This window comes from Phnomibacter sp., assembly GCF_036803085.1.
GTDB lineage: Bacteria > Bacteroidota > Bacteroidia > Chitinophagales > Chitinophagaceae > Phnomibacter.
Genome location: NZ_DAIRUZ010000005.1, coordinates 57,672 through 114,494, shown reverse-complemented (window position 1 = coordinate 114,494; position 56,823 = coordinate 57,672). Strand labels below are relative to the sequence as shown.

57 protein-coding genes (2 of these 57 running past the window's edge) are annotated in these 56,823 nt (G+C 46.2%); 25 read left to right on the top strand and 32 right to left on the bottom strand.

The annotated features are described in order from the left end of the window. A protein-coding gene (locus V7Q13_RS11510; protein WP_333800831.1) for an ABC-F family ATP-binding cassette domain-containing protein crosses the window boundary here: on the bottom strand, positions 1-931 show its 5' portion. 695 nt of this gene lie to the left of the window's left edge; the window shows 931 of its 1,626 coding nt (coding positions 1-931); the start codon lies at positions 929-931; the stop codon falls past the left edge of the window. A 68-nt stretch (positions 932-999) separates the two neighbouring features. Between V7Q13_RS11510 and V7Q13_RS11505 the strand changes: the two genes are divergently transcribed. Next, positions 1,000-1,215 (top strand): hypothetical protein, encoded by a 216-nt coding sequence (locus V7Q13_RS11505; RefSeq protein ID WP_333800830.1) that lies wholly within the window; start codon positions 1,000-1,002, stop codon positions 1,213-1,215. A gap of 46 nt (positions 1,216-1,261) precedes the next feature. On the opposite strand, the gene V7Q13_RS11500 is transcribed toward V7Q13_RS11505, so the two are convergent. The 5 genes from V7Q13_RS11500 to V7Q13_RS11480 form a co-directional block, all read right to left on the bottom strand. After that, positions 1,262-2,326 carry a Fic family protein gene (locus V7Q13_RS11500; RefSeq protein WP_333800829.1) on the bottom strand — a complete coding sequence of 355 codons (1,065 nt, stop codon included), beginning with the start codon at positions 2,324-2,326 and terminating at the stop codon, positions 1,262-1,264. A 67-nt stretch (positions 2,327-2,393) separates the two neighbouring features. Continuing rightward, a complete protein-coding gene (locus tag V7Q13_RS11495) occupies positions 2,394-3,644 on the bottom strand; it encodes a porin (RefSeq protein WP_333800828.1) in 1,251 nt (416 codons plus the stop codon). Between the two features lie 49 nt (positions 3,645-3,693). Then, positions 3,694-5,238 (bottom strand): hypothetical protein, encoded by a 1,545-nt coding sequence (locus tag V7Q13_RS11490; RefSeq protein ID WP_333800827.1) that lies wholly within the window; start codon positions 5,236-5,238, stop codon positions 3,694-3,696. A gap of 132 nt (positions 5,239-5,370) precedes the next feature. After that, positions 5,371-6,039 carry a YggS family pyridoxal phosphate-dependent enzyme gene (locus tag V7Q13_RS11485; RefSeq protein WP_333800826.1) on the bottom strand — a complete coding sequence of 223 codons (669 nt, stop codon included), beginning with the start codon at positions 6,037-6,039 and terminating at the stop codon, positions 5,371-5,373. Between the two features lie 24 nt (positions 6,040-6,063). Beyond that, a complete protein-coding gene (locus tag V7Q13_RS11480; RefSeq protein WP_333800825.1) occupies positions 6,064-6,513 on the bottom strand; it encodes a DUF4258 domain-containing protein in 450 nt (149 codons plus the stop codon). 169 nt (positions 6,514-6,682) lie between these two features. Here V7Q13_RS11480 and mtaB point away from each other — a divergent pair, with 169 nt between their 5' ends. After that, positions 6,683-7,966, top strand: a complete 1,284-nt coding sequence (mtaB, locus tag V7Q13_RS11475; RefSeq protein WP_333800824.1) for a tRNA (N(6)-L-threonylcarbamoyladenosine(37)-C(2))-methylthiotransferase MtaB — start codon at positions 6,683-6,685, stop codon at positions 7,964-7,966. Positions 7,967-8,014: 48 nt separating this feature from the next. Here the strand turns inward: mtaB and V7Q13_RS11470 are convergent, their stop codons facing one another. Beyond that, positions 8,015-8,377, bottom strand: coding sequence for a hypothetical protein (locus tag V7Q13_RS11470; protein ID WP_333800823.1), 363 nt, complete (start codon positions 8,375-8,377; stop codon positions 8,015-8,017). A 122-nt stretch (positions 8,378-8,499) separates the two neighbouring features. Here V7Q13_RS11470 and V7Q13_RS11465 point away from each other — a divergent pair, with 122 nt between their 5' ends. Further along, the gene (locus V7Q13_RS11465) at positions 8,500-9,171 is read left to right on the top strand and encodes a DUF6498-containing protein (RefSeq protein WP_333800822.1); all 672 of its coding nucleotides are present in this window, start codon (positions 8,500-8,502) and stop codon (positions 9,169-9,171) included. 8 nt (positions 9,172-9,179) lie between these two features. Here the strand turns inward: V7Q13_RS11465 and V7Q13_RS11460 are convergent, their stop codons facing one another. The 4 genes from V7Q13_RS11460 to V7Q13_RS11445 form a co-directional block, all read right to left on the bottom strand. Continuing rightward, entirely contained in the window at positions 9,180-9,977 is a 798-nt protein-coding gene (locus V7Q13_RS11460; RefSeq protein WP_333800821.1) for an O-methyltransferase, read from the bottom strand. Between the two features lie 9 nt (positions 9,978-9,986). Then, positions 9,987-10,487, bottom strand: coding sequence for a dihydrofolate reductase (locus V7Q13_RS11455; protein ID WP_333800820.1), 501 nt, complete (start codon positions 10,485-10,487; stop codon positions 9,987-9,989). Between the two features lie 159 nt (positions 10,488-10,646). Further along, complete coding sequence (locus V7Q13_RS11450; RefSeq protein WP_442958258.1) at positions 10,647-10,865, bottom strand: four helix bundle protein; 219 nt, start codon at positions 10,863-10,865, stop codon at positions 10,647-10,649. Positions 10,866-11,000: 135 nt separating this feature from the next. Next, positions 11,001-11,822 carry a thymidylate synthase gene (locus V7Q13_RS11445; RefSeq protein ID WP_333800818.1) on the bottom strand — a complete coding sequence of 274 codons (822 nt, stop codon included), beginning with the start codon at positions 11,820-11,822 and terminating at the stop codon, positions 11,001-11,003. Positions 11,823-12,068: 246 nt separating this feature from the next. On the opposite strand from V7Q13_RS11445, the gene V7Q13_RS11440 reads away from it, so the two are divergent. Next, entirely contained in the window at positions 12,069-12,677 is a 609-nt protein-coding gene (locus tag V7Q13_RS11440; protein ID WP_333800817.1) for a porin family protein, read from the top strand. 136 nt (positions 12,678-12,813) lie between these two features. Here the strand turns inward: V7Q13_RS11440 and V7Q13_RS11435 are convergent, their stop codons facing one another. The 5 genes from V7Q13_RS11435 to V7Q13_RS11415 all read right to left on the bottom strand — a co-directional run bounded on the left by V7Q13_RS11435 (position 12,814) and on the right by V7Q13_RS11415 (position 16,338). Beyond that, a complete protein-coding gene (locus V7Q13_RS11435; RefSeq protein WP_333800977.1) occupies positions 12,814-13,740 on the bottom strand; it encodes an IS3 family transposase in 927 nt (308 codons plus the stop codon). A 35-nt stretch (positions 13,741-13,775) separates the two neighbouring features. Next, positions 13,776-13,949, bottom strand: a complete 174-nt coding sequence (locus V7Q13_RS11430) for a hypothetical protein (protein WP_333800816.1) — start codon at positions 13,947-13,949, stop codon at positions 13,776-13,778. 78 nt (positions 13,950-14,027) lie between these two features. After that, positions 14,028-14,177: a hypothetical protein gene (locus V7Q13_RS11425; protein WP_333800815.1), complete on the bottom strand. Its 150-nt coding sequence runs from the start codon at positions 14,175-14,177 to the stop codon at positions 14,028-14,030. A gap of 87 nt (positions 14,178-14,264) precedes the next feature. Continuing rightward, positions 14,265-15,503, bottom strand: a complete 1,239-nt coding sequence (locus tag V7Q13_RS11420; RefSeq protein ID WP_333800814.1) for a proline dehydrogenase family protein — start codon at positions 15,501-15,503, stop codon at positions 14,265-14,267. A 118-nt stretch (positions 15,504-15,621) separates the two neighbouring features. Beyond that, on the bottom strand, positions 15,622-16,338 hold the full coding sequence (locus V7Q13_RS11415) for a hypothetical protein (RefSeq protein ID WP_333800813.1): 717 nt from the start codon (positions 16,336-16,338) through the stop codon (positions 15,622-15,624). Between the two features lie 52 nt (positions 16,339-16,390). On the opposite strand from V7Q13_RS11415, the gene V7Q13_RS11410 reads away from it, so the two are divergent. Continuing rightward, positions 16,391-16,819 (top strand): VOC family protein, encoded by a 429-nt coding sequence (locus V7Q13_RS11410; protein WP_333800812.1) that lies wholly within the window; start codon positions 16,391-16,393, stop codon positions 16,817-16,819. A 103-nt stretch (positions 16,820-16,922) separates the two neighbouring features. Here the strand turns inward: V7Q13_RS11410 and galA are convergent, their stop codons facing one another. Beyond that, positions 16,923-20,324 (bottom strand): beta-galactosidase GalA, encoded by a 3,402-nt coding sequence (galA, locus tag V7Q13_RS11405; RefSeq protein ID WP_333800811.1) that lies wholly within the window; start codon positions 20,322-20,324, stop codon positions 16,923-16,925. 174 nt (positions 20,325-20,498) lie between these two features. Continuing rightward, on the bottom strand, positions 20,499-21,548 hold the full coding sequence (locus V7Q13_RS11400) for a glycoside hydrolase family 53 protein (RefSeq protein WP_333800810.1): 1,050 nt from the start codon (positions 21,546-21,548) through the stop codon (positions 20,499-20,501). 31 nt (positions 21,549-21,579) lie between these two features. Here V7Q13_RS11400 and V7Q13_RS11395 point away from each other — a divergent pair, with 31 nt between their 5' ends. Further along, positions 21,580-22,194, top strand: a complete 615-nt coding sequence (locus tag V7Q13_RS11395) for a nuclear transport factor 2 family protein (RefSeq protein WP_333800809.1) — start codon at positions 21,580-21,582, stop codon at positions 22,192-22,194. A gap of 216 nt (positions 22,195-22,410) precedes the next feature. On the opposite strand, the gene V7Q13_RS11390 is transcribed toward V7Q13_RS11395, so the two are convergent. Beyond that, positions 22,411-23,127, bottom strand: coding sequence for an SDR family oxidoreductase (locus V7Q13_RS11390; RefSeq protein ID WP_333800808.1), 717 nt, complete (start codon positions 23,125-23,127; stop codon positions 22,411-22,413). 47 nt (positions 23,128-23,174) lie between these two features. On the opposite strand from V7Q13_RS11390, the gene V7Q13_RS11385 reads away from it, so the two are divergent. From V7Q13_RS11385 to V7Q13_RS11350, 8 genes are all read left to right on the top strand, one after another. Then, positions 23,175-24,680 carry a cryptochrome/photolyase family protein gene (locus tag V7Q13_RS11385; RefSeq protein WP_333800807.1) on the top strand — a complete coding sequence of 502 codons (1,506 nt, stop codon included), beginning with the start codon at positions 23,175-23,177 and terminating at the stop codon, positions 24,678-24,680. Then, the gene (locus V7Q13_RS11380; protein ID WP_333800806.1) at positions 24,670-25,164 is read left to right on the top strand and encodes a flavin reductase family protein; all 495 of its coding nucleotides are present in this window, start codon (positions 24,670-24,672) and stop codon (positions 25,162-25,164) included. The genes V7Q13_RS11385 and V7Q13_RS11380 overlap by 11 nt, the downstream gene beginning before the upstream one ends. Next, positions 25,139-25,435, top strand: coding sequence for a TIGR03643 family protein (locus tag V7Q13_RS11375; protein ID WP_333800805.1), 297 nt, complete (start codon positions 25,139-25,141; stop codon positions 25,433-25,435). Before V7Q13_RS11380 ends, V7Q13_RS11375 begins: the two co-directional genes overlap by 26 nt. Positions 25,436-25,676: 241 nt before the next feature. Beyond that, entirely contained in the window at positions 25,677-26,780 is a 1,104-nt protein-coding gene (locus V7Q13_RS11370) for an FAD-binding domain-containing protein (RefSeq protein WP_333800804.1), read from the top strand. Between the two features lie 49 nt (positions 26,781-26,829). After that, positions 26,830-27,936: a mandelate racemase/muconate lactonizing enzyme family protein gene (locus V7Q13_RS11365; protein ID WP_333800803.1), complete on the top strand. Its 1,107-nt coding sequence runs from the start codon at positions 26,830-26,832 to the stop codon at positions 27,934-27,936. A 52-nt stretch (positions 27,937-27,988) separates the two neighbouring features. Then, positions 27,989-28,369: a hypothetical protein gene (locus V7Q13_RS11360; protein ID WP_333800802.1), complete on the top strand. Its 381-nt coding sequence runs from the start codon at positions 27,989-27,991 to the stop codon at positions 28,367-28,369. A gap of 85 nt (positions 28,370-28,454) precedes the next feature. Further along, positions 28,455-29,018 (top strand): type II secretion system protein GspG, encoded by a 564-nt coding sequence (locus V7Q13_RS11355; RefSeq protein ID WP_333800801.1) that lies wholly within the window; start codon positions 28,455-28,457, stop codon positions 29,016-29,018. A 186-nt stretch (positions 29,019-29,204) separates the two neighbouring features. Beyond that, positions 29,205-29,723, top strand: a complete 519-nt coding sequence (locus V7Q13_RS11350) for an acyl-CoA thioesterase (protein WP_157478889.1) — start codon at positions 29,205-29,207, stop codon at positions 29,721-29,723. Positions 29,724-29,740: 17 nt separating this feature from the next. Here V7Q13_RS11350 and V7Q13_RS11345 read toward each other — a convergent pair whose 3' ends face one another. Continuing rightward, on the bottom strand, positions 29,741-30,304 hold the full coding sequence (locus V7Q13_RS11345; protein WP_333800800.1) for a hypothetical protein: 564 nt from the start codon (positions 30,302-30,304) through the stop codon (positions 29,741-29,743). A gap of 191 nt (positions 30,305-30,495) precedes the next feature. Here V7Q13_RS11345 and V7Q13_RS11340 point away from each other — a divergent pair, with 191 nt between their 5' ends. Next, positions 30,496-32,490, top strand: coding sequence for a T9SS type A sorting domain-containing protein (locus V7Q13_RS11340; protein WP_333800799.1), 1,995 nt, complete (start codon positions 30,496-30,498; stop codon positions 32,488-32,490). A gap of 78 nt (positions 32,491-32,568) precedes the next feature. Then, the gene (locus V7Q13_RS11335) at positions 32,569-35,070 is read left to right on the top strand and encodes a TonB-dependent receptor (protein WP_333800798.1); all 2,502 of its coding nucleotides are present in this window, start codon (positions 32,569-32,571) and stop codon (positions 35,068-35,070) included. Between the two features lie 247 nt (positions 35,071-35,317). On the opposite strand, the gene V7Q13_RS11330 is transcribed toward V7Q13_RS11335, so the two are convergent. The 3 genes from V7Q13_RS11330 to V7Q13_RS11320 form a co-directional block, all read right to left on the bottom strand. Beyond that, positions 35,318-36,025 (bottom strand): hypothetical protein, encoded by a 708-nt coding sequence (locus V7Q13_RS11330; protein ID WP_333800797.1) that lies wholly within the window; start codon positions 36,023-36,025, stop codon positions 35,318-35,320. 70 nt (positions 36,026-36,095) lie between these two features. Next, positions 36,096-36,614, bottom strand: coding sequence for a YdeI/OmpD-associated family protein (locus V7Q13_RS11325; RefSeq protein ID WP_333800796.1), 519 nt, complete (start codon positions 36,612-36,614; stop codon positions 36,096-36,098). A 32-nt stretch (positions 36,615-36,646) separates the two neighbouring features. Then, positions 36,647-38,344, bottom strand: coding sequence for an amidohydrolase (locus V7Q13_RS11320; protein WP_333800795.1), 1,698 nt, complete (start codon positions 38,342-38,344; stop codon positions 36,647-36,649). Positions 38,345-38,879: 535 nt separating this feature from the next. Between V7Q13_RS11320 and V7Q13_RS11315 the strand changes: the two genes are divergently transcribed. After that, positions 38,880-39,212 (top strand): cupin domain-containing protein, encoded by a 333-nt coding sequence (locus V7Q13_RS11315; protein WP_333800794.1) that lies wholly within the window; start codon positions 38,880-38,882, stop codon positions 39,210-39,212. Here V7Q13_RS11315 and hutI read toward each other — a convergent pair whose 3' ends face one another. Further along, a complete protein-coding gene (gene hutI, locus V7Q13_RS11310; RefSeq protein WP_333800793.1) occupies positions 39,213-40,454 on the bottom strand; it encodes an imidazolonepropionase in 1,242 nt (413 codons plus the stop codon). It abuts the gene before it with no gap. A gap of 159 nt (positions 40,455-40,613) precedes the next feature. Between hutI and V7Q13_RS11305 the strand changes: the two genes are divergently transcribed. The 3 genes from V7Q13_RS11305 to V7Q13_RS11295 are packed head-to-tail and all read left to right on the top strand — an operon-like array spanning position 40,614 to position 44,275. Next, positions 40,614-42,122, top strand: coding sequence for an N-acyl-D-amino-acid deacylase family protein (locus V7Q13_RS11305; RefSeq protein ID WP_333800792.1), 1,509 nt, complete (start codon positions 40,614-40,616; stop codon positions 42,120-42,122). An 18-nt stretch (positions 42,123-42,140) separates the two neighbouring features. Further along, positions 42,141-43,205 (top strand): DUF1611 domain-containing protein, encoded by a 1,065-nt coding sequence (locus tag V7Q13_RS11300; RefSeq protein WP_333800791.1) that lies wholly within the window; start codon positions 42,141-42,143, stop codon positions 43,203-43,205. Between the two features lie 2 nt (positions 43,206-43,207). After that, positions 43,208-44,275, top strand: a complete 1,068-nt coding sequence (locus V7Q13_RS11295; protein ID WP_333800790.1) for a mandelate racemase/muconate lactonizing enzyme family protein — start codon at positions 43,208-43,210, stop codon at positions 44,273-44,275. 7 nt (positions 44,276-44,282) lie between these two features. Here the strand turns inward: V7Q13_RS11295 and V7Q13_RS11290 are convergent, their stop codons facing one another. From V7Q13_RS11290 to V7Q13_RS11280, 3 genes are all read right to left on the bottom strand, one after another. Continuing rightward, a complete protein-coding gene (locus V7Q13_RS11290; RefSeq protein ID WP_333800789.1) occupies positions 44,283-44,942 on the bottom strand; it encodes an START domain-containing protein in 660 nt (219 codons plus the stop codon). A 381-nt stretch (positions 44,943-45,323) separates the two neighbouring features. After that, the gene (locus V7Q13_RS11285) at positions 45,324-46,277 is read right to left on the bottom strand and encodes a 3-keto-disaccharide hydrolase (RefSeq protein ID WP_333800788.1); all 954 of its coding nucleotides are present in this window, start codon (positions 46,275-46,277) and stop codon (positions 45,324-45,326) included. Between the two features lie 44 nt (positions 46,278-46,321). Further along, positions 46,322-46,480, bottom strand: a complete 159-nt coding sequence (locus V7Q13_RS11280; protein WP_333800787.1) for a hypothetical protein — start codon at positions 46,478-46,480, stop codon at positions 46,322-46,324. 426 nt (positions 46,481-46,906) lie between these two features. Here V7Q13_RS11280 and V7Q13_RS11275 point away from each other — a divergent pair, with 426 nt between their 5' ends. From V7Q13_RS11275 to dcm, 3 genes are read left to right on the top strand one after another with little or no spacing between them, the layout of a single operon-like run. Continuing rightward, positions 46,907-47,227 (top strand): helix-turn-helix domain-containing protein, encoded by a 321-nt coding sequence (locus V7Q13_RS11275; RefSeq protein WP_333800786.1) that lies wholly within the window; start codon positions 46,907-46,909, stop codon positions 47,225-47,227. Continuing rightward, complete coding sequence (locus V7Q13_RS11270; RefSeq protein WP_333800785.1) at positions 47,224-49,212, top strand: Eco57I restriction-modification methylase domain-containing protein; 1,989 nt, start codon at positions 47,224-47,226, stop codon at positions 49,210-49,212. The genes V7Q13_RS11275 and V7Q13_RS11270 overlap by 4 nt, the downstream gene beginning before the upstream one ends. Further along, positions 49,199-50,383, top strand: a complete 1,185-nt coding sequence (gene dcm / locus V7Q13_RS11265) for a DNA (cytosine-5-)-methyltransferase (protein WP_333800784.1) — start codon at positions 49,199-49,201, stop codon at positions 50,381-50,383. Before V7Q13_RS11270 ends, dcm begins: the two co-directional genes overlap by 14 nt. Here the strand turns inward: dcm and V7Q13_RS11260 are convergent. Then, entirely contained in the window at positions 50,354-51,736 is a 1,383-nt protein-coding gene (locus tag V7Q13_RS11260; RefSeq protein WP_333800783.1) for a hypothetical protein, read from the bottom strand. The two genes, dcm and V7Q13_RS11260, sit on opposite strands and share 30 nt — an antisense overlap. A 22-nt stretch (positions 51,737-51,758) precedes the next feature. Further along, the gene (locus tag V7Q13_RS11255; RefSeq protein ID WP_333800782.1) at positions 51,759-51,965 is read right to left on the bottom strand and encodes a helix-turn-helix domain-containing protein; all 207 of its coding nucleotides are present in this window, start codon (positions 51,963-51,965) and stop codon (positions 51,759-51,761) included. Between the two features lie 569 nt (positions 51,966-52,534). Between V7Q13_RS11255 and V7Q13_RS11250 the strand changes: the two genes are divergently transcribed. Continuing rightward, positions 52,535-53,110 (top strand): hypothetical protein, encoded by a 576-nt coding sequence (locus tag V7Q13_RS11250; RefSeq protein WP_333800781.1) that lies wholly within the window; start codon positions 52,535-52,537, stop codon positions 53,108-53,110. Positions 53,111-53,512: 402 nt separating this feature from the next. On the opposite strand, the gene V7Q13_RS11245 is transcribed toward V7Q13_RS11250, so the two are convergent. The 3 genes from V7Q13_RS11245 to fbp all read right to left on the bottom strand — a co-directional run bounded on the left by V7Q13_RS11245 (position 53,513) and on the right by fbp (position 56,525). Next, positions 53,513-54,268 carry an FKBP-type peptidyl-prolyl cis-trans isomerase gene (locus V7Q13_RS11245; RefSeq protein ID WP_333800780.1) on the bottom strand — a complete coding sequence of 252 codons (756 nt, stop codon included), beginning with the start codon at positions 54,266-54,268 and terminating at the stop codon, positions 53,513-53,515. A 38-nt stretch (positions 54,269-54,306) separates the two neighbouring features. Next, positions 54,307-55,065 carry an ABC transporter ATP-binding protein gene (locus V7Q13_RS11240; RefSeq protein WP_333800779.1) on the bottom strand — a complete coding sequence of 253 codons (759 nt, stop codon included), beginning with the start codon at positions 55,063-55,065 and terminating at the stop codon, positions 54,307-54,309. A 443-nt stretch (positions 55,066-55,508) separates the two neighbouring features. Continuing rightward, entirely contained in the window at positions 55,509-56,525 is a 1,017-nt protein-coding gene (gene fbp / locus V7Q13_RS11235; RefSeq protein ID WP_333800778.1) for a class 1 fructose-bisphosphatase, read from the bottom strand. A 269-nt stretch (positions 56,526-56,794) separates the two neighbouring features. Here fbp and V7Q13_RS11230 point away from each other — a divergent pair, with 269 nt between their 5' ends. After that, positions 56,795-56,823: the 5' end (the start) of an aspartate kinase gene (locus V7Q13_RS11230; RefSeq protein WP_333800777.1), read on the top strand. The gene runs 1,231 nt beyond the window's last position; 29 of the gene's 1,260 nt are visible here — the first part of the coding sequence; its start codon is at positions 56,795-56,797; its stop codon lies beyond the right edge, outside the window.

Here is a 56,823-nt window from a genome sequence, read left to right as displayed (position 1 = left end):
GCTGGAAAATGATGCCCGGATACCGGCGGTTTGAAGGTTCAATTTCTTCAATGGTGAGTTTTTCCAATGCCTTTTTACGGCTGGTAGCCTGCTTGCTCTTACTGGCATTGGCACTAAACCGGGCAATGAAATCAATCAACGCCTGACGCTTCTCTTCTACTTTCTTATTCTTATCACTCAACTGGCGGGCCATCAATTGGCTACTCTCGTACCAGAAGGTGTAGTTGCCGGTAAATACCTTGATTTTAGCACGATCCACGTCGGCCACATGGGTACACACGGCATCCAAAAAGTGACGGTCGTGGCTCACTACCAACACAATGTTTTGGTAGTCGGCCAAAAAGTTTTCCAACCAGCTGATGGTTTCAATATCGAGGCCGTTTGTCGGTTCATCAAGCAACAGAATATCGGGGTTGCCAAACAATGCCTGTGCCAACAACACCCGCACTTTCATGGTGCCAGGTATGTCCTTCATCAGGCTTTGGTGGTAAGCTTCCACCACACCCAAGTTACTAAGCAGTGTAGCGGCATCGCTTTCAGCGGTGTAGCCGCCCATTTCGCCAAACTCAGCTTCGAGTTCACCCGCCTTCATGTAGTCTTCTTCGGTAGCATCGGGGTCGGCGTAAATAGCATCTTTCTTGTGCATCACATCCCACATCACTTTGTGGCCCATCAGTACGGTGTTTAGTACTGTTTGCTCATCAAATTCAAAGTGGTTTTGCTTCAGCACCGCCATGCGTTCGCCGGTGGTTATTTCCACCGAACCCTTGTTGGGCTCAATTTCTCCACTCAAAATCTTCAAAAAAGTAGACTTACCGGCACCATTGGCACCAATTACGCCGTAGCAGTTACCCTTTACGAAGTTGATGTTTACCTCATCAAACAAAACCCGCTTGCCATAGGCCAGCGTTACATTTTTTACACTAATCATAATTGCCTGGAAACGAAAATTGAGGCGCAAAGGTAGCCAAAGCAACCCAAAGGAACAGGCATTAAATCTTGGCAGTTGTAGGTGCTGTTGTATCCATTCAGAAAAAGCAATTGGGGGCTGTCAGCCATAGCACAGCTATCAACAGCAGTTCCGGCTGTACGCTTGTAGTGCCCCGCCTTGGTCAATACCAATGCAGCCTACAGCTACGGGGCAGCTACCGCTTCCATCCGGCAGCCCATCAGCAGCCGTACAGCACTCAGCAAAAAAAGCCCGGCAGCTTTTGACCAGCGGGCTTGTATTTACCGCTTTGGCATAGTGCCGTATCTGGCATTAAATCAGCGACAGGTACTCTTCCATGTTTTGCATCACAGTGCTGGCCACCAGCTTTCTGAATGGCGTTGTATTACCCCGCACATGGGCTTCTTCCAGCGCTTGGTAATACTCCAACCTGTCCGTCAAATCACCCTTGATGTTGGCAATGTAGTAGCCTCCTTGCATCAATATCAGGTTCATCAACAGGCGGCTGGTGCGGCCATTGCCATCCATAAAAGGGTGAATACCCACCAGCATCAGGTGCATATCGGCAGCCAGTAGCACGGGGTGCATGCGTACCCGGTTTTCCTGATAGTAAGCCAGCATTTTCTCCATTTCCATGGGTACATCAAAGTGCTGCGGAGGTACATGTTCACTTCCACTTATGCGAACTTCTACATTTCTATAAGTACCCGCCCAATGCTTGTCGATACCTTTCAAAATGAGATAATGCAACTCTTTGATCAGGCGTTCTGTAATGCGGCCACCGCTTTGCACCATACTTTCAATGTACTCCACCGCTTCGTGGTGGTTTACCGCTTCCAGATGCTCCCTTACACTTTTACCCGCAATGGTTATTCCCTTCGACACCACCAATGAAGTTTCTTGAAGGGTGAGGGTGTTACCTTCAATTTTATTGCTGTGGTAAGTATACCTCGTATGAAAAAAATCCCGAAGCCGTGTCAGCTGCGTTTCATCCAAAGGCTGTTTGGCTTTCACCGCGGCTTTCAGTTCATCCAAAGCATGCAGCGAGGTTTCCAATTCTGCAGGTACTGTTTCGCCATTGGCGGCATACACTTCTACCCGCTCCATCACCATACTCAGTACTTCCTCGGCATATTGAGGATAGCCCTCCAACTGGCGCAGCACTTTGGCAGTCAGCCATTCTTTCTGCAACAGGTTCATATCCATCCGCAGCACTTCTGCCAGTTTGGGCAAAAGTTCTTCTGTTGCCAGCCGTTCTCCGCTTTCTATGCGGCTCAGCAGAGAAGCATCCATTTCAAGGGCTTGCGCCAGCTCTCTTACCAGCATTTTCTGCGCTACCCTCGCCTCTTTGATGATATGTGCAAACTTGTTTGTCATTTTTATTCATGACAAATTTAGTCATTTTTTATTGAAAAAGAAAAGTCTTCTTAGACTTTTCTAATTTTTAAATCCCCAATTCTACCTGAACCATGGTATTCACCCGGTTTTTGTAGGGGTACAACAGACTTTGCTTTTGTGGGTGGTAGCGGCTATCCAGTCCAAAATAGCCTTGAAACTTTACCCTATGTTTATTGAGGTAGTAGGTATATCCCAAGGCTTTTGTCCGGTATTGATAAATGTGTTCTTCAAACCCCTTTTTCGGTTCGGTGCCTGCAAACCGAACGACCATTTCTGAACGGCGGCTCAGCATTTTGCTTACATGAATATTAAAGCCCTGCCCTTGCGGAATGCGTAACATGGCAGTGTTGTTTGAACCATTTAAGGTATAGCCGTCTACTTTTCGATTAAAATATTCACCCAAAATGCCCCAGCCTTGGTATTTGAACATCATGTCGGCAATCGCCGTACGCATGTTTACGGGATTTGGCAAGGCAGCCCCCAACTGGCCGCCAGCACGGGTTGTTTTATCATTTACGTTATAGCTAAAACCTACCGACAGTTTAGGCGTCTTTTCTACCTCAAGGTCACCTTCTGAATAATCGCCCAAATTTTTGAAGGTACCAAAAGGCAGGTACTCAATGCGGCCGGTATAAGAAAGTCCATCGTTGCTGTAATTCTGACCACGGCCTTCACCGCCGGTAATGGCCGCCTTATACATAATCATTTGCTTACCCACAGGTATTTGTCCGTAGGCAAACAAACCGGCGTCGCGGTCGAGGGTATAAACCGAGTTGGCAATAGAACGGTCAGGCATTTGCAGGTTGCCCGATGAGATTACCCTTTCACGGTTTCCGGGCAGTTTGCTTTGCCCCAAACCAAAGTAGAAATTCTTACTAACGTTGTAATACACCATGGCATCACGAACGGTTTGCGCAATAGTGCCAGACACCAAATCCTGATCGCTTCTGGAAAAAGACAGTTGAAGGTAGTAGCTCACCTTGGGCGAAATAACAAAACCGTCGAAACGCAACCGCACCCGCCGAATGAGTGTTTCAAAGCCGGGCTCATCAGATTGATCGAGTTTTGAAAAGTAGCCAAACCGATTTTGCATCCGAAAGCGAACGTTGAGCAAAAACACCGAGTCTTTGTGAAAAATCAATCCGTTCGGGCTTACCAACAAGGGTTTTTCGTCTGACTCCACCTGAGCCAACAAGGTTGATGGAATGAATACAAATACGAAACAAAACATTGCCAAACGAAAACCGGCCTTTTCCTGCTGTTGGAAAAGACCGGCTACAAATTTTCTCGAAAACATATTTGCCGGTTAAGGCTGCAAAAGTGATGCTTTTCAAGAATATAGCATGCTACATTATCTGCCTCAACATACCGCCAATAACAATACAATTGATACCCGCACCAGCCGCAACCGACAAACCATTAACTGTGGCTGCAGAAGCACTACTATTGTAAAAAAAATACAGATCACCATCATTCAACGTAAACGTGGTGGTATAAGCGCCTGATGCCTGTAAATGGTAAGCCACCGCTTTTTTAGCAATGTTTCCTGCCGCCGCAATCGTTTCGATACTCACCTGCAAACCGCCTTCGGTGAGTTTCAAAGCCAAGCCATTAACACCGCCAGCTGAACGAGCCTCAATCACTGGCCCGCCAGCATTTGACTCAGCATACACACCCGTAGCATTGCTGGCCGGATTGTTAATCGTAAAAAAACCTGCCCGGCCCAGCCCATTCGTAAATCCCCGTAATGCGGCCTCTGTATTTATAGCATTGCCAATTTGAAACTGCCCGGCACGGCCAGTACCAGACTGCACCGCAAAAACAGCACTTCCACTACCCGAAGTATTACCGTACACTGCTGAGCCGCTTCCGTTAGTTTCTCCATACACGGCAGCCCAAGGATTACCTGGGTTCGCAATTCGGGCCACCATCGCAGCATCACCTGTTCCTTCATGGTTGGCATAAATAGCCGGGCTTTGTGTATTGTTACTGTTATTGTAACCAATAACAGCTGCACCCTGCCCCGTCGCGTTGGTTCTTCTAAACTGAGCCACAGGCCCAATGCCTCCCTGATGATCTATATAAATACCCTGACCACTACTTCCTGCAGCTTTCAAAACATTAATAGCCGCAGCGGTTCCTTTACTGTTCAGGTACAAATCACTGCCGGCACCTGTGTTTTCAATTTGTAACACCGCGGAGCTATTGGCAGCATTGCGGTTGCCGAAATACGCAGTTGTGCCTGTACCGGTTTGTACTGCTGCAAATGCCATTCCGTTACCTGCAGATTCTGTGAGCAAGGTGGTATCGCCGTTGGCAGAGTTGATATTGGAAAAACGGGCAGCTTTTCCTGTACCGGCATTGTAAATGCGCAAGCCAATACCATTTACAGCCGTATTGCTGAGATTGAGGTATACACCACGGCCGCTGTTCATCACATCAGCAACCAGGGCATACCCAGAACCAGCATGATTGAGGTATAGTGCGGAGTTAGGATTGGCAGCATTTTGCATTCTCACCACCAAACCAGCATCGCCCACACCAGCCACATCGGCCAGCATGGCCGGCGACAGTGCCTGATTGCTGTTGGTGTAAGCATACATTGCCGGGCCGGTTGCAGCAGCATTTGTTTTTCTAAACTGAGCGGCACCTCCGGCTGTACCCGCATGTTCTACATACAACCCAAGCCCCGTAGAAGTTTCGGTTTTATACACATTGACACCATTGCCCGTACCCATGGCTGTTATCCTTAAAGCTTCTGTTGTTCCAGACGCCTCAGCAAGTAACGCTCCTGTATTTGCGGCAGCTATGATGTGCAGCTTATAATTACTGTTGGGAGTGGCAGTTCCAATGCCCACATTGTCTTGTGCAAACAAACTTGCTACACTCATTATACAGAGTGAAGCCATGGTGCTTCTTAGGATCATAAGGAGTTTTTTTTTGGAAAGCCAATAATACGGCAAACCCAATCACAACAAGCATTTCAGCCCAATTAGATATACAGCAATGTGGATGAAACCTGACTAACTTCTTGCACCAAAAAGTTTGCTCCCGACCCTTATCATATTACTACCACACTCCACAGCAATGGTATAATCTGCACTCATACCTAGAGATAGGTATTGCATAAAAACATTGGCTACCTGATGATGGGCATAATGATCAAAAGTTTTCTTCGCCACCAAAAATTCCTTTCGGACTTGTTGCTCATCATCCACAAAAGATGCCATACTCATGATGCCAACAATCCGTACATTTTTCAATGCCGATAATTCTTCCCCATTTAAGATTTCATCAACCTCCCGGTCATCCAAACCAAACTTTGTTTCCTCCTGTGCTATGTGCATTTGCAAGAGCACTTCGATAATCCGGTTGTTTTTGACGGCTTGCTTATCTATTTCTTTCAGCAGTTTAAAACTATCTACCCCATGAATGAGGTGCACAAAAGGCGCTATGTATTTTACCTTATTGCTTTGCAAATGACCAATAAAATGCCAACGAATATCTGACGGTAGTTGTGGCTGCTTATCTACCAACTCCTGCACGTAATTTTCACCAAAATCACGTTGGCCCAATGCATACAAAGCCCTGATATCTTCTACTGGTTTGGTTTTACTTACGGCTACCAATTGCACTCCTTTAGGCTGTAACTCCTTCATCAACGCTTGATAAGCAGCAGTATTTACACTCATTTCGTTTGGTTCATTTTAGGTGTATCAATCGCAATCACAATCCCATTCTTTGCCAAGGTCTATCACTGTTACTACAGTTACTTCATCGGCACATGGAGCAAAAATAATGCGAACCCGTTGGCCATCGTTGGTACGGCCTTCCACGGCATACTTGCGGTTGCAATCGCTTCGGTTGCCAATGTCGCTTTTCTTGTAATTGATGTCACCATTGCGCAAAATGTCTTTTACCTCTGCCTGCGTAATGTGCCGGCACTCCATACGGCAGCGGGCATGCTTGCTGTAGTTGATTTGTGATGGCGTACGGTTGAGGCCGCGGTTGTCATTGCTATTATTGCGGGTAGCTTCTTTGCGGGTGGTTGGGCGTGGATTGGTGCCGCCGGGGTTGCACTGACGCACCACCAGCCAGGCAATGCCCAACAATACCAGTGCCAGCACCGGGGCAAAACGATTGGCTTTCTTTCGGGAAACAGACATGCTGCAAAATATGGCTGTTTTCTGATGTCAGATGTCTGATTTTTACCACAGAGAAGCGCAGAGGATTGTTGCAGGCTTCGTTAAGCTTTGACCTTTTTGCCTTTTGCCCTAAGCCATTTACTTTCAGCTTTAAGCCTTTTGCTTTCATCCGCTTACCTTTGCCGCCCTTATGCTGGCAGCTACCAAAAAGAAGACCGTTGCTTTTCACACCCTCGGGTGTAAGCTCAACTTTTCGGAAACCTCCACCCTCAGCCGTCAACTGGAAGCCGACGGTTTTGAGAAGCGGGAGTTTACCGATGTGGCCGACGTGTATGTGATCAACACCTGCAGCGTAACCGACAATGCCGATAAAGAATGCCGACAGCTGGTGCGGCGCATTCAGCGCAAGGCTCCCGAAAGCCTAGTGGTGATTACCGGCTGCTATGCCCAGCTGAAGCCCAAAGAAATAGCCGACATACCCGGCGTAGATCTGGTGCTCGGCGCAGCCGAAAAATTCAACATTACCAAACACATTGCCGAGCTCAGCAAGGGCGACAGCACCCGCATCAGTAGTTGCGATATTGAGGCCGTGAGCGGCTTCAACAGCAGCTGGAGCCAGGGCGACCGTACCCGTACTTTTTTAAAAGTGCAGGACGGCTGCGATTACAGCTGTAGCTTTTGCACCATCCCCATGGCACGTGGCAAAAGCCGCAGCGACAATGTGGCCAACGTGGTAGCCAATGCCGAAAAGCTGGCCGCTGAAGGCGTAAAGGAAATTGTACTCACCGGCGTAAACCTCGGCGACTTTGGCAAGGGCCCCGATGGAGAATTGAAATACGAAGAAAACTTCTTCGATCTGGTAAAAGCGCTGGATAAAGTGGAAGGCATCAGCCGCTACCGCATCAGCAGCATTGAGCCCAACCTGCTTACCGACGAGATAATTGATTATGTAGCGCAAAGCCGTGCTTTCATGCCGCATTTTCATATACCACTGCAAAGCGGCAGTGATACCATTTTGGGTATGATGCGCCGCCGCTACAAACGCCAGCTGTATGCCGACCGTGTGGCCCGCATCAAACAACTAATGTCCCACTGCGCCATTGGAGTAGATGTGATTGTGGGCTTTCCCGGAGAAACCGATGCACATTTTAAAGAGACCTTCGACTTTTTGCACAGCCTCGATGTGAGTTACCTGCACGTATTTACGTACAGCGAAAGAGACAATACCAAGGCATTGGAAATTGCTGATGTGGTGCCTGTATCAGTACGCAACGACCGCAACAAAACATTGCGCAACCTCAGCTACATGAAGCAGCAATATTTTACCGAACAACACAAGGGCCAAACACGCACCGTGCTGTTTGAAGGCCATGAAAAAGGCGGCATGATGGAAGGCTATACCGACAACTACATTCGCATACAAACGCCCTACCGTGCCGAGTGGGCCAACCAGTTGGTAGACTGGACGATTTAGGAAACCATTTTTCTTATCCAATCATCTTGCTTGCTTAGAAAGCAGCATTCATTCTTTTTGCCAAAGCCAAACCGCGATGATCCAAAAAGGCAACGCACTGAGGATGACTTTCCAATGGAGGCTGAGCCCGCCAACCAAAAGTATCATAAACGCCAGCGTACCCATCAGTACAATGCTGGTGCGGGTTTGCCAGCGGCGGGGCTTTGAGGCAAACACTGCGTACAGCATCAGCAGCTGTCCTAAAAATGGCAGCAACACCAAAGGATGCATCAATGTATTTACGGTATCTTTTTGCAGGGTAATGGTTTGCCATTCTAACTGTGCTACAAAAGCATGCTGCCCTTTACCCCACTCGAGGTAAAGGCATAAAAAAGCAAGCAACAAACCTACCCGTAATACTTTCACTGGCATACAGCAAGCTACTGCGGTTTGGCAGGAGCAGGCATGAGAAATAACAGGTTTTGCATTGACTAGTAAATATCCACCATCAACAGCAGCATTTTTTATTGATTTGATACTTACATTGCTTTAAGATGAATGGAAATATTTCGAGAGTATTTATTATTGGTTTCAACGCCATCCCTATCATTGGAGCAGCCTTTTACCGCTGGATTCCATTTGATATTTTTTGGCTGTTTTGGGTAGAGACTTTAATCATTGGATTGTTTAACGCCTTGCGGATTCTACTGAGCCAGGGCAACGACAAGGCAATACCTTTTACACAAGGACTGAAACTTTGGAACGTAAAAAAAGCGTTTAAATACCTGATGACAAGGGCATTCATTTTTTTGTTTTATGCCCTATTCATCATCGTATTTATTGGTTTGCTCGCTAATCCAAACAAAACAGATACCGGATTTTTACAAACACTGGCATTTGCCAATCCCCTATTCAATCTGGCGTTGATATTGGCTGTAGTAGTTCAGTCCATTTATCTCATCAAAAATTTCTTAATGAGCAAAGCCTATTATTATGCCAGCCCTGATAGCTATGCAGCCATTTTCGATGCAAGACAAATAGTTATTCATATTGCAGTTGTTATTGGGGCGGTTGGTTCGGCGTTTCTATTCGACCACAGTTCGCCTCATAATTACGGTGCCATTTTTATGATGAGCATTTTGTGTGTAGCAAAATGCGTGTATGAATTGTTCTTTGTAAGCGACAACGATTTTCAGCAACTACCTTCCGGCAACATCACGATGTGATGCTTTAATTAAAATCGAACCGGGAAATGCTGTTTTACTTTAAAGTCTTTGCGAAACAAGGCGATCCCAATAAAAAATAAATCGATGGTCATGGTTACCCGTTCATCGGCTATTACCTGCTGCCACGCTTGTTCCATTTCGGCACTCCAGTGCACATCGTCGAATACCACGATGCTATATTCATGCAACAACGGATAAGCCTGTTCGAAATAACGAATGGTTGGCTCGTAGCGATGATTGCCATCAATGTACAGCAAATCGATGGGCGCTGATTGCTGCAGCAATGCGGGAAAAGTATCATCAAAATTGCCCACTACCTGATGGATATTGTGCAGCTGCGATTGCTGAAAACCTTGTGCTGCCAGCTCTGCAATGGCCGGAGCACCTTCCAAAGTATGCAGTTGCTTGGTATGCGGCGACGATGCGAGGTAGGCACTGGTAACGCCCAGTGAGGTACCCAGTTCTACAATGTTGTTGCAGGCGTAAAAACGAGCCATGCGGTGCAGCAGTTGCGCATATTTCTTTGGCTTCAAAGCAGCGGCAGCAATGGATTGCACACTTCGCTGTTTGGTAGCACCGGTTCGGCTACCGGCACCAAAATCTTGTATCGTCAATACCTGCTCGTTGGCCAGCAACTGGCGGCGCCATTGCTCAATGGGTGCATAGCAATCGTACACCTTTTTGTCGTTCAATACTTTGATGATGAACTCAAACACAAAAGGTGAATGCACACCGTGGCCCTGACCATTGTGGGCATGCCAGTAGTACTGCAGGTATTTTTTTCCTAACTGAAAAGCGTTGTACATCCTTGTGGCTTAGCCTTGTTTGCGTTCCCAAATTTCGATGGTATGCGGCAGTTTGTTTTTTTCATCCGGCGCAAAGTCTTGTGCTTTTACCAGCAGCCATTCGTCCCATTTTACGCCATCAAAAAACACATCGGCATCATCATAACGGGCATGTACACGGGTAATGTAAATCCGCTCTGCTATCGTTAGCGATTCTTTGTAAATCTGTCCGCCACCAATCACAAAGATTTCCTTCGTGTGCAGCTGCCGGGCTTTTTCAATGGCATCAAACAAGTTGGCGCATACTTCTGCACCTTCGGCCTTCCAATCGGGCTGGCGGCTGATAACAATATTGGCCCGTCCCTGCAAAGGTTTGCCCAACGATTCCCATGTTTTACGCCCCATAATCACCGGCATGGCCCAGGTGGTATTTTTAAAAAACTTCATGTCGTTGGGCAGGTGCCACAAGAGGTTACCCTCTTTTCCGATGGCGTTGTTTTCGGCGGCGGCTACTATGATTGAGATTGTCATTTTACAAATAAGGAATAAAGAATAATAAATCAGGAAATATGGCAGCGTACAAGTGATGAAAATGGATTATGATGGCTTTTGTCTTTTGTTGTGCTCCTTATTATTTTTTTGCTGTTTCTATACTTTTCAGAAAAATAGCGATGAGTTGATTGCATTACATCAACGTTTCCTGCACCGAAGGATGGCAACTACAGGCTTCAATTGGATGATTTTCAAATTCATTCTGGTTTCTCTCAACTCTTTTAATACCAATTTCAACTTGTCAATGAAATCATCGGGAGATTCAGCTGCTTGCGCCTCACCATAATTCAAAGCCGGTGCTGTACCGCTTTTCGACAATTGATGTTCTATGTTGTGCCCTGCTTTTGTGTTGGGCATCAAATCACAAATACGCAAACAACAACACGCAAACTCAACCAACCGATCTTCCAAATCAAATGGCTTTTTGGTGTTTGTTTGCTCCATACTTTCTTATTATTGATTCCTTATTTATTATTTCTTATTTCAGGTTATCTACACTGCCACTGGCGCTTTAATGCCCGGATGGCATTGATAGTTTTGCAACTCAAAATCGGCATAGGTAAAATCGAAAATGCTTTTTACCTCCGGATTGATGCGCATTTGCGGCAATGCAAATGGCGTTCGGGTCAACTGCAATTCGGCTTGTTCAAAGTGATTGCTGTACAAGTGCACGTCGCCAAACGTATGTACAAAGTCGCCGGGTTCCAGGTGGCAAACCTGCGCCATCATCATAGTGAGCAATGCATAAGAAGCAATGTTGAAAGGCACACCCAAAAACACATCAGCACTACGCTGATACAACTGACAGCTCAACTTGCCTTTCTCTTCCCCCTTTAGGGGGTTGGGGGGTGCTACATAAAACTGAAACATATTGTGGCAAGGCATCAATGCCATCTTGGGCAGGTCGGCCACATTCCATGCACTCACAATGAGGCGGCGGCTATCGGGGTTACGTTTGATCTCTTCCACCACCCAGCTCAACTGATCCACGGTTGGACCGTCGGCACCTTCCCAGCTGCGCCATTGCTTGCCATATACCGGCCCGAGGTTGCCTTCGGCATCAGCCCACTCGTCCCAAATGCTTACGCCGTTTTCTTTCAGGTATTGGGTATTGGTTTCGCCTTTAATAAACCACAGCAGTTCATGAATGATGGACTTGAGGTGTACTTTTTTGGTGGTCACCAACGGAAAGCCATCGGCCAGGTTGAAGCGCATTTGATAGCCAAACACACTGCGGGTGCCCGTGCCGGTCCGGTCTTGCTTATCGGTGCCGGTAGCAATGATATGTCGGAGTAAATCGTGGTATTGTTGCATGGGCGCAAGTTATTGCTTTCGGGCAGGCAGCCGCCATGCTTTGCTGAGTAGTGAAATGAATGTGGAGAATGCAACGCTTCTCCGAAATGATTGTTAATGCTTTGACAATCAACGGCATTTAGCAAATTCGCAACGCCGCATGGCATAAAACTTGAATTGTATATCCTAACAAGCAGGCCGTACGAGCAGCTGTAGGTTTGTATTTGGCTTGTAGTAAATTAAACCACATCATCAAATTCACCCTCTATGAAAAAAACCTTAATCGCCGCAGGTGCGGTAGCTATCATGAGCCTTGCTGCCACACAAACACAAGCACAAGTATCGCTGGGCCTCAAAGGCGGCGCCAACGTGAGCAACCTTAACGGCCTTACTGTCAACAACTTTGAAACCAATGCAACGGTTGGTTTTCACATTGGTGGCTATGCCGCATTCAACCTTGGCCGCAACTTTGCCATCCAACCAGAACTGATGTATTCTACACAAGGTGCCAAGCTGGAAAACTCAACCTCTTCTGAAAACCTGAAGCTGAATTATTTCAACGTACCTGTGATGGTGAAGTTGATTACCAACAGCGGCTTTTATGTTGAGGCAGGTCCGCAGGTGGGTTTCCGTACTGGAGATGTAACCATCAACAGCAGCCGTGAAGACCTGAAATCAGGCGATTTCAGCGTAGCCGGCGGTTTGGGTTTTGTGGGTAAAAAACAAGGCTTCGGACTCGGAGCCCGATACAACGTAGGTGTTTCTAAAATTGGTGATGCCAATTCTACCGCCATTCAAAACGCCGATTATAAAAACGGTGTACTCCAAATAAGCCTCTACATGCGGTTGTTTGGTGGTGGTAAACTCAAAAAATAACGCTCACGCATTGTTGCTACAGCATAAAAAATCCCGCCAGCATTTGTTGGCGGGATTTTTTGCCCCTATTGTTCGCCTGACCAACAGGGAAAGAAGTAATTACATGATATGCAGCATGACTCGTCCTAAAAAAAGTTTACAGGTTTTGTGATAAATCCTGATTTAGGTTGACAGGATAATTTTTGGTAAAGCTATCTAGTTTTCGATAATAGTTTTTCCATAGCCTTCTGGTCATCATGTTACTTTGGCTATGCACTTTATCGGGTGTGTGATTGCTTATGCTCAAGTGTGGCCTGTGTTGATTGTAATTTGTAATTGCCTTTTTGAGTTGTTGTTTCGCTGTTGTTATGTCCTGAGTTGTATAATGATTCAGGTATTCTTCTTTGAGAATTCCGTTTACTCTTTCTGCTATCGCATTTTCAAGTGGATCTCCTGATTCAGTCATACTGATGCTGATGCTGTAATCCTGCAATAGCTTTACGTAGCTGCCACTACAGTATTGGATACCTCTGTCACTGTGGTGAACAAGCTGCTTTGGCCGGTCAGCCCCTTTAAAGGCTGACAAGGCCATTTGCAGCGCCTCTATACTTTCGACAGCTTCCAATGTTGCTGCCACATTATAGCCAACTATTTTTCTAGACCAGGCATCTGTCACCAGGCTGATGTATAAGTGATCTCCGCTGTCAATTTTCCAGTATGTAATATCACTCACCCATAGCTGGTTAATACCCGTTGGAACAAAATCTTTTATCAGATTGGGGTATTTGCGCATCCAATGGGAAGAATAGGTAGTCTGAATCTTTCGTTTTCTCTTTCTTACCAGCAGCTGATTAGCTGCCAGTAAATCAAACAGCGCATCTCTGCCCATTTTAATGCTATGCTCCAGCAAAAAGACTTCCATTAACGCATACAGCTTTCTTGTTCCCATTTGCGGGTGGCTTTGACGCAATCGCTTTACCTCTTTTACAACAAGTAAATGTGTGGTCTCCACATCTTCAACCTGCCATGAATGCTGATAAAATGCCTGACGTGTAACACCAAATAAACTACAGATACGGCTCAGGCTCTTGGCCGGGTATCTGTCTTTGATTTCTCGGATTATTTGGTATTGGGCTTTTTTCGGATAGATATTTTGAGCTCCTGTTCGGCTATCTCAATCATCCGCCTGTAACCTTCTGCCTGCAGCCGGGCGTCTTCAAGCTCCTTCTTCAAAAGCTCGATTTGTTGCTGATCGGCAGTTAAGGAATCGATCTTCTTATTCTTTGTCTTCAAATCCAGACTTTTTTCAACATGAAGGTAGGTCACTTTGGTCCTTCTGTACCTATCCGGTATATAGCCTAGTGATTTCAGTCAATCGTGAATAAGACTGTGGCTGCTCAACTCATACTTACGTACCAGCTCTGCCATCCTGATGCCGTCTTCCATGTGTTCACGGCATATCTTATGACGCAGTTCTAAACTGTACATCCGCCGCTCAATAACCTGACTTCTTATGTCCATCGTTTACTTTTTGTGTAAACCCATTTTAGGACAAGACAGCATTCAACTTTGCTTTGTTGGTCGGGCGACCAAAAAAGGCGCAAATGCTCATTTCACTCCACGGCGAATGATTTCTTTTTTGATAAACATGAGCTCACGGCCGGTTTGACCACCTACGCTGCTGTTTTCCTGAGCTCGGCGCATGAGGTATGGAATCACTTCTTCAATAGGACCAAACGGCAGGTATTTGCTCACATTGCAACCGGCCTTGGCGAGGTTGAAAGTGATGTTGTCACTCATGCCAAACAATTGGCTGAAATGTACCCGCTCATGGTTGATGGGTAACCCTTTTTTTTGCAATAAATCCACCGCCAGTTTATTGCTCTGTTCGTTGTGTGAAGCCAATATCAACGAACATTGATCGAGATGATCGATGCAGAGTTGCACCGCTTCATCGTAGTCGCGGTCGGTACTTTCTTTATCGGGCTGAATGGGCGAAGGATAGCCCATGTCTTCGGCACGTTTGCGTTCTTTTTCCATGTAGGCGCCACGCACCAGCTTGGCACCTACCACAAAGCCCCGCTCTTTGCCGGCTTCCATCATGCTGCGCAAAAAAGCCAACCGGTCGTGGCGGTACAGCTGCAGCGTATTGTACACCAGGCAAACGTCTTTGTTGTATTTGTCCATCATCAGCATCACCAGTGCATCCACGGGATCTTGTATCCAGGTTTCTTCTGCATCTATGAGTACGCCCATGTTTTGCGCCATCGCATGTTGGCAAATGCTTTCGGTACGAGCCACTACCCGGTTCCACTCTTCCCTTTCCTGCGGGGTAAGCTGGCTGAGTGCTGCTTCATATCGCTTAACCAAGGTACTGGTAGAACGATGCATGAGGTCATCCAGTTTTTCGAGCAACGCAAAGCGGGCAATACCCGTCACTTTTACACTCATGAACGGAATATTGGGCTGCGTACCAGCATAGTCAATTACATTGATGAACTGCTGCATGGTATGGTCGAAGCTGCTTTCTTCCTGTCCGCCTTCGGCGCCATAATCCAATATTACCTGTACATGGTGCTGCCCCAGCAAATCCACCACAGGTTTGGTTTCTTCGAGTGTTTCGCCACCTACAAATTGTTTGAAAATGGTTTTTCGGATGATGCCTTTTATAGGCAAACCACTTTTGATAGCCCAGGGTGTAATGCGGGTACCCAGCTCTACCAACCACTGATAGCCCATGCTGCTAAACAAAAACTGGGCTTGTTTCAGGTCTTTGTCCGACTTGTATTTGAAGGCGTTTTCGGTGTTCTCAAAATTGAGGGTCACCTTTTGTACGGTTGTATCCATAAAATATCAGGCTGCAAGTTGAGGCTGCAAAATAAGCGGAAACAGCAGAACCGAAACCTGACGAAGCACAGGTGTGGGAAAACGCAGGCACTTGCTTCTACAAAAAGCGAGAAAGGACCTAAAACACAATGCGGCCATCGAGTTTTTCCAACTGTCCGCTCATAGCATCGCCCAGCGGTATGCTTGCTTTCAACTGCTTGCCGTTGGTGCTGGCATTGCTGATATTCGATTCTTTGATGTTCGCTGGCGCATCAACTTTCAATACATAATTGGCGTTGGGCATCATTGCAAACATGGCTGACATGGATGGATCTGCGGCCTTATCTTCAGCCATCATTTCCGTACGTCGCAGCAGTTCTCCATTTTGCAGCGCATAATGCATCACCTGCGGAAAAAAGGAGCCCAAACCCGGCGTTCCTTCTTGCCCGGCCATATTACCCACTTTGGGTAAATACTGCATCATATAGGCAATCTCATCCAGTTGATTGAACTGTAGTGAAAAATTGAGGATAAATGCCGAGTCTGCTTCACTGGCTTTTACTCCGGAAGTAACTCTTTCCCAAAATTCAAGGTTTCCCAAACCAGCTTTGATAGCTTCTGCTTTCATGTTCATCACAGTATCTACTTTACCCAATGCTGTCAATGGATTATCTTCTCCACCACCCTGTTCCAGCAGCGCTTTGGCTGTGGGGTCTTTGTACACACCACTCATGTCGATACTGATGGTGAACCGACCGCTGCCGTCTTTGCGCAGCTGCAGCCATTCTTCCATTTCTACACAACTGGTGCAGCTAAATGCCAGCAAAAAGAGTAAAGAGAGCATGGGCCGATTCATGATATGAAACAGATTTGAGGAAAACAAATATTCAGTTTTTCAATGGAATTAAATGGAAGGCAGTTTATTGCAACTCAAATTATTTACGATGCAACTCTCCCTTGCTCAAATTGCCATTGTTGTACATGATTACGACGAAGCCATTGCTTTTTATTGTGGCAAGTTGGGCTTTACCCTGATAGAAGACACCGTGATGAGTACCAGTAAAAGATGGGTAGTGGTATCGCCCAACGATGGTAACGGTTGCAGATTGCTGCTGGCAAAAGCGGCCAACGAAGAACAGGCCAGCCGGGTGGGCAATCAAACCGGTGGCAGGGTGTTTCTTTTCTTGCACACCAGCAACTTTGATGCTTTCTATAACAGGCTGTTGGAGCAGCAAATCACCATTGTACGACCACCCACCAGCGAAGCATACGGACGGGTTTGTGTGTTTGCCGATTGCTACGGCAACCTCTGGGATTTGATTGAGCCTGTAGAATGATGCTTTTCAAAAAAATAATTTACGATAAGCACAGGCCAGGAGGCCTGCACAAGGTCAGCGGTAATCCGTAAATCATCTACGATAATCCGCGTCCCGTTTGCATTTACTGCAAATACTCCTTCGCCATTACATCATACAATTCCAACAGTTGATTGCTTTGGCCTTTGTCGTCGAAAAACTTTTCCCAGGTGCTGAGCGGTTCCCAAATGCAGGTACCCTTGCCCCTTCCACCCGGCACTGAAAAAGCCAGCTTGTTCACTTCCGTTTTGCGGTGCGAATATTCCACTACAATCACATCTTTCTGGAATTGCTTCGACAGTAATGCCAGACTGTTTTCCAAATCGCCCAACGTACCATGCCAGCGTGGGTAGTACGATAAACCCAATACATCAAAGTGTACTCCACGGCGTTGCATTTCCTGCACAAAAAACGCAGCTTCATCGTATTGGCCACCAAGTGCCACGTGCATCATCATGATGGTAATAGGTGCTACTGTTTTTACCGCCGCTGTGCCAGCCATCAGCAATTGCGCCAGGCTATCGGGGTGTTGAATATTGCCATCGGGCCACACAATGCCATGATTGATTTCGTTGCCCACCTGCACCATATCGGGTAATGTATTTTGGGCTTTCAATGCTTCCATCACAGTTTTGGTGTAGTTGTACAAAGATGTTTGCAGCGTTGCAAAATCCTGTCCTTTCCATGCCGCAGGTTTGTATTGTTTGCCGGGGTCGGCCCAGTAGTCGCTGTAGTGAAAATCGAGCAGAAGTTTCAAGCCGGCAGCCTTCACCCGCTTGGCCATCGCCAATGTATTTTTCAAATCGCAAAAGCCTTGTTGGGGAGAATAACCGCCTTCATTAGCAGGCTCATTAAAAACCCGTAGCCGTACATAGTTTATCCCGTGGTCTTTCAAAATTTCAATGGCATCTTTCTCCACGCCTTTGTCGCTAAAACGTATACCCTTGGCTTCCAACTCTGGCAAAAAAGAAATATCGGCACCCAACATTTTACCAACCGGCACGGGCTTTTTCATTTCGGCAGTGAGCGGATATTTTGCTGCATTGGTGACCACTGCGACAGATGCCGGAGCAACGGTTACGATGTCGGTACCGCCGGCATAAATACCTGCAGCGGTAGCTTCAAATTTTATCATGCCGGCTTCGCCGGTGGACTGCACTAATACCTGGCATTTACCATTGAACAACCGGCGCTGCCACAGGCCATCGGCGCATTTGTCGGGCTCATGACTGCTGGGGTCGCCATTGCCTACGCCAATGATTTTGCCCGGCCCCGTAATGCTGAACCGAATCAAATTATCAGCTGTTGGAATATCGCGGCCCTGCGCATCTTGCAAAGAAATATTGATGACTGCCACATCTTTACCATCAGCCAACATCGTTGTTTTGTATGGCGTTACTACTACATCAACAGGGCTGCCAGTGGTTTCTTGTTTTGCCGTCAGGATGCGTCCTTTTTTATAGCCAATGGCTTTGAGGGTGCCGAGTTCAAAAGGCACTTGCCATTGCAAATGTGAGTTTCGCTCCATCACTTTTCTTCCAAGGCTTTTATCGTTTAAAAACAGCTCCACACTATCTGCATTTGAGTTCACCCACACATCCACCAGTTTTTTGGGCTTGCCCCATTCATTGTGGTGATTCCAGTGTGGCGAAATATGCAGTACATCTTTATCAGTCCACCAGCTTTGGTAGTAGTAGTAAATGTTTTTCGGGAAGCCGCACACATCCATCACCCCGAAATGCGAATTGATATTGGGCCATTCGTATGGCGTGGGTTCACCACGATAATCGAAGCCCGTCCAAATGAAACCACCCAGCCAGAAATCGTTGCTGGCAGCGAGTTTCCACCATTCTTCAGCACGGCTGGCCCACCACGGTGCAGTAATATCCTGATCGGGCACATAGCCACGAATGCTATCTTTTACATATTCACCACGAGTGGTAACGGTGCTTCCCATTTCCGTACCAATAATGGGCTGATGGGGATGGTCGCGATGATAATCGGCCACCGCAAACTGCCGGTAGTTGAATCCCCGCACCGGTATCACTTCATTTACGCCTTTAAAAGTATTGGGCAAATCGGCTGCATAAGTACAGGTACGTGTCGGGTCGAGTATTTTCATTTTTTCCAACAACGTTTGTGCAATGCGTTTACCAAAACTATTGGTTTGAATCCATCCTTCTTCATTGCCAATCGACCACATGAAAACCGATGCCCTGCTGCGATCCCGTTTTACCAAACGGGTAAGCTGGTCTACATATTCAGGACTGCTGTTGAGTAGTCGTTGCTCACTCATCACCAGCATGCCGAGGCTATCGCAGGCATCGAGCAATTCGGGCGTGGGTACATGGTGGCTGGCACGGTAGGCATTAGAGCCCATTTGCTTCAGCAGGCCAATGCGGTAATACTGTAAATAATCGGGCAAGGCACTGCCCACGCCAGCATGGTCCTGGTGGTTGTTGGTGCCCAACAGTTTTACATGCTGACCATTTAAAAACACACCGTTTGGTTTCACTTCAATTTGCCGTACACCAAAGCGAATGGTTCTGTCATCAATCAATTGACCGTTGTGCTCAACGATGTATTGAATGCGGTATAAATAAGGATCATCCAACGACCAGCGGCGTACTGTTGGCAAGGCAATACTTTGGGTAACACTTATTTCACCTGAAGCCGGTATGGTTATCAATTGCGGTTTGCTTTTCGCTACAATGCGGCCATCTCTTTCTTTAATGATGCTAGTAACGGTTACGGCATTGCTGCTGGCCGAATGTTGCTGCAACGTGCCCTGCACATGCACCGTAGCTTTATTATTGGCGAATGTTGACCACGCATAAATGCCATCCTGCGCCACATGTATGGGCGACATTTTGTGGAGCCATACATGGCGGTAAATACCCGCTCCTTCATAAAACCAACCTTCGTATTGCGTAGCATCTACCCGCACCACAATTGTGTTGGGTTTGTCGAACTGTACATAATCGGTAATGTCGTACGACACACCTACATAACCACTTTTGTTGTTGCCCACAAAAAAACCATTCACCCAGATATTGGCATCTCTGAAAATGCCATCAAACTCCAGCACCAGTCTTTTTGCTGAGTCGGCTTTATTAACGGTAAACTGCTTGCGGTACCAACCAATGCTGGTTTCAGGAAATAAACCACCCACAGGCTTAAATCCATGTTGGATGATATCGAAATTGGAAGACTTTATAAATGGTAACTCTACCGCCCAATCATGCGGAAGGTTGAGGGTTCGCCAACTGCTATCATTAAATTTAGGATCAATGGCCGTTTTGGCTGCGGCTCCAGACTTTGCAAACACATTGGCGATGCCATAGTTGAAATCTTTTTCAGGATTGCCGGCATGGCCGAAATGAAATTTCCATCGGTCATCCAAATTTACTTTTTCGTACTGAGCAAATGTGTTGTTAAATAAGAACAACATTATCACTATCACCGGGGAACAAATACGTTTCGTCATGATGAATCCAATTATACAATGCCAGTAAAAATATCTGGCAATGAAGGTATAATACCTTAAGTGTATCTCCGTCCTGTTATGTAAAAATTTCCTCCTTAGACACGGAGGAAATGTATTCTTGCTTGCTTGTGATTATTCCATGTAAAATGCTATTGTCTTCAGTTACGTTCGTAGCTAATTTTTAAAAGCATCCAGCGCCACTGTTGGCTTGCCACTGTTGTCAAAAGCGCCGAGTGTGTAGCCTTTCCAGCTGCCATAGCTTTGGGGTTCCCAATACATCACGCCTTTTCCTTTTTTACCCGTTACTGATTTTGTTTTTGCAATCAGGTCTGCAATAAAAGCCTTACAGTTTGCGGCATCATCCCATGGCATGCCTACTTCTACCACCATCACTTCTTTATTGTAGAGTGTGGCCATATCATTCATATTGGCGAGGCATTGCTGATTGGCAGTTGCCCATCCTGCAGCTACAAACTGCGGGTACAACGACATGCCAATCAAATCGAATTTTGCACCGGCACCTACGAGGCCACCAATGTTCCAGCGAAACAATCCATTGTCCCAACCATTGGAAACATGCACCATTACTTTGGCGTTGGCAAACACCGCTTTTACTGCATCATATCCGGCAGTTACCAGCTGTGCATAATTATTCATGTTGGTAGAAGCCCGGCCATCTGGCCACAGCATACCATCGTTGGTTTCGTTGCCTACCTGCACCCACTCTGGAGTAACGCCTGCTGCCTTCAGTGCTGTGAGAACTTCGGTAGTATGAGTGGCCAGTGCCGCCTTCAAATCGGTAAAATTAAGCGCCGCCCATGCAGCAGGTTTTGTTTGCTTGCCGGGGTCGGCCCAGCTATCGCTATAGTGAAAGTTGATTAACAATTTCATGCCGAGATTTTTAGCCCGAACGGCTTTAGCCACTACATCCGCAGTATTGTTCCAACCGGGGCTGGCGGGGTTTACCCATACCCGTAATCGTATGGTATTTATGCCCAACGATTTCATCAACGCCATACCTTCTGTTTGGGTACCATTTGACGAATAAAATTTTACGCCGGCGGCTTCCATTTCTGTTATCCAGCTTACATCAGCACCTTTGGCAAAACTGGTATCGATGACTGGTGGCGGAGGTGGCGTAGGTGTAGCAGGCGAATCTTTACCACAAGCAACCAGTGCTGCCAAGGCAAACAAGCATAAGAGCCAATTAGAAAGTTTGTACATAATGTTTATTGAATGCTGTGCATTTTGTTGTATGCAGAAGTTAGTATACGAAAGCACCAAATTAACGAACATCCTTCCGCTGAAATCCTATTGTAAGTCAGTTTTGCGTCAAAAAGAAATGGATGAACGGAGCTGCCACATCGGCAATGCTGCCTACTTTGGCGGCAAACATTGGTACATGAAATATTTAGTGCTTTCTATTGGCCTGCTTTTTTGCATGCAAACACTGCAGGCGCAGCAAACAGTGCTGCCGACCTATAAGCCTGAGAATATTGCACTATACAAAACAGTGGTGGCCCTCGACAGTACTTTTTTTCATGCCTACAATACCTGCGGCATGGCCACCATGGCCGATATGTTTGACGAAGACATTGAATTCTACCACGACCGTGGCGGTCTCTCTACTTCTAAAAAGGATTTGCTGCAAGCGTTGCAAAACAACATTTGCAACAAAGTGACCCGCATACTCATTCCCGGCACCATCGAAGTGTACGAAATTCCGGGGTATGGTGCTATTGAAATGGGCTGGCACAAATTCTTCAACAACCAGGAACCCAATGCACCTCAGCATGCTTCCAAGTTTGTACAAATCTGGAAAAATACCAACGGCAAATGGACTTTGGCAAGAGTGGTGAGCTTGCACTAAATCATCGAAATAAGAAATAAAAAATAAGGAATAAGAAAGGCAAGGAAGAATGAGTAATAATGAATTTGGAATGATGAATGCAAAAAGATAAAGTCCCTTTAAGTTTTTAAAAAACTTCGAGAGTCTCAGTACATTCCTCTTGTACCTCTGCGGTTCAAATCTCTTTGTGCACCTTGTGCCTCCTTCGTGTCTTCGTGGTTCAAAAAAAATTCGTGATTAAATCGCCTGATGATTAAACGGCTGCAACACCATTTCACTCACCACGCCACTGGCGGGCTGCTGTGCCAAAAACCAGATGGCCTTCGCCGCTTCTTCTTCCCGAATCATCTTGTCACGCTGCACCCGTAGGTCGATGTTATCCCAGAACGCAGAATCGACACCACCCATGAAAATATTGGTGATGCGAATCTCCGTCCGCTTCAGTTCTTCCCGAATGCTTTGCAGCATTCCTGAAAGGCCATATTTACTGGCGCTGTATGCCGCAGCACCCGCCATGGGCACTTTGCCCAGCACACCGGGTATATTTATGATGAGTCCTTTTTTCTGTTCTTTCATGGCTGGCAAAAAATGCTTGAGCAACAAAAAGGGCCCAAACAAATTCGTTTGCAGTGTCAGCTGAAACTCTTGTGCCGAAAGGCTTTCCATAGGTTTGATGATGCCAATACCGGACAGAATTACCAACACATCCACAGCAGGTATTTGTGCTTGTACGCCGGCTGCCAATGCAGCTACGCTTTCTTCACTGGTGACATCTACGGCAAACAACCGCTGTGCCGGCACCTGCAACTGCTGGCCTACGGCATGAAGTTTTGCAGCATTGCGGCCAGCCAAAAAAAGCTGTGCACCACTCCCCTGCATCAGCCGGGCTGTTTGTGCACCAATGCCACCCGTTGCACCCACAATCAACACATTTTTACCTTTCAAACTTTCCATGAAAAAACATTTGCCACTAACAACAATAGGCCACACAGTTTGTTGTTATGCTCAGCAAAAAAATCTTCATGCAGTCTATTTCATTGGTTTTGCCCCATCAGTTGTTTCAGCAGCATCCGGCGCTGCAAGCAGGCAGACCCGTAGTGCTGATTGAAGAGTATTTGTTTTTTAAGCAATACGCTTTTCACCAGCAAAAAATAGCGCTGCACCGGGCCAGCATGCAGTTTTATCAGCACTGGTTACTCCAGCATGGCTATACCATAAAAGAATATATTGAAGTCACTGATGAACGCTGTGATATCAGGAAATGCATGGCGTATTTGGCCACACAACAGGTAAGCGAAATACATCTCTGTGATGTAACGGATGATTGGTTGCGCCGCCGCATTACAAAGGCTGCAGCCGAACATCAACTCACATTGGTTTGGTACAACAATCCCAACTTCATTACCCAATTGCCGCTGGCAAAAGATTTTTTCAGCAAGAAAAAAATCTACTTCCAAACGGACTTTTACATCTGGCAACGAAAGCGGTTGAACCTGCTGCTGGATGCACAGCAAAAACCATTGGGTGGCCAGTGGACTTTTGATGCCGACAACCGTGAAAAATTTCCGAAACAAGCGGTGGCACCCATAGTAAAGTGGCCATCAAGCAATGAATGGTATGGCGAAGCGAAACAGTATGTCAATACTCATTTTGCGCATCACTATGGTGAGTTAAGCTCACAGCATTATCCCTGCACTTTTGCAGAAGCCGAAGCATGGCTGCAGCAATTTTTAGCACAACGCTTTGCGCAGTTTGGCGTGTATGAAGATGCCATGGTGCAGCGGGAAAATATTTTGCACCACAGTGTGCTCACCCCCATGCTCAACATTGGTTTGCTGCAACCACAGCAGGTGATGGATGCTACCTTGCAGTATGCCAGCAATCATGACATTCCGCTCAACAGCCTCGAAGGTTTTGTGCGGCAAATAGTGGGCTGGCGGGAGTTTATCCGCATGGTGTATGAGTTGGAAGGCCGGCAACAACGAACCCGTAACTATTGGGGATTTACGCGGAAAATTCCGGAGCGTTTTTGGACAGGCACCACTGGTATTCACCCCATTGATGTGGTCATCAAAAAAACATTACAAACCGGTTACAACCACCACATAGAACGGTTGATGGTATTGGGCAATTTCTTTTTGCTCTGCGAGTTCGACCCCAATGAGGTGTACCGCTGGTTTATGGAAATGTATGTGGATGCCTACGATTGGGTGATGGTACCCAGCGTGTATGGCATGACGCAGTTTGCCGATGGCGGCCTTATGACCACCAAGCCCTACATCAGCGGCAGCAATTACCTGCTAAAAATGGGTGATTGGAACAAAGGCGAATGGCAACCCATCTGGGATGCACTCTTCTGGCGTTTCATGCATGTACACCGCGGCTTTTTTACCCAAAACCCAAGGCTGGGCATGCTGGTAAAAACCTTTGATAAAATGAGTGCCGACAAGCAACAACAACACTTACAAACTGCTGAACAATTTTTACAAAGTCTCGATGCCCGATAACCAACTATCCCGCAAAAAACCATGGAACCGGGTAAACCTGCCCGTGTATTCTGTGAGCAGTATGGGCCACAAACCCAACATGCACATTTGCACTTATGTGAGTGCCGTGAGCATGCAGCCCAAACGCATGATTGTGGCCATTTACTATGGTACACAAACCATCGAGAACATTGAGCATACACCGCGGTTTGTATTGCAACTATTGAATGAAACGCAGTACAGACTGGTGAATCAACTCGGCAAGCAATCGGGCAAAAACATCGACAAGATTAGCCGCTTACAAAAGCGAAAACTATTGACAGAATGGAACGGCTATGCCATTTTGCAAGAGGCGCTGGCTGTGATGGAACTACATGTACTGCAGCAGATAGACGCCGGTGATCATTGCATGATGCTCTGCGATGTAACGGCTTATAAAAACCTTAATAACGGAAACACATTAACGACAAACTATCTGCATGAAAAAGGCATCATCCGCATATAGTCAGCTCACAGCTGCAGACATCGACCGCATTGTTGAAATGGGTTGGGAAGACCGCACTCCATTTGAAGCCATTGAGCTACAGTTTGGCCTCAATGAATCAGCTGTAATTGAACTTATGCGCCAGCAAATGAAGCCCTCCAGTTTTCGCATGTGGCGCAAACGCATGCAGGGCCGATCCACCAAACACGCCAGCCTCCGCAGCGCTGCCGTCAACCGTTTCAAATGCAGCCGACAAAGAAGCATTAGTATGAATAAAATCAGCAAGCGATGAGCAATTTGGAAATGTGTCAATTTGAAAATTTGGAAATGGAATTCGAAGGGGTTGATTTGTTAATTGGTTAAATACAAAACTCTTCGTGCTCCTTGTGCCTTCTTCGTGCCTTCGTGGTTTAATACTTAAACGCAAACCTTGCAAACTGCAAATTGAACACTGCAAACTATTAAACCTCTTTGTGCTCCCGATAGCTATCGGAACTTCGTGCCTTCGTGGTTCAAAAAAACTCAAGCAAAACATGCAACATTTTCCAACCGACTACACCAGCATACTCCAACGCATTGATGCTGTAGATCCTGTTCGCTATGGCAAAACCCGCAACTATATCAACGGGGCAGTGTCGTATTTATCACCGTATATCAGTCGCGGCGTGATTAGTACCCGTCAGGTGTACGAAGCCTTTGTGGCCAAGGGGTACAGCCTGTACCAAATGGAAAAATGGGTAAGCGAACTGGCATGGCGGGATTATTTTCAGCAGGTATGGAAGCACCAGGGAAAAGGCATTTTTACTGACTTGAAACAACCACAACCCGATGTGCAGTTTCATCATTTGCCCGCAGCACTGGCCAATGCCAATACTGGCATTGATGCAATTGACGAAGGCCTGCAGCAACTGCAAGAAACCGGCTACATGCACAATCATTTGCGGATGTACACAGCGAGTATCATTTGCAATATTGGCCGCTGCCACTGGAGCCAACCAGCTGAATGGCTGTACTACCATTTGCTCGATGGCGACCTGGCCAGCAACCATTGCAGCTGGCAATGGGTAGCAGGCAGCTTCAGCAGCAAGAAATATTTATGCAATCAGGAAAACATCAACAAGTATACCGGCAGCTCGCAACGCCATAGCTACCTCGATACCAGTTACGACCTGCTGCCTGATATGCATGTTCCTGCAACATTGCAAACAGCAGCCAACATTATGCTGCAAACCGTTCTTCCGGCTATGGCACCTGTACAGATTGATGCATCGCTCCCCACACTCTTGTACAACAGCTACAACCTCGATCCGCAGAGGCGCAGTCAGCAACCGGCCAATAGAATTTTACTACTAGAACCATCGCATTTTGCACAGTACCCGGTGAGTGAAAAAGTATTGCAATTCATCCTCGATTTGTCGAAGAATATTCCGGGCATACAAGTGTTTACAGGTGAGCTACACGACTTGTACCAGATACACAACCTGTCAGCTACAGCACATTCATTTTACAGCAAAGAGCATCCGGCATTTACCCACTACCCCGGTCAAAAAGATGCCCGTGACTGGTTGGCACCACAGGTACAGGGTTATTTCCCCAGTTTTTTTAATTATTGGAAAAAGGTATCGCGGCATTTGTAACCCTTGCCAGCCCGCAGGAATGCTGCATATTGCAGACTCAATTTCACGTATGCGTATTACTGCCATCGATATTTACCGTTATTCCATTCGCATGGAGCCGTTTACCATTGCTACCGGCACCATGACTTTTGCGCAAAACATGCTGCTGTACATCCACACCAGCGAAGGCCTTACAGGTGTGGGCGAATGCTCTGCCTTTCCCATAATAGCCGGCGAAACGCAAAGCACCTGTTTTGTGCTGGCCAAAGATTTTGCCAACATCTGGATGGGAAAAGATGCCCGTGATATTGCGGGTCGTATGCAGGAGCTCGACTATTATATTGCCGGCAACCATACAGCCAAAAGTGCTTTCGACATGGCGCTGTACGACCTTGCTGCCAAAGCAGCGAACATGCCGCTGTATCAATACCTCGGTGGCAGTTACCGTGAAATAGAAAGTGACCTCACCATTGGCATTGGCACAGCCGAAGCCATGGCTGCCAAAGCGGTAGACTACGTGCAACGCATGAAGGCCAATGTGCTGAAAATAAAACTCGGTAAAAATCCTGCGGAAGATATTCAACGCATGCAGGCCATTCGCCTGGCTGTAGGCCCGCATATCGGACTACGGATTGATGCCAACCAGGGCTGGGATTTTGAAGCGGCCGTTTTTGCCCTCACCGGTATGGAAGAATTAAACGTGCAGTTTTGCGAACAGCCCATGCCCAAATTGCTCGACGATAAAATGCCATCGCTACGGCGCATCAGCAAGATTAAAATCATGGCCGATGAAAGTGTGTTCTCCCATCACGATGCAGAACGCCTCATCCGCAAAAATGCCTGCGATTATATCAACATCAAACTGAGCAAGGCCGGCGGCATACAAGAAGCACTGCGCATACACGACGTATGCCAGCAAGGCAATATTCCCAATATGCTGGGCGGCATGCTCGAAAGCCGGCTGGCGGTGTCGGCCAAGGCCCACCTGGCCCTCGCCTGCCCCAATATTCAATTTTTTGATTTGGACACCAGCCTGATGGGCCACCTGGAAGACCCCGTGATGGGCGGTGTGCAATACAACGGCATGGTCATCAGCACTCCGCAAACACCCGGCATTGGAGCCGACGTAGACCCGGCATTCTTGCAGCAATGCGAAAAGGTTAGAGTGGAGATGTAAGGATGTGGGATGTACGATGGCTGATATCTGATGTTAGATTTAACCACTTCTCATGAAAGTATTTGCGCTATTGTCTTTCTTGATGTTTATCATATTTGTTAGTTTGGTTTTACCTCACAAAGTGGCCGCATACAAGCTATCACAAACAAGAGAAACAGTAACGGTAATAGTAAAAGCACTTCCTGATTGCAATTCTGGCTATAGAAACAAATTCATCAGAATCAGTTACGAAAGACAAGAATTTGTTCTAAGAACTTCTTGCAAATTGGTTGATGGGTTGGCAGTAGGCCAGTCATTAAACATGTTGCACAAACCTGATACTGATTTGTTTTTATTTCCCGAAGAAGATACCATTACAGAGCTTATAGCTGGCATAATACTGACTGTCTTTTTTGCATTAGGCGGTTCCTATCTTTTCAAAAAATCTGGCTAGACCAAATGTTTGTTTCTTAGTAAATAAGTATACGTGACGTTGTCATTTATCTAATTCTGTAGCATAAATCCAATTACCTTGAATCATGCCTCGTCATTCCACATACAAAGCAGCTACACCTCCATACTGGTTGGGATTATTGTGCATCATCCCATTAGTTGGTGCATTTGTTGGATTAGGTTTGCTGCTGTACGGCATCTTCAAATACAGAAATAAAAAACTCGTCATCATTGGCATTGCGGGTATTGTATGGAGCATTGTCATCTACAGCAGTTTGTTTTATGCCATGAAACATACAACTGTTTTCAAACAAGGTTTCAGTAAGCTATCGCAGCAGCAACTCAATACTTTGGTGAAAGAACTAGAGTTTTATAAATCCCAACACGGTCAATACCCGGATAGTTTACCCCAATTACTCATTGACAACGCCAATGTGTCCATCGCCGACCCAATACAATTGAATCAGCAAAAAACATCAACCCATTTTTACTATGAAAAAAAGGGTAACAAATACCTGCTGTTTTCCGTAGGCAATGATGGAAAACCCAACACATCTGATGACATACAGCCTAGTCTTACATTGCAGGATAGCGGATCAGTCGGTCTAATCACGGTTGATTCTATTACTCCCATGCTAAATCAGGAGTAATCTTTGTCTCCACAGTTGTTGTTATCACCAACTGATACGCATTACTGTATTGCTTACTTCTTTGAGCTTGCGGCAGATAACACCCACAACGGCAGCTCCGAATCGTACTTTACATATCAGACATCGTACATCAGCCATCAGACATCGTACATCAGATATCCTCCCCGGCTCCCTTACCTTCGCGGCATGAACGCAAAAAAAGTATCTGACAGCATTAACCACATGAACGAACTGGTGTTGCCCAACGACACCAACACTTTTGGCAACCTCATGGGCGGCCGACTGATGTACTGGATGGACATTGCCGCCGCCTACTGCGCCAGCAAGCATTGCAATACACCGGTTGTGACCGCTTCGGTCGACAATATTTCTTTCAAAAACCCTATCAAACTGGGCCACTACGTACATATTGAAGCCAAGGTAACCCGGGCTTTTAATACCAGTATGGAAATACACCTGAAAGTATGGGGCGAAGACACCCTGCACCAGTTTAAGTACGAGAGCAACGAAGCGTACTTCACCTTCGTATCCCTCGACCCCAACGACCGTCCCCGCACCGTGCCGGAGGTAATACCCGAAACGGAAGCGGAAAAAGAACTGTACGATGGTGCCCTGCGCCGCCGCCAGCTGCGCCTCATCCTCGGTGGAAAAATGAAACCCGATGATGCTACCGAACTCAAAGCCTTGTTCAACGGCAAAGGATAAATGAAAAAAAGCGGCTCTTATGCGAGTCGCTTTTTTTGTTCGTCATCTATCAGTTTAAACAAATTTTCCGGGGTGTACTTGCGCCAGTCGGTCCGCTCCTGCAGTTCTACGTAATAGTTGAGTTTGAGTTTCCTGAAATCGTGCTGGCTGCTCTGCGGCATGTTCAGGCACACAATCCAGCCACTTTCATCGGCCACATTTTCAAACCAGTCTTCGTAGTAATCGGCCTCGCTGCTGTGAAAGTTGAGCACGTTTTCGGCAATCAGCAAAAACTTATGGATGCCTTCGTGCATGAAATGATCCGTCACTTCGCGGCGCAGCGTCATGATGTCGTTTTCAATAGCATCGTTCCATTCACCAATCAGTTCGATAATCACAAAACCCTTGCGGTAGTTGGCATACAGCACTTTCAGAAAAAGCGTTTTGCTGCCCATATCATCCCACTGCGGATGAATGTAAAAATTGTACACCGTGGTGGAGTACTCAAAATGGCTATGGTCTACCCCGTAAAAAGGACTCCGTTCATCCTCCTCACTCACATACATATCACGCCAACGGTAAAATGGTTCCAGGTCCTGCATAAATGCGGTTGTAGGCTTGCTAATAATAAAGCGGCAAAAGTAAGTACCAGCTGGCAAAGGCCCTGCAAATGATGTACCTTTAACAGGTAAAAAAACGGCGAATCCACACAGCAGACTGCTTTGTTGGCAATTACTACAGCACATCCCGTTCCCATGCCAATATTTTGCAATATCAAGGTACAATTGGGGGTATGAGAAAATGGCTGATTTTAGTATGCTTTTTGGGCATCTACAACATGCTGCTGGCACAGTGGGATAATGATCCTGCTTCGGCATCTACACGGGTAGTAACCAATGCTGCCAACCAAAGCAAGCCCTATGTAATACCCGATGGCTTGGGCGGCACCATCGTGGTGTGGGAAGATTATCGCCACGGCACATCGCCCGATATTTATTTCGACCTGATAGATAGTGACGGCAATACGGCATGGTCGGTACCCGGCACCTATGCAGGCAAAAAGCTGTGCAGCACTACAAAACCCCGCAGCATCAACCGGGTGCTAAGCGATGGAGATGGTGGTTTCTTTATTGTATTTGATGAAATAAACGGCGCCTACTACGATGTGCTGGCGCAAAAAGTGAGCAATACCGGTGTTGTATTATGGGGAGCCAATGGCGTTGTAGTATGTAATGCAGCCAATGACCAATACGAAGCCGACCTGGCACCCGATGGATTAGGTGGCATTTTTGTAACCTGGCTCGATTTACGCAACGACCCATCGAACAGCGATGCCAGCCAAACCTATGCGCAACGCATACTCAACAATGGTACTGCAGCATGGACGGCCAACGGTGTGCAGGTAAATGCCAATGTATCAAAACCCATGGGCATTGTTGCCGATAACATTGGCGGTGCCATCATTGCGATGATGGATGCCCGCAACAGTGCTGTGAATGGAAATGGTGCGTATACCAACTGGGATATTTATGCGCAACGCCTCAATAGCAGCGGCGCTTTGCAATGGGGCACTGGCACTGTTGTTTGCAACCAAACCAGCAATCAGTTTCGGGAAACCATACGCCCCGGTGGCTCTATGGTGAGCGACAATGTGGGCGGTGCCATCATCAGCTGGAGCGATTATCGCAACGATGCCAACAATGGACTGAGCTTTCCATACAGGGCCGATTTTTATGCGCAGCGGGTGAACAACAGCGGCGTGGTACAGTGGGCAGCCAATGGCGTATCCATTTGCAATACCACCGGAGCCGATTTGTACAACACCCTCACGGTACCTGATGGCAATGGCGGCATTTTAGCGGCGTGGTTCGACCTGCGCAATGCACCACTGGGTGCTGTTTATGTGCAGCGCCTCAATTCAAATGGCATTATACAATACGCCAGCAATGGCATAGCTGTGGTAAGTGGTCAGTCGCACATTATCAATTACAGTTTATCTGAAGATGGTGTGGGCAACGGTATAATAGCCTACGATACCGATAACGACCGCATATTTGGGTATCGTTTTTTGGTAGCTACAGGTTTACCCGTAAGTGGTGGTGCAGTAGCTATTTGCAACCGCAGCAGCATATCGGTTAACCCCGGTGTGGCAGCCGATGCCAACGGTGATATTTACATAGCCTGGGAAGATTACCGCAACACACCTGCCGAATCGGATGTGTATGCCTACAAGCTGCCAAGCAGTGCATTGCTGCCATTGCGACTACTATCTTTTGGCGGACAAGTAACCAGCAGCAATACGCACAGGTTGCAGTGGCAATACACAGGTGCAGAAGAGGTGCGACGTTTTGAATTGCGGCACAGTAACAATGGTCGTGATTTTACAACGCTGACCAGCATCAACAACACACAGCGGGACGGCATGTTGCAATATGTAGTAGCACAACCCGTTGCCAATGCCTACTATCAACTGGCCTGGCAAAATGCGCAGGGCCTGTGGCAATACAGCGCCATTGTGCAATTACAACAGCAGCAACCTGCAGGCATGCGCATTTATCCCAATCCTGTGCAGCAGCAATTGCAGCTGTCGCTATTGGCCACGAATGCAGCAGTTGCAACCATCTGCATTCGTGGGGCCAATGGCCAACTGCTGTTGCAAGAAAAGCGCAGCCTGTTGCAAGGCCGTCAGGTATTGAGTGTAGATGTAGCCACATTGCCAGCAGGACAATACTTTGCGGAAATATGGCTGCAACAGCAACGTACCGTATTGCCATTTACCAAACAATAACCGACGCTGTATTGCGGATAAAATGATTGTGTGGCAAACCACTGTTCTTTCCTAATTTCCCGCAGTATTCTACCGCACATGTACAAGTCAACATTCGTCGTTTTTTTACTCCTGTTTTTTTGCGGGCCATTGCTGGCACAGCAAGCCAGTATTGCTGGTAAAATCATGAATGAAAAAGCCGAACCCATGGCAGGCGTAAGTGTAGTAGTGCTGGGCAATAACAGCGGCGTTACCAGCAACGACAGCGGCCGTTTTGTCATCAATGTTCGTTCGGGCAGGGCTATTGCACTGGTGTTTTCTTACGCAGGCTATCAAACACAACAGCTGCGTTTTTTGCTAAACCCCGGTGAGCAGGAAAACATTTTTGTACGCATGGAACCCGGCCGCAGCGAACTGGCACCCGTAGAAGTAACCAGCAAAAAAGACCGCCGCGAAGCGGGCCTCGTCAGCATCAATCCAAAATTCATTACACAAAATCCCTCACCTATTACCGGTGTGGAAAGCATGATTAAGGTATTGGTGGGTAGCAACAACGAGCTAAGCAGCCAGTACAATGTGCGGGGCGGCAGCTACGATGAAAACCTCATTTATGTAAATGACTTTGAGGTGTTCAAACCTTACCTCATTCGCAACGGACAACAGGAAGGATTGAGTTTCATCAATCCGGAGTTGGTGCGTAATGTCAATTTTTACAACGGTGGTTTTCAGGCCCGCTATGGCGATAAAATGAGTAGTGTGCTGGATGTGCAATACAAAAAGCCCACCGCCTTTAAAGGCAGTGCCTACGTGGGTTTGCTGGAGCAGGGCCTGCATGCAGAAGGTACTGCTGCCAACAGCAAAGTGACTTACCTGTTTGGTGTTCGCAACCGCAACCTGCGCAACCTGCTGAGTGCTCAGGAAACCAAGGGCAACTACCAACCATCGAGCAATGATGTGCAAGCGGTGATTAGCTATGCCCCCAACAACAAGTGGCAGCTCGATATGGTGGGCAACCTCAGCAGCACCCGCTTCGATTTGGAGCCGAAGGAAAGTCAGCAAACGACCTCTGTATTTACGTCGCAGTTTGCTGCCAACCTTGGCCTCGATATTTTCTTTACCGGCCAGGAAGTAGACAAATACAATACCCGCATGTTGGGCCTGTCGGCTACGCATCAGGTAAATGACAAACTGAAAGTGAAAGGCATGCTCTCCTACTTCAACAACAAGGAAGCGGAGAACATCAACATTGCCGGTAGCTACTTGTTTGGCGAACGGGATTTTGACAAAGCCTCTTCTAGTTTCGGACTCATTGCCAACCCGCTTGGTGCTGGTGTGTTTCTCAACTATGCCCGCAATGAGCTGAATGTGCAAGTACTCAACGCTTCGCTGAAAGGCAGTTACGACAAGGGCCGGCACTACTGGCAGTTTGGCCACAGTGTAGAACGCAATACCATTACCGATGCGCTGAATGAATTTGAATACCAGGACAGCGCCGGGTACAGCCTGCCCAACAATGCCGGACCGCTACAAGTGTTTCGCAACCTCAAAGGCAACGCAACTATTGAAGCCTGGCGCATGAATGGCTATGTGCAAGACAATATTGCTTTCAACAAAAACAATGGGCTGAATCTGCAAGCTGGCTTACGTTACAATTACAATACCCTCAACAATGAGTTGCTGCTCTCACCTCGGGTGGGTGTAAGCTATGCGCCACTGCAATGGAAACGGGATGTGATTTTTAAAGGCAGTGCGGGACTGTATCATCAACCGCCGTTTTACAGAGAAATGCGCCGCCCCGATGGCAGTGTTAATACCGATTTGAAAGCACAACGCAGCTGGCAGGTAAGCGGCGGTATGGATTATGCTTTCAAAATGATGGACAGACCTTTTAGGGTGAGCACCGAAGCGTATTACAAAAACATGTGGAATGTAGTGACCTACGATATTGATAACGTAAGGCTGCGTTATGCAGGTGAGAATAATGCCAAGGCTTATGCCTATGGTGTAGAAGGGCGCTTGTTTGGCGAGTTGGTGAAAGATGCAGAAAGCTGGTTGAGTGTGGGCTTTATGAAATCGATGGAAAATATTGATGGCGATTTTTACCAGCAGTATTTTAATAAAGATGGCGAACTCATTACCGCCAACACACAAGACCAAATTGCCACCGACAGCACCCGCATGGATGTTGGCTGGCTACGCCGCCCTACTGACCGACGCCTCAATATTGGTTTATTTTTCAGCGACTACCTTACCACCAACAAAAACTTTCGGGTGCATACGCAATTGTTGTATGGCAGCAATTTGCCGTACAATATTCCCGGTAGTGTACGCTACCGCAATGCGTTGGAAATACCTTCATACTTCAGGGTAGACATGGGCTTTAGCTACCTGCTGGTGGGTGGCGATAAAAGCCTGCGCCGTAGCCACGATCCGTTCCGCAATATCGAAAGCATGCTGCTGAGTGTAGAAGTGTTCAACCTGCTCGACCGAGCCAACACCATCAGCTATGCCCTCATCAAAGATTTCGACAACAACAGCTTTGCCATCCCCAACCGCCTCACTCCAAGATTGGTGAATATCAAACTCACGGTAAGATGGTAAGGAGATTTTTGGATGTCTGATGTACGATGTATGATTTGGTGGAGTGCAATCATAATTGTTGATTCACTTTCTCCCTTCCTGCGGAGGGGTGCCCGCAGGGCGGGGTGGGTATAAAACTGATGTAGGATTTTTGATAGCTGGTGTTTTCGGGTTGGTTTGCTACACCTTCATATTTCTTTAAAAGTTCTGTCAAAGACGTGTCGGTTGCATTCTGTCAGCCAAACTTGCACAAAATTCTTATTGAATGTCAGACATATTTAACTCTTGTAACTTTTGCGAAATAATATGGCAAAGGTTCTAAGAGTGATTTTGGGTCATTTAAATAAGCTCTGATTTCTTCTCTGTTTTCTATTTCATCAAAAAGTCCAAACGCATTCGTCTTAAGATTAAACTTGGTGGTTAACGTCTTTGTTATATTACTACAATAAAAAGAATGAAAAGAGCCATCACCTTCTACACCAATAAAGTCGTAACCTAAAAACTCTTCGTTAGAATCAGCTTGTTCTACAATTTTCTTTTGCAAGTTTTTCCGAATTCCAATATCCCCATTGTTATAGTTAAATTCATCAACATTATTACCCTCTCTAAAATCTTCAATTAATAATTCTGCGTCAGTTTGAGGAAAATAAAGACCGAGTATTTGAATATCGTCTCTTGAATTATAAAACAAATCCTTAAACTCTTTTGCTGTTTCTAAATCTGCAAACCCATTGATTAAGTCAGAAAACCTACTGTCAGTCCAGTGATAAATTTCATTTATTTTATCGTCAGTAAGATTTAGAGCCTTCTTGTCCTTTTTATCGAGCTTTTCATAACCCAAACTAAGACACCAATTATCAAAAGCCGATATATTTAAACAATTTCCGCAAGTCCAAACAGTCTTATTAATATCGTCACCAAAGTCTAATGGTTTCAATTTGAGTAAATAATAACCTGCTAAATAGTGTGTTTCCATATACTTGAAATCAACCTATTTTTTATTCCTTATTTCTTATTCCAAAATATCAGACATCGTACATCAAACATCAAAGTTTTTGCTCCCTTCCCCATCGTATCATCGTGCCATAATCCATTTTCCGTTTCAATCCTTCCACGGCTTGTACCAGGCGTTTGGTGCGGGTGGCATCAGTTTTGGCATCGTCTATCCATTTGCTGAAATACTTGCGGTGCGAAGCTGCCAGCGATTGAAAAAACGCCATCGCCTCCGGTTCATCTTCGAGGCAGGCCAGCAGGTCGGCCGCAATGGTAAGTTCCGTTTCATCTTTACTTAAACGTACTTGAATAGTTGCGCCAACAGGCTGCTGTAGTTGTTTGCGCATGGCCGCATTCACGGGCAAAATCATTTCGCCTTCGCCCATCGGCAGGAGGGCTACTTGTGCAATTGCTACTTCATTCAACCAACCTTTTACCCGATAGCCCTTGCGGTCGGCACTATGCAGTTGCAACGACATTTTCTCCGGTACCACAACGTAGGTCCAGCCGGTTTTTTCGCCCATTTGCTGAAAGCGTTGCAACACTGCAGAAAAAGTGACCTGAGGTTTCATCAATACAAAGTAGGTGAAGAATGTAATGATGATTATTTACCAAACAGCACTTTACCACCCACGATGGTTTTGAGCACTTTGGTTTGCAGAATAGCACTGTCGCTGCAGGTAAGCAGGTTGTTGCTGAGCATTACAAAATCGGCATACTTTCCAACTTCAATACTACCCTTGTCCTTTTCCTCAAACTGCGCTTTGGCATTGGCCATGGTGTAGCTGTACACGGCTTCTTCGCGGCTCATTTTTTGCTCGGGATAAAACGTGCTGCCATCTTTCAATTGGCGGGTAACACTGGCAAAAAAGTTGGGAATAGGATCAGCATCTTCTACCGGCACATCAGTACCGTTGTTTACTAACACACCGGCTTGCATAAACGCCTTCCACATGTAGGCACCGGTGCGGCTGCGTTCTTCGCCAAGGCGCTTGGGCACAAACGGCGCATCGCTGGTGCAATGAATGCCCTGCATACTGGCAATGATGTTCCATTCTTTGAAGCGGCCAATTTCGCTGGGGTGTACATGCTGTGCATGCTCTACCCGCCAGCGGTGATCTCTGCTTTTATCTTTCTGAATCTGGTCTGCAAAAATATTCACGGTTTCGCGGTTGGCTTTGTCGCCAATGGCATGCACACACAACTGAATGTTTTTCTGCCAGGCAAAATCGGCAATGGCCCGCAGCGAATCCATGTTGAAGGTGTTTTGCCCCGTGAAATTTTTGCGGTCGCTGTACGATTCCAGCAGCCATGCACCATAGCTGCCCAAAGCGCCATCCAGCGATACTTTAATCGCATTCATCGTCAGGTGTCCATTGCCTTCGTTGATGATGGGAAACACATCCGCATTGGCCCGCAAAGAAGCGTTGCCATCCCGAATCATCATCCAGTGGCGCAGTTGCAGTTTGTTTTGCTGTGCCATCTCTTTCATCCAGCGGATTTGCTCAAACGATGAACCGGCATCTACAAAAGAAGTAATGCCTTTTTTCAAACAATCGGCTTCGGCCAACTCCATACCTGCCCACCATTTGGCTTTGCGTTCGGCTTCGGTTTGTTGATTGACATAATCGCCATACACTTTGCGTACCAGGCCCATCGCCGTTTCTTCCAGCACACCCACCAGGCGGCCGGAAGGATCTTTAACAATATCGCCACCCGTTAGATTGGGCGTGGCTGAAGTGATACCCGCCAGCTCTAACGCTTTTGCATTGACGTACAAAGAATGACCACTGGCATGCGTCAGAATCACCGGGTTGTTGGGCGATACCTTGCTCAATGCATCGTGGTATGGATACCCGAGGTATTGCTCTGTAGGTTTGTTGGTCCATTTTTCCTGATGCCAGCCGCGGCCTACAATCCACTCGCCGGGCTTGGCTTTGGCAGCGGCTGCTGCCACCTTGGCTACTATTTCATCATAGCCACTCACGTGCATCAAATTGATGTCACGCAAAAAATCGCCGAGGTTGTGAATGTGTCCATGTCCTTCAATAAAACCGGGCATCAAAAAAGCACCTTTGGCATCTATCACTTCGGTGTTGCTGCCAATCCATGCGGCCACATCAGCATCGCTGCCTACAAACACAATGCGGCCGTCTTTTACCGCTACGGCCTGCGCTTTGCTCCGGGCACTGTCTACGGTGTACACATCGGCGTGTTGAATAACCAGGTCGGCCTTTGGCGATTGGCTACAGGCAATGGCCATTACTGCCAGCAAACAAATGGTGGAGAGCTTCTGCAACATGGATTTGATTTTTGGAAAGATAATGGCTTAAGACGCTAAAAAAACATTCAACCCGTTGAGTTCACTTGGCCTTCCATTTTTTTACAGCAACAAATCTATCGGATAGTTAACCCCGAAGGGGTGAAATGATTATAGAGAAGATGTAATGTTGAAATCACCCAAACCCTCAAAGGGTGATATAGATTTTTCCCATTCCTGATTATCATTAAAAAAAGAATTGTATTTCACCCCTTCGGGGTTTTGCGGCTTTTGGTGCCGCTATTTTCTAGAATCATGCCATCCCTTCGGGATTGAATACTGCATCAATATCAGAAAAATTAAGATCAGCATTGAATGTTGAAATACACTTTTCTTATCGAATCACTAGTCTGTTTGTGCATCATACAATTCATGTACTGTCAATCCTTTTGCAAATGCTTTCTATGAAATGTGTTACTAAAAAATTAAGCGTTGAATCTACTAAAGCAATCGATAGCCAAATGATGAGTCCATGAAGGAAAAGTTGTAATTTGTACTTAGACCAAATCGTAAGCCAATGCACGTATCTGCAAGCAAGGCGCTGGAATTGCTCCGTCATTCAGAAAAGTTGTTTACCGAAGTATTTCGCCATGGCAGCATGACAGCTGAAATTTACAAACCACAGCGTGTCGACTTTCAACAACCGCACAACCGCGATGAAATGTACGTGGTGATTGCGGGCCACGGTGAATTTTACAACGGCGGAAACACCGTGCCATTCGGCCCCGGCGATTACCTGTTTGTAAAAGCCGGTGTGGAGCATCGTTTCCTCAACTTCAGCGAAGATTTTTGCACCTGGGTTTTCTTTTACGGCCCCGATGGTGGCGAAGAAGAACCACCCGTTTTTTAATTAGACCGGCAGGCCATTTACATACACTTGTTCAATGTGCTGTTCGCCAAAGGCGTAAGCCATGTAATCCACGCCACTCATGGGTTTGGTGAGCAAGATGTTCGCCCGTTTGCCTACGGCAATGCTGCCCACTTCCTCTTCCAGTTGCAATGCAAATGCTGCATTAATGGTCATGGCATTGATGGCTTCTGCCGGCGTCATTTTCATTTGAATACAAGCCAATGCCAGCACCCACTGCATGTAGCCGCTGGGCGATGATCCGGAGTTGTAATCGCTGGCCAATGCCAATGCCGAACCCGCAGCAATCAATTGTCTTGCAGGTGGATATGGCAATCGCAAAAAGAACGCCGCCGTTGGCAACATCGTACCAATGGTATTGGAGCCGGCGAGTGTTTGAATGGCTGCTTCATCCATGCATTCCAAGTGATCGGCGCTAAGCGCATTCACCGCCACGGCAGCCTGCACCCCACCCGATACCTGCAATTGATTCACATGCAACTTGGCAGGCATCCACATTGCTGCGGCTGCCCGTGCTATGCGGATGGTTTCTTCGGGAGTAAAAAAACCAGCTTCGCAAAAGACATCTACAAAATCGGCCAATCCTTCATCGGCTACTTTGGGCAGCCATTGTTGTATCAATGCATCCACAAAAGCATCGCGGTTGTCGGCAAAGTTTTTGGGCAATGCATGCGCCCCTAAAAAAGTGGCTTTGATGGGAATGGGCGCTGTTTGCTTTAAGCGTTGTATCACCCGCAGCATTTTCAATTCGGCTTCCAGTGTGAGGCCATAACCACTTTTGATTTCAATAGCGGTGGTGCCTGTTTTCATCAAAGCTTGCAGGCGTTGCCATGCTGCTTCATACAAAGCATCTTCGCTGGCAGCCTGCACTTTGGCAGCCGTGCTGTGGATACCACCACCAGCTGCTGCAATGGCCGCATAACTGGCACCTTGCAACTTGAGTACAAACTCTGCTTCCCGGGTGCCGGCAAATACCAAATGCGTATGGCTGTCGACAAAGCCCGGCAACAATAATCGACCGGCAGCATCAATGATATGGCTGGCTTCGTGCAGCATATCGGTGGTTACCTCCGACATGGCACCAAAGCTGGCAATGCGACCATCCACCACTTGCAGGTAGGCATTTTCCAACAGCGGCAGTTGGCCCAAAGCCTCGCCCCGCAAGGGTTGCGCCGGTTGCTGCACACCCACCAGCTGGCGTATATTGATAAACAATTGCTTCATGTATTACTGCATTCCTCTCTTGTAGAATGCTTCAAACTTACGGTTTCTCGGTTTCCTTTACCCAAGCATTTCGGGTGTTGGCCAAGCAAGAATGGCTATCGGGTAAAAGCATTTTTTCTACGCAAAGTTCTCCTTTAACTTTCGCCAAATTCAAACGCTATGTGGCGTATCTTTTTTTCGATGATGCTGATTGCTTCGGCAAATATTTCAGCAGCACAACAGTCAACCCTCATTCAGCAGGTGCTGATAGCTGATGGCAGCGGCAAACCCATGTACAAAGGATCGGTACGTATTGCGGGCAATCGCATTGTGGCCGTGGGTTCGCTGCAGGCATTGCCCGGTGAAAACATTGTGCAAGGCAATGGACAGATTCTGGCACCGGGCTTTATTGATACGCATAGTCATTTATATGGCAATCTCGATGAAGCACCTGAAGCATTGGCCGCTTTGAATCAAGGCGTTACCACCATCATTACCGGACAAGATGGTGACAGCGATTGGATAGACAGCATCAAAGCACAACTGGCAAAACGTCCCGTAGCGGTGAACGTGGCTACTTATACCGGCCAAACCAGCCTTCGGGAAATAGCCATGGGTGCCAATGACATTTACCGAACCAGCACGGCAAAAGAACTCAGCACCATGCAGCAAAAGCTACAGCAAGAATTGCAGCAAGGCTCGTTGGGATTAAGCACCGGGCTCGAATACGAAGGTTCTTTTTACAGCCATCCCGATGAAGTAGTGGCGCTGGTCAAAACAACTGCACAGTACGGAGGCCGTTACATGAGCCATATCCGCAGCGAAGACATACACATGGATGCTGCCATTGATGAAATTCTCAACATTGGTCAGCAGGCCAATATTCCGGTGCAGATTTCACACATTAAAATTGCATTGAAAGACAAATGGGGCACTGCGCCTACCCTGCTGCGCAAACTTGATTCTGCCCGCAAGGCCGGCATCATGGTTACCGCTGATTGCTACCCGTATGATTTTTGGAACAGCACCATCCGGGTATTGTTTCCCAACAAAGATTTTACCAGTCTGGCTGCAGCTACCTACGCTACCGAACATTTGTTTGACCCTGCAGGCAGTGTGATGGTTCGTTTTGCGCCCAACAAAAACTATGTGAGCAAAACGGTAGCGGAGATTGCCCAACTGCGCAATGAAACTGCCGCACAAACCTTACTGTACATGGTGGCCGCTGCCGATAGTTTCCGCAAAGCCAACCCCGATGCCGGCGGTATAGAAACCATCATGGGTAAATCGATGTATGAAAAAGACATTGCCGATTTTATGCAGTGGCCATACACCAACATGTGCAGCGATGGCGGTAATGGCGGACATCCCAGAGGCTATGGCAGCTTTACCAGAATACTGCATCAATACGTAACCGTGCAAAAAGTATTGAGCTGGGAAATGGCCATTCATAAAATGACGGCGCTGGCCGCACAGCAAACCGGCATACAACAACGTGGTCGTATTGCTGTCGGCTATTTTGCAGACCTCGTTTTGATAGACCCGACAACTGTTAAAGACAATGCCAGCATTGCCAACCCCAAGGCACTGAGCAATGGCATACAAAGCGTTTGGGTAAATGGTGTACTGGCCTATCAACAACTGCAACACACCGGAAAGTTTCCCGGCGTTTTTGTTTCCCGATTGTAAACATTTGATCTTTCCAGCATGACAAACATTGCTTCTCTCCCTACAGCCATAGTACTCACCGATGGCATGCTTCACGAATCGGATGCTAAAACTGCACATGGCCTTATTCGTGGCACAGATCGTTTTCACATTGCTGCCATCATTGATGCCACACATGCTGGTAAAGATGCCGGCGAAGTGCTCGATGGACAACACCGCAACATACCCGTGCTGCCCGATGTACAAACAGCATTGGCACAGATAAACAATATCCAATTTTGCATCATCGGTATTGCTACGGTAGGTGGTATTTTACCAGCGCATTTCAAACCCATACTGCATAGCTGTTTGGAGCATGGCATTTCATTAGTGAATGGACTGCACGACTACCTGAATGATATGCCTGACATGCAAGAGCTGGCAGCAAAACATGGTGCGCAACTCATCGACATTCGCAAGCCCAAACGCCGGCAGGATTTGCATTTTTGGGATGCTTCGATATTTGAAGTAACCGCTCCTATTGTGGCAGTGATTGGCACCGACTGTGCCCTCGGCAAAAGAACGACCTGCAGATTGCTGCTGCAAGCCTGCCAGCAAGCCAACATGAATGCGCAGATGATTTACACCGGACAAACAGGATGGCTGCAAGGCGGTAAATATGGTTTCATTTTCGATTCTACCCTCAACGATTTTATCAGTGGAGAACTTGAACATGCCATCACCAGCTGCTGGAAAGAAACCGGTGCCGATATTATTTTCATTGAAGGGCAAAGTGCCCTGCGCAATCCAAGTGGTCCTTGTGGTTCGGAAATGCTGGTATCGGGCAATGCGAAACACGTAGTGCTGGTACATGCGCCCAAACGCACTTACTATGATCACCTGCCACATTGGGGTGCTATACATTCGCTGGAGTCGGAAGTGGCGTTGATTGCTGCCTATGGTGCCAAGGTGATAGCCATTGCACTAAACACCGAGCATTGCAGCACCGAAGAAGCGTATGCCTTTCAGCAGCAGTATGAGCAGGCACTGGGCATACCGGTACTGCTGCCACTACAGGAAGGCGTACAAAAAGCATTGCCCATTCTTCAATCACTCATTGCATAGCCATGAACATTACCCGCATACAAGCCCGTTTGGAAAAGTTGCCGCTGAAGGTTCCTTACAGCATTGCCTACAAAACCATCACCGATACAGAAATTGTTTTCCTGGAAATAACGCTGAGCAATGGCATCACGGGCATTGGTGCCGCCAATCCGTTTGAAGAAGTGGTGGGCGAAACACCGGCGCAAACATGGCACAATTTGCAGCAGGATTTTCTGCAGCAATTTTTGGGCAGAGATATCCGCCGCTTCCGGTCGATGATTGCGGAAGCCAGCATACAATACGCCCACCAACCCGGCAGCATTGCGGCTATTGACTTGGCCCTGCACGATGCCTTTGGCAAATACCTCGGCATTCCCATTGTTGATTTCTACGGTCGCAAGCACCGGCAGCTGCCCACTTCCGTTACCATCGGCATTCAACCAGTTGCAGAAACCTTGCACATGGCCAAAGACCTGACGCAACAAGGCTTTACAGTATTGAAAGTGAAAACAGGATTGTCGGTAGCAGAAGACGCAGAACGCATCATCAAACTGCGGGAGCAATGTGGCACCGACATGATCATTCGGGTGGATGCCAACCAAGGATATACCTTGGATATGCTGCGTCATTTTTTGGAACAAACAGCAGCAGCGAATGTGGAGTTGATAGAACAACCATTACCCGTAGGGCAAGATGCACAGTTGAATGCTTTGCCCATTGTACAACGGTCGCAGCTCTGTGCAGATGAATCGCTGACAGATGTGCATGCTGCCTGGCGGTTAAGTCATCCGCCTGCACCTTACGGCATTTACAATATCAAGCTCATGAAATGTGGGGGAATACTGCCTGCACTGGATATTGCCAGCTTGGCAGCCACGGCAGGCATCCGCTTGTTTTGGGGTTGTAACGATGAGAGCATGGCCAGCATAGCCGGTGCCCTGCACGTAGCTTACAGCTGCCCGCATACCCGCTACCTCGATTTGGATGGCAGCTTCGACCTCAGCCGCGATTTTGTACACGGCGGTTTCAAGTTGTTCAACGGACAAATGCTGCTGAGTGATCAACCGGGACTGGGGATTGAGTGGGCGTAAGTTCTCCTCACTCCACAATAAACGGAATTTTCACATTCGCATACGCAGGCTTGTCTACCTGACGCTGCAGGCTGCGGAAAGATTCAAACGGACCTTCATACGAAAACATATTGACGATGCCGGCAGGCAAACTGCCACCGGGGTCTACCTGCAGCACATATTCCACCCGTACTTTACCGGCACCTGCAGGCGAAATCGTCCACTTACCCGCCGAATGCTGTATGCGTACCAATCCTTTTTTCTCCGGTGTAAAAGTGGGCTGGTTTTCGGCCAACACCGTTATCACTTTTGTTTGCGGGTTTTGCGACATCGAAATGCGAATGGCAAAGTCGCGGTTGCTGGCCGGCCAGGGCATGTCTATTTCGGCATAGTAGTACACCACCTGTGGTGACTCCTGCTTGAGTATGCTGCAGGTTTTGGTGCCATACACCCACTCTGGCGTTTTCATCACATCCAGCAAAACGGCTGCTACTTTCGTCAGCGTAGTGTTGAGCACCGTTACTGTTTTTACAATCTTAAACGGCGAACCTTCCTTGGTTTGCATGTATACCTGCACCCCGTCTTCATCTTTCTTGAGTTTCCAGGCATCTTGTGCTTGTGCAAACTGGGCAGTAGCCAGCAGAACCAGCAGCAGTACAAAGCGTTGTATAGAAGTAACTATTTGCATGATGAAAAGGTAACAGCCCGGCGCAGCAATTGTTGCGACTTTTGTCATGCTTTTGCCTGATGTACAAAAAAAGCCGGCTACCTGTAGCAGCCGGCTTTGCTATTTGCAACTAGGTGTTGTTCTTTTAAAATAGAAACTTAGGTCGTCAAGCAGAAGGCTAAGTAAAGTTTTCATAGATAAATCACACAGAGGGTGGCGTTGGCCAGGCAAAACGGGCGGAGCCTTCGGGTTTGCCTTGAATTTTCTTTGGTTACTTTCTTTTTTTCAAGAAAAAGAAAGTAACAATGCTGCTACCAAAACCGCGTTGCGTGATGAAGCATGAATGAAAAACATGAGAATAAATGCTGCGCTAAAAACGCATTAACTTATTTCTCAGCTAAATCACTTCGCTGGCGTAATCACAATATTGCGATACTCCACCGCACCATGGTCGCCCTGCAGCATAATAGGGCCGGCAGCTCCTTCGTTGCTATCAAGTGCACCACCCGTAATACCCGGTATTTCCTGGTTGCACACAATGGTTTTACCATTGGCCACAATCGTTACAAAACGGCCCACCAGCGTTATGTCGTAGCTCTGCCACTCGCCTGCTTTTTTGGCCACATTTTCACTCGGTTTAATAAAGCCATACACCGCCCCCAGCAAATCTTTTTGCGGCTGCTTGCCATAGCTGTCTTCCACCTGTATTTCGTAGCGGCCCCGCAGGTACACGCCACTGTTGCTACCCGCAGGATAGCGAAACTCGATGTGCAATTTGAAATCGGTAAAGGTCTGATCCGTTACCAGGTTGGAGCCCGATGCCGGGTTGATGAGGATGCCGTTTTCCACCTTCCACTGGTTGGCACCTGTAGCATGCCAGCCCTTGCCACCGGGAGCAATCAGCTTGATGGGTGTACCCCACACCGGCGCTTTGCTACGCACCAGGTCGGGGGCACGATGCGCCGTCCAGTTGTACTGCTTGCCCTCTTCGTTGATCATGGTACCTACCAGGCTATCGCCTTGCAGTTGCGCTTCAAACACAAAGTCGCGGTCGCCGGCCTCCCACTGTGGCGGCACGGTAAACCGCATCCGGCCATCCGTAAATTCCACTCTCGAAACCGGGCGGGCACTGCCGCCAAAACCCACAAACGAACCCACCAGCCGGTGCGATCCGCTGTGCATCACTTCCAGCCACGAAGGCAGGAGCTTGCCTTCAAATTGAACCGTCATATCCCAGCGGCCTTCAATGGCGGCTGCGGCCATGGGCGTAGCCTGTGTAGCAAGCTGGCTGCCGAGCAGGGCCAGCGCCACTGCCGCACAGCGAAAACGAAATTGGGCAAAGCCAATGCGCATCATGTGTCAATCGTTTTAAGAGGTCATTGATAAAGGGCTAATGTACTTCAGAAACCAATACCCGCCAGCGCTGCCATGCAGCAGGATGATTTGGGGCTGTCAACGTACAGCGCTTTGTGCAGCAGCGGTTCCGGTCTTTGGTAGTAGTGGCCGCCCCGCACAGCCTCACCCACCGGCCAGCTACTACTGCCAGCCCGGCAGCCCATGAGCGGGGGTGTTGGTGGCAGCAGGGGAACAGCGACAGTTGATGGGTGATAACGGCGGTTGTTTCGTTAGGTCTTTTTTAAATCCTTAGCATATATGTACGTTTTGTACGACACCCAAAAAGACATCCAGCAAACAATTAAGCATTCATGACTTTGCCGAACCGACCCCAAGCTGTTTTAGCACAGTGCAAGACACAAAGCCGGACACAAAGCCAAACTTATAAAGAGCTAAAAATGCCAACTCCCCATACCCACCCACCACCCAGCGAACGGAATTCTTATGAGCTTTACCCAAAACATCAGCAGAAAATCCATCTTCCACAACTTACATTTTAGTAACAACCATAAAATATTTACTAAAGAATTTGGCATTTTAACTGAGAACACTATACATTTGGACAAATAATGTCAAGACCATTATTATATATGCAAAATTTAGACAGTATCGGAACTCAAATCCGAAAGTTAAGAGAAGAAGCCGCAATGCCTTTAAGGAAACTTGCTGCTTTACTTGACATTGACCAATCGACTCTAAGTAAGATTGAGAGAGATGAACGCAAACCAAATGTTCAAATGATTGAACAAATTGCCACCCAATTTAAAACAGATAAGAACAAATTACTTGTAGCTTTTTATAGCGATGTTGTAGTTTATGAAATTCAGGAAGAAAATTCTTTCTCCGAAATTCTACAAGTAGCAGAGGCAAAAATTGAATATAAACGAACCAAAACCAAGAAGTCAAAATGAGCAGTAATATTCTGAACTACTTTTTGATAAAAGAAGAACAAATGATTGCTCTTGAAATTCAAAAGAATTTCCTTTCAAATACAAATGAATTAAAACCCATTTCTGCAAAGGAACTTCATTTGATAAATGCAAACTTACTACTAACAGATGAAAGCAATATCGCTTTCAAAATTCATAATCAGCTTATCAATTCGCTGATTACTTCTTTCATCAGTTCCAAATACAAAAAACATTCAGAAGAATTAAAAACGGTTTTTCAGTTTGAGCAAATTGCCTTGATTGAAAATTTTGTTGAGAAGAACATTGATAAAATTCCAGAGATAGTTGAAGAGTTGCACATCGCTTTTTTGAATTCAGAATTTTCCATTGGAAATGGAAAACTCACAAGAAAAAAATCCAAACACCATTTAAGAGAAAACGGAGCAGTCTATACACTAAAGCAAATCACAAACGAAATAGTTAAGAATACAATTGCAAATGCAATTCAAGAAAAAGTAATTGCTAACGCAATAACTTGTCTTGATTTTGCCAGTGGCACAGGCAGGTTTTACTTTGAGGCAGTTGAAATTCTGAAAAAGAAATATTCTTTGCCTTTGCAACAAATTATTTGCAATAATTTGTTTGCGGTCGATTTGGACGAAACGGCTTTGAAAGTTTTGCGATGCAAAGTCATTTCGCTTTTTCCGAAATTGAATTCCGAAATTATCAATGCACTTTCAACAAACATCATCATAAGAAACGCATTGATACCAAAGACAACTTTTTTGCAAGAAGACGAGAACAGTATTGACCTTTCAAACGATTTCAAAAGTATTTTTGCCAATGGCGGTTTTGATGTTGTGTTTTCAAATCCTCCTTACTGTTTACTGAAAGTAAACAAGAAAGAAGGCGAGCTAAAGTTGAACGGCTACTATGCAAATCTTCAAATCAAAGTTCAAAACCAAATAAATTTTTTCAGGACTTCTGGATTTTATCAATACTCAATTGAAGGAATGTTGAACTACTATCAACTCTCAATTGAAATGATTATTCGTTTGACAAAGTCAAACGGACAAATCGGAATTATTTGTCCATCCTCATTATTTGCCGACTTAACTTCTGCAAAACTTCGCAAGTATCTTTTACTTTCTAACCGACTTCATTTCATTCGTTATTATCCCGAAGCAGCAAAATTATTTGAGAATGTTTCACAATCAACCGTAATTTTCTATTTGCAGAAAGGTAGCAAGACAGATAAAATCGGAATTGAAATTTCGGACAATACTTTTGAAATTGATTTTACAACAATTAAAAATATTTTCCCAACCAACTTTGAAATTCCCTTGATTGATAAAACTGGTTGGTCAATACTTGCAAAAATCTCAAAGCAAAAAAAGATGAAAGAAATTTCTTTCATCAGAAACAGAAGAGGCGAATTAGATTTAACGCTATTCAAAACGTTTATTACTTCTGAAAACACAGGTTGGAGATTGGTAAGAGGCAATATGATTTCTGATGAAAGTGTGATTGATAAGAACGGAGAGTTTGTTGAGATTGAAAGTTTTCTTAACAAAAAATCAGATGATTTTAAAGTTAACGACTACAACAAAGAGAGGTTAATTTGCCAGCAGATTTCAAACATTGATATTCAGCGAAGATTGAAATTTATTTTTTGTGAAAAGACAGACATAATAGGAAACTCTTGCAACTACATTGTTTCAACAAGGAAACAATCTGATTTGAAAAAACTCTATTTCATATTAAATAGTGGCTTGTTAAATTGGCGTTTTAAAATTACAAGTAGCAATAACCACATAAATAATTACGAGTTAGACGAACTTCCGATTGTTGACTTAGACAGTTTTGACTTGAATGAATTTTCAAATGATGAAAACGATACCAACGAAATAGTTTGTAAACTTTACGGCCTGACTAAAACTGAAACCAATTACATTTTGAATACTAAGAAAAAGGCAGAGCCAGTAGTTGACTATGAAACTGTATAACCACATCGCACCCGGACTTAGTAAATTGGAGTGGGAAATGGTTCAACACATTCCAGCAGGGGGGAATTGGCAAAACATTCCCGACACAATTCCATCGCAACGACTTGAGCAAATCAGGCGATCTGGTGGACGAACAACTTACTATGGCAGACTTGAATTTGACAAGCCGAGTTACACCATCACAACTTACTTTAATCGCTTAGGTAATGGATGCAACTTGCATCCATCACAAGACAGAATTATTTCAACCCGTGAAGGAGCAAGACTGCAATCATTTAAAGACAGTTTTATTTTTTACGGCAGCAAGACTTCTCAATACAAACAAATTGGCAATGCCGTTCCGCCATTGCTTGCAAGAGCAATTGCAGAAACATTGAAAAGCCATTTAAAGAATTTGACATTCATTGATCTGTTTGCTGGTGCAGGTGGAATGTCGGAAGGTTTTTTGTCGGAAGGTTTTAAGTTGATTGCTGCAAATGAAATAGAACCAAACTTTTTTGAAACCTATAAGAAGAACCATTCGGAATTTGACAATGGAAATAATTTGATTTTAGGCGACATCACTTCACAAGAAATTAAAGAGCAAATTATTTCAGTTGCAGCAAAACAAAAAAAGATTGGAGTTATAATTGGTGGTCCGCCATGTCAGGGCTTTTCTCATGCAGGCTGGAGAAATCCAGACGATAAGAGAAATCAGTTGTTTAAAGAGTTCGTTTATGTAGTTGAGGAAATACGGCCAGAGATTTTTGTAATGGAAAATGTCCCAGGCATTCTCACAATGAGAAAGGGTGCAGCAATGAAAGAAATAATTTCATCATTTGAAGAAATCGGTTACCATGTATCCACACCATTCAAATTGAACGCAGAAGATTTTGGAGTTCCACAAAAACGCAGACGAGTTGTAATTATCGGTTCACTCAAAAAAGAAAAATTTTCGCAACCGAAAATTTTATTCTCCCATAAAGACGAAAGCAAACCAAAACCGATAACAGTTAAACAAGCCATTGGAGGCTTACCAATTCTTACGACAGGTTCTGGAGAGTTTGAAATGACTTGCAATTACAAACCGACTTCTGCTTTTGAAAAATTGATGTTGGGAGAAATTGACTTTGCAACTTTCTACGAAAGTTGTTTAGACCAATTACCAGTTGCTTTCCGCAATGTTGGCTAATACTCTGAAAACATTTTCAAGTTGTGCTTTTGCCTCTTTGTTTTGTTTTGCTTTCAGCAAAACAAAAAGTTTTTCAAGTTCCTTGTCAACTTCTTCATGGTTCCAAATATTTGTTTTTCTGTTTTCAATTTCTTTGTATTCCTGTAGCTTTTCAAATGCTGCTCTATAATAACGCTTGATATTATTTTGCTGATTTTTTCCAGTTCGCTTGGTAGAAACTACTCTTTTGTATGAACCATCTTTAGGATTAAATCCCTCAAATCTATGGTCAAAGAATGTGTATTCAGGATTTAAAAACTCCTCTAGAAAGTTACCGAAACCTTTTTCATCAATCATTGAAAATACAATGAGAATGTGATGCAAATTCTTTCTCATAAAGTCACTCAACTTCACTGCATCCTTATCAGATGCAACTTTGCTTTTCAGTTTATCCCAAATAAATTTAGAATGCCAGGAAACAACCTGTTCCTTTTGTTCATCTCCAAGCAAGACTTTTACATCAGCCAAACTCATTCGGTTATTCTTTGCAGAGTTTTCAGCTTTGGTAAGCGGATGAAACTTTGGACGATGACAAAAGCCAAGTGAAATTGGTCCGATATGGTCGGCACTTAAATCATGCTTTCGGAATATTGACATCAAACGGTCTGCCATTTTCCAATCACCATCAGCCCAGTTTTCATACACTCTCCTATCTTGACCATATCGTTGCATATTTGATTTGTGGCGACCTTTATCACTTTGACCACGACAACAATTTCCATCTGAATGATAACCGTCCAATCTATCGGGCGAATTACTAAACACACCTGGTGAAAGTGCTTTTGAATAAGTATCAACAAAATTGACTTTTACATGTTGCTTCAAAGTATCTACAGACGGAATATTAGTTCCTTTGATTTTGAAAATTCTTTTGACCTTTTCAATATCACCATTTGTTTTTACAACTTCATCAATGATTTGGTAAATATCTTTTGTGTAAGGATGAATAGCAAAATTGAATTCCCTCTTAAATGCTTCAATAGTTCTCTTATTTGGGTAAACATATTCAATCCGAAGTTCTTTGCCACAAATTTGACATGTATGCAATTTCGTTGGATGAATTATGTATGCAATTTTGGCATAACATCCTGCTCCAAGTTGAATTCCATGTTCCGAACATTTTTTATCCCACCAACTTCTTCTTTCTATGCCTTTAGCTGATTTACCAGTTACAACCCATTTTACTCTTTTGTCTGCACCTCTTTCAAAGAACAGCCCTTTATAATTTACATGACCGACAATAAACTCTGTATATTTCAAAAAGTTTTCGTTCCACTGTCTTTTGTTGTCAGCAGTTGCTTTAAGTTCTTTCATTTTTCGTTTGTTGACTTTTATTTTACTCATCAAGAAGTACGGATATTTTCACTTTGAGTGCATTAGCAATTTGCTCCATGACAGTAATGGAAACATTTCTTTCTCCCTTTTCAATACTTGGAATATAAGTTCTATCGAGATTAGCTTCCCAAGCAAGGGCTTCTTGGGACAAGCCTTTTTCAAGTCGCAACTTTTTGACTTGTTTGCCGAATTTCTTTTTTATATCCATATTGCAAAAGTGGAACTATGTAGACTACTAAACAACGGACTACTGTCCACACTGAAAGTGTTGCTTGAAATGAGTAAAATAACGAAGCCTCAAATGCAAACACACCAAGTCAGGTACCTTTGCAAGGCACACAAAGCAGACACACAAAAGCAAACCTTGCAAAAGAGCCTGCCTTGTGCCAACGCACAGGCAACACTCCCCGATGGCGCAAGTGTTCCGTACCAACGGATCACTTGTGACGTTGCAATCCTGCCGGACTGTGTCAGGATAAAACAAAGCATACAAACAATAGTGTAAACAATAAACACCATTGCCATCAACACCCGATACAATCGGGCAAGTTTGAGCCATCACAAGTGACCTGCTACGCAGCACACTTGCGCCAGTAAAAGCCAATACAGTTTCGGTCGATACGAACATCGACCGAAAAATGCTCCATGGAAGTTAGAATTCATCACGATTATCGGTTCCCCTACTTCCTTATTTTTATTCATTATTGCTTATTCCTTATTTTTTCTCTTTCACGCAACGTCCCCTGGGGGAGACGTTGCTGCCCAAAAAACTCAACCTTGATTGATTTTAGCAACATCAAAAACTTCACCACGCCCCGCCCCAACCAACCTACGGTGTTTGGCACGGCTGCGGCGTTTGATGCATTGCCCGACACCCACAAAGCACAAATCTTTTTTCTTGATGCAACCGCCAGCCAATTTTTATACGCATTCATTGAACATGCCTGTTTGTTGTCCGATGGTGGCTGGGCTCCGTTTTCGTACGAAAATTATAAAACCATCGACCAGTTTGAACATGCAGTTGATGTGCAGGAAAACATTCCCCTGATCAAAAAATGGATGTACAACAGGGGCATCCCTTTCAGCAATGAAGTGTTTGTATTATCCGACAGCAACGAGCAGCCATTGCTGATGACCTGGAAAATGGTAATTAAATACGCTTTCGATCTTTTTCTGATTGGCGACACACTCATTTTTGATGCGTCCATCAATTGGGCCGTGTACAATTACCACGAAGGCAAACTGTTTTTTGCCAAAGACAATATCTACGACCCTTCGGGCATGGAGCGTTATGTACAAGAACTGAACGAACGCAAAAAACAATATCCGCAGTTCAGGCATCCGTTTTTATAGAGTGTATGCTGTAAAAACCCATGCCATCCCCCCCCTCTGGCGCAAGTGTTCAGCAACAGCGGGCCCCTTGTAGTGGTCTATCTGTCTATTCATCCACGCAACGTCCCCTGCGGGAGACGTTGCTGGCAAACAAGCATTGTTGCGGGTGATAACACCCGCAACGGCAAGAGCATTCCGCATTCCGCATTCATCATTCATCATTCCTCATTCAAAAAAAACGCTGGCGCAAGTCTTCCGCACCAACAGATTACTTGTGACAATGCAATCCCAAAAGACTGCGGCCGGAAAACAAACGCAAACAAAAGCGTACGGTTGAAATACAGGTGAAACAACCAACCTTTCACTTACAAAAACAGCAGGTACCTATGGCACCCGCTGTTTGCATAAATAAATGAACGTGGCTTACTGGCCGCCGCCACCCGTTATAATATCGAGCAGTTCTACTTCAAAAATGAGCATAGAGCCACCGGGAATGGTGGGTGGCATGCCCTGGGCACCGTAGGCCAGCTGGTATGGAATGTAAAACTTGTACACCGAGCCTACAGGCATCAGCTGTACGCCTTCTGTCCAGCCGGGTATTACACCATTCAGCGGAAACTGTGCAGGCTCACCACGGTCGCGGCTGCTATCGAACTTGGTACCGTTGATGAGGGTGCCGGTGTAGTGCACTTTCACCACGTTGGTATCTTTTGGCATAGGGCCGGTGCCGGCTTTTACCACTTCGTACTGCAAGCCACTGGGGGTTTCTTTTACCTCGGGGCGCTTCTTGTTTTCGGCCAAAAACTTCAGGCCCTCATCAATAGTGGGCTGAATTTTCTTTTGTGCAGCTTCCTGCAACTTCTGACGCAATGTTTGATCTGCCATTTGTGGAGTCATTAATGGTTCTTTACCTTCTATTACTGCTTTAAAAGCTTCAAGCAGCGCAGTATAGTTGAGTTTGTCTATGCCTTGTTGTTTGAAGAAGCCGCCATCGAGCACACCTAAAGCATAGCTCAGGCTATCCAAACTTGTTTTGAGTGCAAAGGCCGGTTTGGCAGGCGTAGATTTAGCCGCTGGTTTAGGAGCAGGCTTGGCGGGAGTTTTGGGCGCAGGTTTGGTTTGCGCCATGGCGCCGGCCAGTATTACAGTGGCGGCGGCAGAAAGAAACAGTTTTTTCATTGTGGTATTTAAATTATCGGTTGTGTATTTGTGTTGTGTTAGTCTTCCCGCAGGGCATGGCCGGTGAGTTGAATGAACACATCTTCGAGGTTGGCTTTTTTCACTTCGCGGATGCGTTCAAAACCAGAGTCTACCAGTTTATCAATCATGGCATCGGGCGAATCGATGGCAATGATGGTACCCGCATCCATAATGGCTACGCGGTCGCAAAGCACTTCGGCTTCGTCCATGTAATGCGTGGTGATGATGACCGTGGTGCCTTCGCTGCGGATGCGCTTTACCAGATCCCACAGGTTGCGGCGGGCCTGCGGATCGAGGCCGGTGGTGGGCTCATCTAAAAAAATAATGCGGGGCTTATTGATGAGTGTGGTGGCAATGGAAAATCGTTGCTTTTGTCCACCACTCAGCTCCTTGTATTTAGCCTTGGCTTTGTCTTGCAGGTTTACCTCGGTAAGTAAGGTTATGGGGTCTACTTTTTGGTTGTAGAGACCGGCAAACATTTCTACCAATTCCGTAAGGTTGAGGCCAGGATAAAAGCCGCTGGTTTGCAGTTGTACGCCAATAATTTTTTTGATTTCGTTGGGCTGTGCATCCAGGTCGAAGCCATCAATCATCACCTTGCCGCCGGTTTTGGGGCGCAGTGTTTCCATGATTTCGAGGGTGGTGCTTTTGCCGGCACCATTGGGGCCCAGCAAGCCAAAAATTTCGCCTTCCTGTACATCGAATGAAATACCCTTGACGGCTTCAAAACTGCCGTACGATTTGGAAAGGTTGGCAACGGAAATGATGGTACGCATAAATGGGAAACGAGTGGTACACTTCAGCCAGTGAACTACTGCGCCAAGCGACCGCTGCAAAATAGGGAAAAAGCGGCATGCGGGTTTGATGGGATAAGGATTTGTTGGGACGCATAGAGGGGACGCGGATTTGCACAGATGAATACGGATTTGCAAGGATCTTTTCTTCCCTAACTGTCGCAGGCCTCCCGGCCTGTGACAGGAGAGTTACTAAAAATGTGCCCCTTTATGTCAACGTAATTTAGCCACAGATGCACAGATGGCATGGAATGATGAACGATAAGCCCTGAAAGGGCGGCAATAACTTAGCCACGGTTGTAGCCCGTGGAACATTCAACAGTATTATTATCAAAGCCCTGAAAGGGCGGCAATCATTTGAAGTGGTTTCTATTCTTAACAGAGTAACGAGGCGTCACAGGCCGGGAGGCCTGCAACAGTAACTTCTACCCTTTCTCTTTCAGGCACTGCAGCAGTTCTTCCATCATGAGTTTACTGCCAATGAAGAGGGGCATGCGCTGGTGCAATGAAGATGGTTTGATATCGAGAATGGGCTCTACCCCGTTGCTGGCCATACCACCGGCAAGGTGTACAATAAAGGCCAGCGGATTGCATTCGTACAACAACCGCAGCTTGCCCTGTGGCTTGTTGCTGGTGCCGGGATACATAAAGATGCCGCCTTTGATGAGGTTTCGGTGAATGTCGGCCACCATGCAACCGATGTAGCGTTCTGTATATGGGCCACCCTCAGCTGCGGTTTTGTTTTCGCAACGTTTGAGGTATTCCTGTACACCGGGGCTAAACTTGCCGTAGTTGCCATAGTTGGCACTGTAAAACACCCCTTGTGGCGGGCACTGCATGTTGGGATGGCTGAGGCAAAACTCGCCAATGCGAGGATCGAGGGTAAAGCCATTGACACCGCGGCGGGTGGCATACACCAGCATGGTGCTGCTACCATAAATAACATAGCCGGCGGCCACCATTTTATTGCCCGGCTGCAAAAAATCTTCCAGCGTAACAGGCTGGCCCAGTGGCGATACCCGTTTGAAAATGGAGAAGATGGTACCAATGTTCACGTTCACATCAATATTGCCGCTACCATCCAGCGGGTCCATGAGCAGCACATACTTGCTGTTGTTGCTGATGGCATCGTTGAACACCACAATGTCATCATTTTCTTCGCTGCCTACACCAGCACAAAAAATACTATGGTTGAGCATTTCAATGAGGGCATTGTTGGCAAAATCATCGAGTTTCTGTACTTCTTCGCCCTGCACGTTTTCTACACCCAGCGCCCCTAAAATATCGGCCAGTCCTGCACGGTTTACTTCGGCATTGATGCGCTTACACGCCAGCCCAATGCTCCGCAACAAACCACTCAATTCACCCGTGGCCTGCGGAAAATTGCGCAGTTCCTGAATGGTGTATTCATCAAGCGTCATGAGTTTGCGGGAATTAATCATAGCTGTATTTTTTTTTGGCAGTATTTAATGGCAAAACAATCTGTGAAACGTAAAATGGATGCAACACTTACTATCCGATAAACGTGCAAGCATCGCATAACCGAGGAACACAAAATAAGGGGAAATGACCTGAATAACTTTCATGCAGTTTCGGTCTGCACATTTCCTGTTTTAATGTGTACAGCACACACAGCACAGTGGCTGCAAGCCTGTACATTTGCCGCAAGTTTTTGCTATTTTCATTTTTACAGTCAACGGATATCAACATCATGCAGGTACATAAATTTGGCGGCGCCAG

What these genes read in the sequence shown, in the direction of transcription:
- V7Q13_RS11500 (WP_333800829.1), bottom strand. Translation starts at nt 2,326, where the DNA reads ATGACAAACAAGTTTGCACATATCATCAAAGAGGCGAGGGTAGCGCAG.
- V7Q13_RS11495 (WP_333800828.1), bottom strand. Translation starts at nt 3,644, where the DNA reads ATGTTTTCGAGAAAATTTGTAGCCGGTCTTTTCCAACAGCAGGAAAAG.
- V7Q13_RS11490 (WP_333800827.1), bottom strand. Translation starts at nt 5,238, where the DNA reads ATGAGTGTAGCAAGTTTGTTTGCACAAGACAATGTGGGCATTGGAACT.
- V7Q13_RS11485 (WP_333800826.1), bottom strand. Translation starts at nt 6,039, where the DNA reads ATGAGTGTAAATACTGCTGCTTATCAAGCGTTGATGAAGGAGTTACAG.
- V7Q13_RS11480 (WP_333800825.1), bottom strand. Translation starts at nt 6,513, where the DNA reads ATGTCTGTTTCCCGAAAGAAAGCCAATCGTTTTGCCCCGGTGCTGGCA.
- mtaB (WP_333800824.1), top strand. Translation starts at nt 6,683, where the DNA reads ATGCTGGCAGCTACCAAAAAGAAGACCGTTGCTTTTCACACCCTCGGG.
- V7Q13_RS11470 (WP_333800823.1), bottom strand. Translation starts at nt 8,377, where the DNA reads ATGCCAGTGAAAGTATTACGGGTAGGTTTGTTGCTTGCTTTTTTATGC.
- V7Q13_RS11465 (WP_333800822.1), top strand. Translation starts at nt 8,500, where the DNA reads ATGAATGGAAATATTTCGAGAGTATTTATTATTGGTTTCAACGCCATC.
- V7Q13_RS11460 (WP_333800821.1), bottom strand. Translation starts at nt 9,977, where the DNA reads ATGTACAACGCTTTTCAGTTAGGAAAAAAATACCTGCAGTACTACTGG.
- V7Q13_RS11455 (WP_333800820.1), bottom strand. Translation starts at nt 10,487, where the DNA reads ATGACAATCTCAATCATAGTAGCCGCCGCCGAAAACAACGCCATCGGA.
- V7Q13_RS11450 (WP_442958258.1), bottom strand. Translation starts at nt 10,865, where the DNA reads ATGCCCAACACAAAAGCAGGGCACAACATAGAACATCAATTGTCGAAA.
- V7Q13_RS11445 (WP_333800818.1), bottom strand. Translation starts at nt 11,822, where the DNA reads ATGCAACAATACCACGATTTACTCCGACATATCATTGCTACCGGCACC.
- V7Q13_RS11440 (WP_333800817.1), top strand. Translation starts at nt 12,069, where the DNA reads ATGAAAAAAACCTTAATCGCCGCAGGTGCGGTAGCTATCATGAGCCTT.
- V7Q13_RS11425 (WP_333800815.1), bottom strand. Translation starts at nt 14,177, where the DNA reads ATGGACATAAGAAGTCAGGTTATTGAGCGGCGGATGTACAGTTTAGAA.
- V7Q13_RS11420 (WP_333800814.1), bottom strand. Translation starts at nt 15,503, where the DNA reads ATGGATACAACCGTACAAAAGGTGACCCTCAATTTTGAGAACACCGAA.
- V7Q13_RS11415 (WP_333800813.1), bottom strand. Translation starts at nt 16,338, where the DNA reads ATGAATCGGCCCATGCTCTCTTTACTCTTTTTGCTGGCATTTAGCTGC.
- V7Q13_RS11410 (WP_333800812.1), top strand. Translation starts at nt 16,391, where the DNA reads ATGGAAGGCAGTTTATTGCAACTCAAATTATTTACGATGCAACTCTCC.
- galA (WP_333800811.1), bottom strand. Translation starts at nt 20,324, where the DNA reads ATGACGAAACGTATTTGTTCCCCGGTGATAGTGATAATGTTGTTCTTA.
- V7Q13_RS11400 (WP_333800810.1), bottom strand. Translation starts at nt 21,548, where the DNA reads ATGTACAAACTTTCTAATTGGCTCTTATGCTTGTTTGCCTTGGCAGCA.
- V7Q13_RS11395 (WP_333800809.1), top strand. Translation starts at nt 21,580, where the DNA reads ATGCAGAAGTTAGTATACGAAAGCACCAAATTAACGAACATCCTTCCG.
- V7Q13_RS11390 (WP_333800808.1), bottom strand. Translation starts at nt 23,127, where the DNA reads ATGGAAAGTTTGAAAGGTAAAAATGTGTTGATTGTGGGTGCAACGGGT.
- V7Q13_RS11385 (WP_333800807.1), top strand. Translation starts at nt 23,175, where the DNA reads ATGCTCAGCAAAAAAATCTTCATGCAGTCTATTTCATTGGTTTTGCCC.
- V7Q13_RS11380 (WP_333800806.1), top strand. Translation starts at nt 24,670, where the DNA reads ATGCCCGATAACCAACTATCCCGCAAAAAACCATGGAACCGGGTAAAC.
- V7Q13_RS11375 (WP_333800805.1), top strand. Translation starts at nt 25,139, where the DNA reads ATGAAAAAGGCATCATCCGCATATAGTCAGCTCACAGCTGCAGACATC.
- V7Q13_RS11370 (WP_333800804.1), top strand. Translation starts at nt 25,677, where the DNA reads ATGCAACATTTTCCAACCGACTACACCAGCATACTCCAACGCATTGAT.
- V7Q13_RS11365 (WP_333800803.1), top strand. Translation starts at nt 26,830, where the DNA reads ATGCGTATTACTGCCATCGATATTTACCGTTATTCCATTCGCATGGAG.
- V7Q13_RS11360 (WP_333800802.1), top strand. Translation starts at nt 27,989, where the DNA reads ATGAAAGTATTTGCGCTATTGTCTTTCTTGATGTTTATCATATTTGTT.
- V7Q13_RS11355 (WP_333800801.1), top strand. Translation starts at nt 28,455, where the DNA reads ATGCCTCGTCATTCCACATACAAAGCAGCTACACCTCCATACTGGTTG.
- V7Q13_RS11350 (WP_157478889.1), top strand. Translation starts at nt 29,205, where the DNA reads ATGAACGCAAAAAAAGTATCTGACAGCATTAACCACATGAACGAACTG.
- V7Q13_RS11345 (WP_333800800.1), bottom strand. Translation starts at nt 30,304, where the DNA reads ATGCAGGACCTGGAACCATTTTACCGTTGGCGTGATATGTATGTGAGT.
- V7Q13_RS11340 (WP_333800799.1), top strand. Translation starts at nt 30,496, where the DNA reads ATGAGAAAATGGCTGATTTTAGTATGCTTTTTGGGCATCTACAACATG.
- V7Q13_RS11335 (WP_333800798.1), top strand. Translation starts at nt 32,569, where the DNA reads ATGTACAAGTCAACATTCGTCGTTTTTTTACTCCTGTTTTTTTGCGGG.
- V7Q13_RS11330 (WP_333800797.1), bottom strand. Translation starts at nt 36,025, where the DNA reads ATGGAAACACACTATTTAGCAGGTTATTATTTACTCAAATTGAAACCA.
- V7Q13_RS11325 (WP_333800796.1), bottom strand. Translation starts at nt 36,614, where the DNA reads ATGAAACCTCAGGTCACTTTTTCTGCAGTGTTGCAACGCTTTCAGCAA.
- V7Q13_RS11320 (WP_333800795.1), bottom strand. Translation starts at nt 38,344, where the DNA reads ATGTTGCAGAAGCTCTCCACCATTTGTTTGCTGGCAGTAATGGCCATT.
- V7Q13_RS11315 (WP_333800794.1), top strand. Translation starts at nt 38,880, where the DNA reads ATGCACGTATCTGCAAGCAAGGCGCTGGAATTGCTCCGTCATTCAGAA.
- hutI (WP_333800793.1), bottom strand. Translation starts at nt 40,454, where the DNA reads ATGAAGCAATTGTTTATCAATATACGCCAGCTGGTGGGTGTGCAGCAA.
- V7Q13_RS11305 (WP_333800792.1), top strand. Translation starts at nt 40,614, where the DNA reads ATGTGGCGTATCTTTTTTTCGATGATGCTGATTGCTTCGGCAAATATT.
- V7Q13_RS11300 (WP_333800791.1), top strand. Translation starts at nt 42,141, where the DNA reads ATGACAAACATTGCTTCTCTCCCTACAGCCATAGTACTCACCGATGGC.
- V7Q13_RS11295 (WP_333800790.1), top strand. Translation starts at nt 43,208, where the DNA reads ATGAACATTACCCGCATACAAGCCCGTTTGGAAAAGTTGCCGCTGAAG.
- V7Q13_RS11290 (WP_333800789.1), bottom strand. Translation starts at nt 44,942, where the DNA reads ATGCAAATAGTTACTTCTATACAACGCTTTGTACTGCTGCTGGTTCTG.
- V7Q13_RS11285 (WP_333800788.1), bottom strand. Translation starts at nt 46,277, where the DNA reads ATGATGCGCATTGGCTTTGCCCAATTTCGTTTTCGCTGTGCGGCAGTG.
- V7Q13_RS11280 (WP_333800787.1), bottom strand. Translation starts at nt 46,480, where the DNA reads ATGGGCTGCCGGGCTGGCAGTAGTAGCTGGCCGGTGGGTGAGGCTGTG.
- V7Q13_RS11275 (WP_333800786.1), top strand. Translation starts at nt 46,907, where the DNA reads ATGCAAAATTTAGACAGTATCGGAACTCAAATCCGAAAGTTAAGAGAA.
- V7Q13_RS11270 (WP_333800785.1), top strand. Translation starts at nt 47,224, where the DNA reads ATGAGCAGTAATATTCTGAACTACTTTTTGATAAAAGAAGAACAAATG.
- dcm (WP_333800784.1), top strand. Translation starts at nt 49,199, where the DNA reads ATGAAACTGTATAACCACATCGCACCCGGACTTAGTAAATTGGAGTGG.
- V7Q13_RS11260 (WP_333800783.1), bottom strand. Translation starts at nt 51,736, where the DNA reads ATGAAAGAACTTAAAGCAACTGCTGACAACAAAAGACAGTGGAACGAA.
- V7Q13_RS11255 (WP_333800782.1), bottom strand. Translation starts at nt 51,965, where the DNA reads ATGGATATAAAAAAGAAATTCGGCAAACAAGTCAAAAAGTTGCGACTT.
- V7Q13_RS11245 (WP_333800780.1), bottom strand. Translation starts at nt 54,268, where the DNA reads ATGAAAAAACTGTTTCTTTCTGCCGCCGCCACTGTAATACTGGCCGGC.
- V7Q13_RS11240 (WP_333800779.1), bottom strand. Translation starts at nt 55,065, where the DNA reads ATGCGTACCATCATTTCCGTTGCCAACCTTTCCAAATCGTACGGCAGT.
- fbp (WP_333800778.1), bottom strand. Translation starts at nt 56,525, where the DNA reads ATGATTAATTCCCGCAAACTCATGACGCTTGATGAATACACCATTCAG.